The sequence below is a fragment of the Clostridioides sp. ZZV15-6388 genome, from assembly GCF_020657755.1.
Lineage (GTDB): Bacteria > Bacillota > Clostridia > Peptostreptococcales > Peptostreptococcaceae > Clostridioides.
This window is the reverse complement of record NZ_JAGWCU010000009.1, coordinates 57,672-115,342: the sequence shown is the minus strand read 5'-3', so window position 1 is coordinate 115,342 and position 57,671 is coordinate 57,672. Positions and strand designations below refer to the sequence as shown.

Sequence of the window (57,671 nt, the reverse complement as noted above, 5' to 3'; positions counted from 1 at the left end):
TTCTTCCATTTGTAAAGCTAATTCAATCAACTTATCTGCTTCTAAATTTTCTAGTTCCTTAGAATAAGTCTTTACTTCATTATAGTATTTGTCGCCTTCATATATAAATTGTACATCTTCATTTTCGATAGCTCTTACCCCATCTTTTACATTTTTTATCAACATATCAACAGCTTTATCATCTAAAATTTCTGTATAAGAATATCCTATCTTCCCACTTATCTTTCCTCTAAATGATAAGCCAAAGGATTTATCAAGATTGTATTTCTCAACTTCTTCTTCATATATATTTATAATTAGATTTTCCACTGTGGAATAATACACTTCACACTCTTCAAAGCCTTCATTTAGAGCTTTCTTAAATAGTAAATCTTTAAAATTTTTAAGTTCCATACTTATTCCTCCTATCTTCCACCTACAGTAATTTCTTTTACTCTTATCATAGGTTGACCTACATTGGTTGGTATACTTCCTGACACTGAACCACACATACCTTGAGCTTGTTCTAAGTTATCCCCAACCATGTCTATATTCATAAGTACATCACTACCTTTTCCAATTAAACTAGCTCCTCTAACTGCTTCTTTTATTTCTCCATTTTTTATTAAATAACCTTCTGAAACTGCAAAATTAAACTCTCCTGTTACAGGATTTACAGAGCCTCCACCCATTTTTTTGGCATATAGACCATCTGATATTGACTTTATAATATCCTTTGGCTTATCTTCTCCAGCAGCAATATAAGTATTAGTCATTCTCGAAGTAGGAGCAAATTTATAACTCTGTCTACGAGAACTTCCTGTAGGCTTCATTCCCATTCGTCTACCATTAAGTTTATCTATCATATAAGACTTTAAAATTCCATTTTCGATTAAGATATTTTTTTGAGTTTTGTTTCCTTCATCATCTATGTTCATAGAACCCCAATAGTTTGGTATTGTCCCATCATCTATTGCTGTAATTTTTGTAGATGCAATTTGTTGACCTAATTTATCTGCAAATACAGAATTTCCTTTTGCAACTGCTGTAGCCTCCAAAGAGTGTCCACAAGCTTCATGAAATATTACTCCTCCAAATCCATTATCTATTGCCACCATCATATTACCTGCTGGGCAGTTTTTTGCATGTAGCATAGTATGTGCTACTCTAGCAGATTCTCTTCCATAGTATTCTGGGTCTATATCTTCAAATATTTCAAATCCCTTACATCCTCCAGGTCCTTCAAATCCCGTTTGATTTTCATTACCTTTAGATGCAATTGAACTTATTCCCAATCTAGTTCTTATTCTTCTATCTTCCACATAAATTCCTTCAGTATTTGCAATTAGTACTTTTTGGTCTTTATCTGAATAAGTTACATTTACTTGTGATATATCACTACTAAATTCTTTTGCACTTTTATATGCAATTTTCATGACATTTACTTTATCTATATTACCTATTGAATTTGGATAGATTTTTATATTATGTAGATTGTTTATTTTAATACTGCCATTTAATATAACACTCTTCCCCTCTTCTAACTTGCCTAAAGCAATAGCAGCTTTATACGCTATGTCTAATAAACTATTCAATGAATTATCACTTGTATATGCATATATACTCTTTAATCCTTTAAATATTCTTATTCCTATACCATAGTTTCTTCCACCTATTGCATTTTCTACTTTATTATCTATTAAGCCAATAGAATTATTTATAGTGTCTTCTTCAAAAATCTCAGCAAAATCTCCGCCAGTAATTAAACACTTTTCCAATACCTTTGAAACTATATCTTTTGAAAGCATAAATCTACCTCCTATTTTAAATTTTTATTTAACTTTTATTCAATCTTTTTTACTTGTTAATCATCATTATATACCAAATTACTTATGAATATATTATACATATGTTTTACACTAAAATGTTATCATATTTTTATTTATACATACCCATTTATATGAACAATTAAAATGTATAATATTATTTGTTATAGAAAATAATACACTCATACATAATAAACGTTAGGAGTGAAATATATGAATCAAGTATATGTAAAAGGCAAACCTATTTTTACTAGTATAAATAAAATTCCAAGACAATTTCCATACCTTACTAATGATATTGATACTGATGTTATAATTGTTGGTGGTGGTATAACAGGATGTATTTGTGCATACTATTTAGCTAAAAACAATATAAAATCAGTTATCCTTGAAAAAGGAAGGATTGCACATGGAAGTACTAGTGTAACCACATCACTTTTACAGTATGAATTGGATGATAATTTGATAGATTTAACAGAAGTCATGACTCTAACTGATGCCTTAAAAGCATACAATCTTTGTGTATCAGCACTTGAAGAATTAGATAAATTTATAGAATTACATGGAAATAAGTGTGATTATGCAAAAAGAGACACTTTGCTTTACACTGCCAGTAAACTTGAAATTAAAGCTATAAAAGAAGAATATAATCTAAGAAAAGAAAATGGATTTGATGTTGAATATATCAATGAATCTACAAACCCTTTTGGTTTTGATTTAAAGTCAGGATTGATATCAAAAAATGGTGGACGAGAACTAGACCCATATAAATATAGTCATCATCTCATTGATGTAAGTCTGAAAAAAGGTCTTGAAGTATATGAAAATACAGAAGTAAAAAAAGTAGACTTTTCAGATGATAAAGTAACAGCTGAAGTATCTTATGGCTATAAAGTTTATGACAAAAAACTAATTGTGGCTACAGGATATAATACAAGTTTATTTACAAATAGAAACTTCGCAACTAAATCTAATACTTTTAATATAGCTACAAAACCACTTAAAGACATTGATTCTTGGAAAGACAATATTCTGATTAGAGACAATTGTGACCCATATAATTATCTAAGAACCACTAAAGATAATAGATTGATTATAGGTGGCGAAGATGTAGACTTCAGTGATATAGAAAATGAAACTTTAGCAAATAAAAAATATGACATTCTTGAACAAAGACTAAAAGGCATGTTTAAAGACATAAAAGATATACAAGTTGATTACAAGTATTGTGGTTGCTTTGCTTCTACTTTAGATAACTTAGGTTTTATTGGACCTGATAACAAAAATCACAACTTATGGTACTGTTTAGGTTATGGAGCTAATGGAATACTTTTTGCAATCCTAGGAGGTATAATGCTTAGTAAGCTATATCTTGGAGAAGAAGATAAAAATATGAGATTATTTAAGGTAAATAGATTTGACAAATAGATGTTATTATATATTAAAAGACTGTATTTAAAAAAGCTTTAGAATTCTAAAATCTTATTTTTATACAGTCTTTTATAATAATTTATTTAAAAATACTTTATTTATAATTAAATATAAAGTAAAATATTAAAATATCACTGATAAAATTTAGTTATAATAATAATCTTTAAGTTTATTTGATGAAATATGGAGGAATTATTATGAAAGAAATACTTGTTATTGCTCCTACTAAAGGAACCTATGAAAAATCGATTCACATAGTAAAAAAATATAAGTATACAAACATTGACGTTGTATTTGGTAACTTAAAAGAAGGAATACCACTCGCCGAAAAAAGTATTAACCATGGTACTAGAATTATCATAAGTAGAGGTGGAACTTACAATATGTTAAAAGAAACGTATAACATACCTATAGTTGAGATTAAAGTAGATGCTTATGATATTATAGAAAGCTATAAGGAAGTTAAAAATTCAAATGAACCATTTGGTATAATTGGATTTAATAATGTTATATATGGCTTTGATATTATAGAAGAAATATTGAATAAGAAAATAACGATGATTGAAATTGAAAAGGAAGAAGAAATTTATAATGCTATAGAAAAATATAGAAAAAAAGGCATCAATACATATATAGGTGATACTACTGTTGCACATATTGTTGAAAGACTTAATTGTAAGGGAATATTAATTGAATCTAGAGAAGAAAACATACTTAGAGCCATTCAACAAGCTGAACAAATACTAGACGCAACTAAAGATGAACAAAAAAGAAGATTACAGATAGAAGCTATGACAGATTTTGTACATGATGGAATAATAACAGTTGATAAAAATTTTAAAATCACATTATTTAATAAGAGTGCTGAAAAAATATTTGGTATAAAGAAAGAAAATGCACTTTATCATAATGTTATAGATATTATTCCAAATACAGTTTTACCTCAAGTAGTTGAAACCATGGAACCACAAATTGGTGAAATACAGAATATAGGAAGTACAAAAATCATCACAAATAGAGTTCCAATTATCGTTGATGGTCAAATTCAAGGGGCAGTTTCTACATTTCAAGACAGTAAGGAAATAAGTTCATTTGAACACACAATAAGAAGAAGTCTATTAAACAAAGGTCTCTCTGCCAAATATACATTTGATGATATAATCTATGCAAGTGAAAAAACAAAAGATTGTATAGAAGTTGCAAAAAAATATGCTTGTTATGATACTCCAATGATTATTACAGGGGAATCTGGTGTTGGTAAAGAGCTATTTTGTCAAAGTATTCATAATTATAGCAAACGTAAAAATGCTCCTTTTGTTGCTGTAAACTGTGCTGCAATACCTCCATCTTTAATAGAAAGTGAGTTTTTTGGTTATGAAGAGGGCTCATTCACAGGAGCAAGAAAAAAAGGAAAAACAGGTGTATTTGAATTGGCACATGAAGGAACAATTTTTCTCGATGAAATAAGTGAAATTCCAATTGAACTTCAAGGAAGATTATTAAGAGTCTTACAAGAAAAGCAAGTTATGAGAATTGGTGGTGATAAAGTTATTCCCATAGATGTAAAAATAATTTGTGCTTCAAATAAAGACCTAAAAGATATGATGCGTGATGGTTTATTTAGACGAGACCTTTACTTTAGAATAAATATATTAACATTGTACCTTCCTTCACTCAAAGAGAGAAAAGAAGATATAATAAAATTATCAGAATTTTTCATAAAAAAATATTCAGCTAAATACAATAAGATACCTTTAATTATCACTCCAAATATCAGACAAGCTCTTCTTGAAAAAGAATATGAAGGAAACATAAGAGAATTAGAAGGAATAATCGAGAGAGCTGTTATTATAGAATCATTTGATTCAATTTTATCAGAAAAATACAATAGTGAATGTGCAAATACTATAACTGATACAGATAAGCCTGATTTTAAATATAATAACTTAGACTTAAAAACACTAGAAAAAATATATATATACAAAGTCTATAATGAAAATAATAGAAACACTACAAAAACTTGTGAAATACTAAAAATCACTCGCTCTACTCTATGGAGAAAGTTAAAAGAAATCGAAAGTGATGTTTAAAAATAATACATATATAATATATCGAAACGTTTTATGTTTAATTTTAATACATACAACGTTTATTTTTTTCTATTTAAAATTCTACTACATAATAAATAGATTATTTTTTTCGCTATATTTTTCCATATATTTTTTTTAATCTAAGTAATCTACAGTATTTTATACGAATATTAAAAATACTTATAAAAATAAAAACTATATGACACCTCTATTGGCATAGTAATTGCTTTTAAATACTTATATAAAAATTAAAAGGAGTGATACTAGATGCATATCTTAAAATCGGTGAAAAAGATACCAGGTGGACTTATGGTCTGTCCCCTGCTATTGGGAGCACTATTTAATACAGTATGTCCACAGGCTCTTGAAATTGGAGGATTTACAACTTCCTTATTTAAAACTGGTGCAATGAGTATACTTGCTCTATTTTGTCTATGTAATGGCGCTCAAATCAACATAAGACAAGCAGGCAAACCTTTGACTAAGGGCATAGTACTCACGGCAACAAAATTTATAATTGGTGCAGTACTAGGTATTATTGTTAGTAAATTCATTGGTCCTAAAGGCATAATTGGTATTACACCTCTTGCTATAGTTGCTACTATGACTAATTCAAATGGAGGTCTATTTGCTGCTCTTGCTGGTGAATATGGAGATTCTACAGATGTTGGTGCGATATCTATATTATCTCTAAATGATGGTCCATTTTTTACGATGCTTGCCTTTGGGGTAACTGGACTTGCAAATGTACCTATAGTAGCTTTATTTGCAGCACTCATACCAATACTACTTGGATTTATACTTGGTAATCTCGATGAAGATATACGAGAATTTCTTGCACCTGGTACAACATTATTAATACCTTTCTTTGCTTTTCCTCTAGGAGCTGCATTAAACTTTAACCAAATTATAACTGCTGGATTCCCTGGAGTTATACTAGGTCTTGCTGTAACTCTAATAACAGGTATGGGTGGATATTTTGTAATGAAACTTATACGTGCAGAACATCCAGCAGTAGGTGCAGCTACTGGTACAACAGCAGGTAATGCAGCTGGTACTCCTGAAGCTTTAGCCGCTATTGACCCTACACTTGCCACAATTGCGGCCGTTTCAACAGTACAAGTTGCTGCTGCTATCATTGTTACAGCAATATGTTGTCCAATGCTCGTCTCCTATTTGGATAAAAGAGAAAAAAGAAAAAAAGCTATTTTTAAAACAAATAAAAACATAGAAGTAAACTAATATTTTGAGGAGGTAAAAGTATGAACGCAATTATTCATGCAAATGAAAAAGACAATCTAGTTACATGTGTTAGACCTTTAGTTAAAGGTGAAAAAGTTTCAATTGATGGAAAATCTTATATAGTAAATGATAATATTCCTGTTTTTCATAAGATGGCTACAGAAGATGTAAAAAAAGGTGATGTTGTTTATAAATATGGCGAGATTATAGGAATTGCAACAGTTGACATAAAAACTGGTGACTATGTTCATGTACATAATATTGAAAGTACACGTGGTCGTGGAGATAAAAAATAGGAGGTAATAAAAATGAAATTAATGGGTTATTTAAGAGAAAATGGACAATATGGTATTCGTAATCATGTTTTAGTTATTCCAACATCTGTCTGTTCAAGTGAGACAGCCATAAGAATTGCAGCACTTGTTCCTGGAGCAATAGCTATCCCACATCAACATGGATGTTGTCAAATTGGCTCTGATATAGAGCTTACAGCAAAAACATTAATAGGATTTGGTAAAAACCCTAATGTAGCTGCTGTTTTAGTAATTGGCCTTGGATGTGATGGTATTCAAGCAAAAGATTTAGCATCTGAAATATCTACAACAGGAAAAAAAGTTGACTATGTTGTTATACAAGAATGTGGTGGAACACTAAAAGCAATAGCTAAAGGTGCTGAAATAGCAGGTCATATGGCTCGTGAAATATCAAAAGAAGTAAGAGTTGAATTTGATATGAGCGAAATTACATTGGCACTTGAATGTGGTGGCTCTGATCCAACAAGTGGAATCGCATCAAACCCTTCAATAGGAATTGCATCAAATCTTCTTATAGACGAAGGTGGAAGTAGTATATTAAGTGAGACTACAGAAGTAATTGGTGCAGAACATTTATTGGCTACTCGCTTTGAAGATGAAAACATAAAAGAAAAGTTTCTTAAATTTGTAAGTGATGTAGAAAAAAGAGCAATCACTATGGGAGAAGATTTACGCAGTGGTCAACCTACTCCAGGTAATAAAGCTGGTGGATTATCAACAATTGAAGAAAAATCACTTGGCTGTATGTATAAAGCAGGGGACAAACCATTCAAAGGTGCTCTTGAATATGCTGAGATTTTACCTTCAGATAAGAAAGGATTATATTTTATGGATACTCCAGGTCAAGATATAGATTCTATCACTGGTATGGTAGCAGGTGGTGCACAGATTGTAATCTTCTCAACTGGTAGAGGTACTCCAACAGGAAGCCCAATTTCACCAGTTATTAAAATTACTGGAAACAGTGATACATACAACAAAATGATAGATAATATTGATATAAATGCAGGTAGAATTATAACAGAAGGTGCTAAAATTAAAGATATAGGTAAAGAAATATTCGATGAAATAGTAGAAGTATGTAATGGCAAACACACTAAAGCTGAAAGCCTTGGTCATAGAGAATTTGGTATTTACAGAATTTCATCTACATTCTAGTTTGTAATAAATATAAGGTATTGTTTTATAAATTCAATATTTATGCAGAGACTATAAATTAAAAATCCTTTATAAATGTTTTTTCAACCCCAAAAAGAACTGTATCAAAATAGTTAAAATAATTTTGAAAACAGTTCTTTTTTTATTTATAAAATATTATAACTCATAACAATATTATTTAATTAAATTCCAGTATAAATTATAAGAATATCTTCCCTACTTTTTAAAAGAATCTACATAAGAATAAGCGTAAAAATAAAATTTAGCGCCTTCACAGATAGAAATATTTGGTATAATATGTCTGAGAGGAGTCTTCTTTGTAAGCCAATAAAAGATGGAGGATGGAATATAAAAAATGTATACTAAAAGCGCACAACATAAAAAAATAATAATTACTTTATTGCTAACACTTATTATAATTGTGTCCTTAGTTTGTATTACTTTTGTTATGACACTACATAAAGTAACTCATAGTGAAACAGAACGCTATCTTACAGAAATCTCAGAGAGTGTCTCCACTACAATTAATGTAAAATGTAAAAGTATATTTAAAATATTATACTCTATAGGAGATACTTATTTTCAGTTTAGTGATAACAATAAAAATGTCACTGAATATTTATCTAAAAAATCAAAATTATTGGAGTTTGATTGGTTAGGTATTGTCAATTCTAATGGGAGTTTTATAGGCACTGATGAAAGTACAGGTAATGTTAAAGGACAATATTTTTATAGAAAAGCTCTTCAAGGTGAAGAGACAATTACTCCAATCAAATCTCAATCTGGTATATATGGAATTTTATATTCTGTACCACTTTATAAAAATGATAAAATAGTCGGAGCTGTTACTGCTTGGAATACTCTTGATACTATGAGAACTTTACTAAGCGTGGAAAGTTTTGGTGGTGAAGGATTTTCTCAAATCATTGACAAAAATGGAAATTTTATTGTAAGTTCAGACAACAAAAACGCGCCAAAAAATGTTGTAAACTTTTTCGACACAATTAAAAAACATGGAAGCTATACTGGTAAAAATACTCTTGGAGAAATGAAAGCAAACTTAAAAGAGAACAAAAAAGGTTCTATGTACTTTACATTGGATGATGGTATTTATAAAGCAATGCACTATGTTCCTCTGGAAGAAGAAAATCTATACCTACTTTCAATTGTTCCAGTAAAAGTAGCAAATGCACAGTTTGATTTACTTCTAAAAAAAGTAGTTTTTATCAACATTTTAATTATTATATTATTTTTATTACTTATCATATCAATTATATTTATAAATTGCAAAAATAGAGAACAACTTATAAAAATCGCCTATGTAGACCCTGTAACTAAAGGTTATAGTAAGGCACGTTTTGATATGGAAGCTAAAGAAATCATACAATCATCTTCATCAGGAACCTATTCATTAGTATCTATAAATATTCAGAAGTTCAAACTTATTAATGATTCTTTTGGTAGTGACGCTGGAGATAAAACATTAAAATACATACATGATGTAATTGCTAATTATTTGGAACGAAAAGAATTACTTTGTAGAGTTTCTAATGACCAGTTTAATATTCTTATTAAAACTATTTCACAGAAAGAAATTCTTAAGTACATAGAAAATATTACAAACGATATTAATAGTTTTAATAAAGATAAAGAATGTAAATATTTCATAGCTCTTTCTATAGGCGTCTATAAAATTGATGACCCAAATATACCACTAGTATCAATTCAAGACCGTTCAAATGTAGCACGAAAAAATATTAAAGGAAATGCTGTAAATCATCCACTTTACACATGTGTATTTTATAGTGATTTAGAACGTTTGAGAATGCTTAAAGAAAAAGAAATGGAAAATAGAATGGAAGAAGCATTAGATAATAATGAATTTGTAGTCTACCTCCAACCTAAGGTAGACCTTAAAAACAATAATATTGTAGGTGCAGAAGCGTTAGTACGATGGCAAGACCCAGATAAAGGTCTTATTCCACCAAATGATTTTATTCCTTTCTTTGAAAAGAATGGCTTCATCATCAAACTTGACCATTATGTGTTTGAAAAATCATGTGCCATGATACGAAAATGGATAGACAATGGAGAAACTCCAATACCTATTTCAGTTAATTTTTCACGTGCCCATTTAAATAATAAAGATTTTTTGAAAAAATACAAAACAATTCGTGATAAATACGATGTTCCTGCTAAACTTTTGGAAATCGAATTAACTGAAACACTTGTATTTGATAACTTACAAATGTTACTCAATGTAATAGACCAAATCCATGAGGAAGGTTTTCAATGTTCACTAGATGATTTTGGAAGCGGATATTCTTCACTTAACATGCTAAAAGAAATAAAAGTCGATACTCTAAAACTTGACCGAGCATTTTTTAGTGCTCCCAATGCAGATAATATATCTGAAAATCATGTAATAGAATCTGTAGTTGAACTGGCAAAAAAATTAAATATGAATAGTATATCGGAGGGTGTTGAAACAATCTTACAGATGGAATATCTAAAGAAAATTAATTGTGATATGATACAAGGATATGTTTTTTCTAAACCTATACCTCAAGAAATATTTGAAAAAATGGCTTTTGGAAAAACACTAGATGAAGTCAATACAAGCGATGCCATAAAATAATAGCCTGTCTCTATAAAATGATTTTAATCATTTTGAGACAGGACTTTTTATTTTTCAACATTTTAGGCTTGATTCATCTTAAATTCTCTTCTTAAGAACAATAATACAATTATCATAGCAATAAAATCTGCAATTGGCTGTGCTAACCAAACCCCATCTAAATTAAATCGAATTGGAAGTACAATAATCAATGGTATAAATAAGATAAACTGTCTCAAAAGAGTCAAAAACATAGAATGTTTAACTTTACTTACACATTGAAAATACACAGGTCCAACAATAGAAATCCCCATTATAGGCAAGGTGATTAAATTTATATTTATACCTCTTACAGCTATTTCCATTAGATTTGAATCTTTGTTGAATATGCCAACAAATGCTTCAGGAAATACCTGCACTACTAAAAATCCAAAAGATAATATAACTATAGATACTAAGATAGACAGTATTAGGGTTTTCTTTGCACGGTCAAATTGCTTTGCTCCATAATTATATGATATTATAGTTTGCATACCTTGATTTAGACCAAATACAGGCATCATAAACATCAACAAAATAGATGTAAGAGCTGTCATAGCTCCAATAGCCAAATCTCCACCATAAACCTTTAGAGAATTATTAGTAAGTACATGAGTTATACTTATAGCTACTTCCATTGCAAATGGTGTCATACCTATTGCAAATATTTTTTTTGTTATATTTATATCTAATTTTAAATTGTATTTTTTTAATTTTAAATTAGATTTTCCTCTTATAAAATAATGTGCTACCCAAATAAACACCACTACTTGACAGAGTACAGTTGCTATAGCTGCACCTTTTATACCTAAGTTAAACACAAATATGAATATTGGGTCTAATATCAAATTTAGTATACAACCTACTATCATTGTTCTAGCTGCTAACTTAGGATTTCCCTCTGCTCTAATTGCATTATTTAAAGAAAATGCAATTAGATTAAATGGAGTTCCAACCAATATAACACTCATATAGTCCTTTGCATAAGATATTGAATCTTTGCTTGCTCCCAAAAGAAAAAGTATGTCTTCTAAAAAAACTAATCCTAATACAGTTATAATTATAGAAATAATTATAGATAGTGTAAGGGCATTACCCAATATTTTTTCTGCTTCTTTCTTATTTCTTTCTCCTAACTTTATAGATAAGCTTGTACTAGCACCTACTGATACTAACATTCCAAAAGCTATTATTAGTGTAAATACTGGCATAGTTACACCAAGCCCTGCAATAGCTATAGACCCAACTCCTTCCATAGAACCAATAAAAGCTCTATCTACTATATTGTAAAGTGAAGTTACCATCATCGCTATTATTGCAGGTATTGAATACCTAAATAATAAAATCCATATTTTTTCACGTCTTAATGCTTCTTGATTTTCCATGTTGTCACCATTTATACCATGTCATAAGTTATACAAATTGGTTTATTTGTCCTTGGGTCTGTAGCTATCTCTGCATCGATATTAAACAACTCCTTTAGATTATCTTTTGTCATAACATCGTACGCATTACCTTGACAAACTATCTTACCTTTCTTAATACCTATCATGTGGTCAGCAAATCGTGCTGCGTTATTAAGTTCATGTATTACCATGACAATAGTTCTTCCTTGTTTTTTGTTTAATTCATCTAATAATTTTAGTATTTCTAATTGATGAGCTAAATCTAAATATGTTGTAGGCTCATCTAATAAAAGTATATCAGTCTCTTGTGCCAAAGCCATAGCTATCCATGCTCTTTGTCTTTGTCCTCCTGATAAATCTTCCATACTTCTATCCTTAAACTCTGAAATTCCAGTAACCTCTAAGCTCCAATTTACAATATCTCTGTCTTCTTTACTAGAATTTCCAAATCCACTTTTATGAGGGAATCTTCCATATGAAATTAGCTCTGAAACAGTAAGACCACTAGGAGCTTGAGGACTTTGTGGAAGTACAGCCATACTTTTCGCTATCTCCTTAGATTTTTTCTTATATATATCTTCTCCATTTATATATATACTTCCATTTTTAGGACTAATAATTCTTCCTATTGTTTTAAGTATTGTAGACTTTCCACAACCATTAGCCCCTATTATAGTAGTTATCTTTCCTTTTGGTATATTTAAATTTAAATCTTTTATAATATCTGTATTTCCATATGATACATTTAGATTTTTAGTATTTATACAATTCATAACAACACCCTTTCCTAATCATTTGCCAACATTAAATAAATAAAGTATGGTACTCCTATTATAGAGACAACTATACCTACTGGTATTTCTATAGGAGCAAGAATATTTCTAGATATAGTGTCTGCCACTAAAAGTAATAATGTACCTATCAACGCTGATACTGGTATTAGTCTTTTATGTCTTGGACCTATTATCTTTCTTCCTATGTGTGGTGCTATTAAACCTAAAAACGAAATACTCCCTGCTACGGACGTTGATACACCAGATAAAATCACTGCATATATTATGAGTCTTCTTCTTTGCTTCTCTACATCTACACCAAGACTTGTAGACACTTCATCACCTAAGTTCAAGACATCTATATACTTAGACTTATACATAGTTATTCCCATAAAAATCACTATAAATGGAAGTACAGCTATTACATATTTCCAACTAGTTCCCCAGATGCTACCTGATGTCCATACCATAACTCTATTAAATTCTTGTGTTGTAAATTTTAATTGAAATATCGTCAAAATTGAAGTAAAAGCGATATTTACGCCTATACCAATTAGTAGTAACCTTGATGAATTTATTCCACCTTTCCATGCAAGAGAATATATCAAAAATGCTCCAAACAAAGCTCCTACAAGTGCAACAACTGGCATTGTAAATACAGTGAGATTACTCATGCCTTCATAAACATTACCATTCATAAGATATATATAAACAACTACAAATAATGCTGCTCCTGAATTTATACCCAAAATTCCAGAGTCAGCCAAATCATTCTTTGTAACTCCTTGAAGTATTACACCTGCTGTTGATAATGCTGAACCAACCAATAACGCTATTATTATTCTTGGTAATCTCAGTTTAAATATTGCAATTTCATGATTACGCTGACCTTGACCTATAAAAGTCTTTATAACATCCATTGGTTCTATAGAAAATGAACCTAAATTTAAACTAACTAGAAAAGCAATAAAAATAAGTACCATCAAAATTGATATAACAAGTAAAGTTTTAGAATTTGTTTTTATAATATTTTTCATAGCACCTATTTATTCCCCTTTCTAACAAGATATATAAATATTGGAACTCCTATAAGAGCAGTTATAGAGCCAACTGGAGTCTCATATGGAGGATTTATCATTCTACTTAATATATCCGTATATACAAGTAGCACAGCTCCTAGAACCAAAGAACTTGGTATTATATACTTATAATCTGAGCCTACTACTCCTTTAGCTATCTGAGGAACTATGAGACCTATAAAAATAATATTACCTGATACTGAAACAGATGCTCCAGTCATTAATATTACTAAGACTATACATATAAACCTAACAATGTCAGTTTTTTGTCCTAGTCCTATTGCCACTTCTTCTCCAAGACTTAGGATAGTTATTCTTGGGGCCATAATCATAGATAGTATAAATCCAATACCTCCAACTATAAATAATAGCTTTATACCTTCCCACGTCACGCCTACAAGTCCTCCTGATATCCAAAAACTTAATTGCTGAGATAGATTAAAGTACATGGATATTGCAGATGCCAAAGAAATTAACAATGTTCCAAGAGCTACCCCTGCAAGAGCTAATTTTACGTTATTAACTCTTCCTCTTGATTTGGAACTTATAAAATATATAAATAAACCACTTATACTTGCTCCAATAAATGCAAATATCATTATGCTAAAGCTCCCATGTATAAGTTTAGGAAATTTTTGTTGAAGTACTAATGATATTGCAATTGCAAATGTAGCTCCCTGTGTAATTCCTATAACAGAAGGTTCAGCTATAGGATTTCTTGTTATTCCTTGCATTATAGCACCTGAAACTGCTAAAAATCCTCCAACAAGTGCTGCTGCTATTGCCCTTGGAAGTCTAACATCCTTCACTATTCTCATATTTATTCCATCTTCCATATTTATCAAACTACTTATAACAGTCGATAGATTCATATCTTTAGCCCCAATAGTTATGGATAATACAATTCCAAATACAAGCACAACTATACTTATTAATATCAACGAATAAGTCAGATTTTTTTTACTAAGTGTAGTCAATTATCCTACCTCCTTTTCCCTTTTAATTGTTAGTACAGTAATATTCATTAGGTATTTTATAATTTTAAACTTATTAAAAATAGGTGTGAAAAATGAACATCATTATCTCACACCTAATAAGTTAAGAATTACTTTGTTAATTCATTTTTAACTGATTCTAATAACAACTCTTTTCCAATTGGATTATATGATTGGCTGAAAAATGGAGCTGCATCAAGTATTGTTATGTTTCCATCTTTTACTGCTCTTATTTGAGCCCATATAGCACTATTTTCTAAATCTTTTTTATCTGATTCTGTAGCTATCACAATTATATGGTCTGCATCTATATCTGTAAGACCTTCCATACTTACCATTGGTAATGTTATTCCATCTTGCTTTGGCATATTTTTAGGTCTAGCTAATTTCATATCATCATTAATTAAAGTTCCAATTCCTCCATCACTAAACACCATAAATTGCCCTGAACTTGCTAACACTGGTAAATAAGTTTTTTCTCCATTTTTTTCTACAACTTCTTTACCTAGTTTTGTAGCTTTTTCATCATACTTTTGTAACCAATCCTTAGCTTCGTCTTCTTTATCAAATATTTTTGAAACATCAGTTAACTTACTTCTCCAGTCATTTGCATAATCTTTCATCATGACTACAGGAGCTATTTCTTTTAATTGGTCATAGATTTTTTCTTGTCTTTGACTCATTATTATTAAATCTGGATTTGCTTCTAATATAGCTTCCATATCCATAGTATCCATCATAGAGTGACCTACTATCTTTACATCTTTAAGTTCTTCTCTTATGTAACTTGGTAATTTATCAGTTTCATATGAGTCTATATTTGCTGTTGCAATAGGTTTATAGCCAGCTATTAATAATTCCTCACTACTTCCTGATATATCAACTATTTTTTTAGGATTTGATGGTATCTTCACCTCTCCCTTAACAGATTGTACAACTCTTGTATCTGATTTTTCTTTATTATCTGTGTTACTATCTGAACATGCTGTAACAAGTACTAACGTAGTTATAATAGATATAAATATTGCTAATGATTTTATTTTTTTCATGATTATTTCTCCTACTTGTTTATTATACTTATATGATATTGATTATCATAAGCACATATTTATTATAGCATTTTTCTAGTTTTAGTCAATATTATTTTGCAAAAGGATAAAAATTCCTAATTAATCTTAATTATATATACTACAGATAAGGTTTTCTTTTATTTGACAATAAATTTTATACCTGTTTTTTATGTAAATATAATAAATAGAATGACTTTTCAGTTAAACAGTGATAAAATGCAAGGTACAAAACAGTAATTTAGTAAGGAGGATTTAAATCGTGGTACATTTAGTATATTGTGATAATGCAGGGAAAAAAGGAGAAAAGGTCTTAGACAAAATTTTAGCGGGAACGAAGACGCTGGTAATTAGAGGTGCTGCTGGTAGAAAAATACCACATAGCAGAGTATTTCAAGGAGAGTTACTTTATTTTATGGAAAAAGGAACTTCAAAAATTTCTGCAAAGGCTACTGTTAAAAAAGTAGACAACTATGTTAAATTAACAGAAGACGAAATTTGCAAAGTTCTAGATGAAAATCAATCAAAATTAAATTTATCCGAAAAGCAAAAAATTCGTTGGCATAAAAAGTGTTTATGCTTGGTTGAGTTTGAAAACGTTCAAGAAATAACACCTCTTGATTTCGACCACCAAGGGAATATGGATGATTGGCTTATTATTGAAAAAATTGAGGATGTAGTTGTTGGTACTAGTATACCTTACAATTACGAAAAATCTAAATTTTAAAACATTAATAAAATAATAATAGATTCCTAAGTTATAACTTTTAAATTTATTCTAATAAAAAAGAGTGTTTTTAATAATTATAGAAATTATTAAAAACACTCTTTCATAATAGTTAAATTAGACTACTTGCTTTCCAATCTTTCATACAAATCTACAAATTCTTCTGCTAGTTGTTGAAAGTTCATAGATGTCATTAAATGGTCTTGTGCATGAACCAATATAACACTCATTTCAGTTTTATTACCACTAGCTTCATTTTGTATTAATTCTGTTTGGAATTTATGTGCTTTATGAATTGATTCTTTTGACTTTTCAATGCACGCTCTAGCCTCATCTATATTTCCGTTCTTTGCTTCTTTTATAGCTTCAAAAGCTAGACCTTTTGCATCACCTGCAAATCCAATTATTCCAAAAGATATTTCTATCATCTTCTCATCCATCTGTATTACCTCCTAAATATCTCTATAGCTTGATATGACTAATCCATTTTCTCTAAAAAACTCTCTGACTTTTTTAGATGTAAGTATTTTGTGCTCTTTCGTTCTATCAATTGCATAAGATGTAGAATTTAAAATATAATCATCTAAAAAAGCTGGATGAGACATAATATCCACTACATCATACTTCATTATTTCTTCTATATTTTTTATAAAATATTCTTCACTCACATTTTCTTTATAAAAGCTATCTATTAATGGAACTATTTTTGAATACTCTAAATCGTATTCAAAACCTCCTCTTATTGGAAGATTATACTTATTTACAATTTTCTCTATTATTGGTTTTAAATTTACTAAAGTATGAATATGATGATGACTATCTAAATGAGATATGTCTATTCCAAGTTCTTTTACTCTATCTATTTGAGCACAAAGTTCTCTATAAATCTCGTCATAATCCATTTTTTTAATAATTTCGTCTGTAATTCTTCTAATAAAAAAACCTTCTTTATCAACAATAGTTTTTAAGTTAGACAGTAATGGTCTACCACAACTTAAAGTCATATGAACTCCACAATTTAAATCTCTATTTTCTTTAAGTAGCCTTACTCCATGTTCTACACCAGGCATATTTGCCATCATAGATGTAGACTTAACTATTCCATTATTATGAGCTGATATTATACCATAATTCACAGCTTCGCAATATCCAAAGTCATCTGCATTTATTATAATTTTAGTCATACCATAACCTACTTTCTATAAACTATCTATTAAATCTAGGAAGATAATCTTTATGAGCTTCTAACATTTCATCTAATATAGTTTTTGCCAAATCATCAGATGGAATCAATGGGTTTATACAAAGTGCCAATAGAGCAGAATCATAATCTCCATATACAGCTGCTTTGGCTGCTAAAACTTCAAATGACTTAATTTGACTTACTAACCCATGTACAGAATCTGGTAAATATCCTATACTTAATGGTCTTGGTCCATTTTTTGTTATTACACTACTTACTTCTACTGCCTGCTCATCTTTAAAGTCTCTTATAGCCCCATTATTTAATGTATTAACTACTTGGATGTCTTTTTTATCATTGTATATAGAACTTATTAGATTACAAGCAGCATCACTATAATAAGCTCCTCCTCTTTTTTCAAGTTGAGGTGGTTTTATATCTAGTTTTTCATCTTTATATAATTCAAATAATTGTTCTTCTAATTCTTTAACCACTTGACCTCTAGCTTTTCCCTCTTTAAACTCTAATAACTCATCTTCAAGCATTTCTTTAGTTTTATAATAATATCTATGATATGGGCAAGGTATAGCACCTAAAGATTTTATAAAATCAGCATTAAAATCAATTGCCTTTATATTTTGCATACTTATATCTGCTTTAACAAACTTATCTATTGCTTCATTTGTAACATCTTCTCCATCTAAAGCTACATTAAGACCATAAACCATATGATTAAGACCTGCAAAATCCATACTTATTCTATCACTTTCTACATTGAATAGTTTAGCTACATCATTTTTTAAATGAATTGGGACATTGCATAGACCTATATATTTTTTAAAGTTAGTGTATTTGAATACAGCTTCTGTTATTATTCCTGTTGGATTTGTAAAGTTCACCATCCATGCATTTGGACATAATTCTTCCACATCTTTTATTATATCAAATATAACTGGTATTGTACGAAGAGCTTTAAACAACCCACCTGCACCATTAGTTTCCTGTCCCATAACTCCATGAGATAAAGGAATAGTTTCATCTTTAATTCTTGCATCTAAAAGGCCTACTCTGAGTTGTGTTGTTACAAAATCTGCGTCTTTTAAAGCTTCTCTTCTATCTAAAGTAAGATTTATTTTCATATCTATTCCAGCTTTTTTTACCATTCTTTTAGCTAGATTCCCTACTATCTCTAGTTTTTCTTTTCCATCTTCTATATCTACAAGCCATAATTCCTTTACAGGTAGCTCCTTATATCTATTTATAAAACCTTCTACAAGTTCAGGAGTATAACTTGAACCTCCTCCAATTGTAACTATTTTTAGCCCATTTTTCATCTCATTATACCATCCTTACTTATAATTTAGTATATATTACAGAACTTTATCTGTTTATTGTCGAATAAAATTACCTAGTTGTCAATTTTTGTTAATTTTTTAGCTTCCATTTTTTCAGATGCTATAACAAATGGAATGTATATTAATATTGACAATATTAAATTAAATAGTGCTAAAGCTCCTCCAGTCCAGTCACCTGTAGCCATTGCTCCACCTAATATAGGAGGTGTTACCCAAGGTATTTTAGGTAAAATTACTGGTGCTACTAATCCAAAATCTATTGCTAAATATGATACAGCACTACACACTACTGGTGCAAGTACAAATGGAATCATAAAAATAGGATTTAAAACTATTGGAAGCCCAAATATTAATGGTTCTCCTATGTTAAATATTGCTGGAGGTCCCCCTAACAATATCATCTCTTTACGTCTTCTTCCTGCTATTAATAAAGCTACAACTAATCCTAATACCATTCCTGAACCACCTAAATACACAAATGCATCAAAGAATGAACCTGCAAGTACATGATATCCTTCAGTTGCACCTGCTTGAGCTAATGCAGCGTTTTCTCCACCTAATTTCATAAGTATTGTTTCTGTAAAAGGAAGTGCTATATTTGCACCATGAAGACCAACAGTCCAAAGTATATGAATTATAAATGCAATAAGCATTGTAGAACCTAAACTATCAGCTACATTTGATAGTGGTGCTCCTAAGTAAGTATTCAAAATATCTGTTAAGAAACTTCCATCTGAAAGCATTTTTATAAATATTCCTATTACAGTAAATATCATTATAGTTAACATTCCTGGTATTAACTTTGCAAATGATCTTGAAACTGCTGGTGGAACTCCATCTGGCATTTTTATAGTTAATTTCTTTACTTTAGATAATCTTACAAATATCTCAGCAGATAATAACCCTATTAATATAGAAGAGAAGAGTGCTGCTGTTCCTAAGTAAGTCTGTTGTATCATTCCCCATCCTTCAACTGCGCTAGTACCACCTTCTGGAACTATCTTACCAATTTGTGGAGCCATTATAAAAAATATAGATAGTGCTATAAGCCCAGCTTGTAATCCATCACTTTCATAAGACTTTGCTAGGAAATATGCAACACCTATTACTAAAAATACTGCCATCGTACCTATAGCTCCCCACCAAAGGTCTCCTCCAAACATAGTCCAATTTTCTCCAAATATACTTGCCATCAGATTTTTATATGCTTCTAATGGCAAGTTGTTTATCAATGTTCCCAATGCACCTACCATAGTTATAGGTATCATTGCTATAAATGCATCCCTTACTGCTACCAAGTGCCTTTGAGCCCCTACCTTTGCAGCTACAGGCACTATATATTTATCCATAAATGACATGAATTTTTCCATTTTACATCCTCCAGTACAATTTTATTTTGAATTATTTAATTCTACTGCTCTATCTAGGACAGCTTTCCCATTACATCTTCCATAATCCATCATATTTATAACTTCTACTGGAATATTATGTGGTTTTGCCATTTCAGTTGCTTTTCCTAATACATATCTAACTTGAGGTCCTAAAAGTAAGACATCACAATTTTCTATTTCATTTTTTAAGTTCACTTCTGATATAGCCCATATTTTTGCTTCTATACCGTTTTCCTTCGCGGCATCCTCCATTTTTGTAACCAATAAACTAGTTGACATCCCTGCTGAACAAGCTAACATTATTTTTATCATTTTCTTACCTCCAAATTAGAATTTATTAAGTATCTTTTTAAGTCACAATATCTTTAAACTATACATTTAAAGTGTCCTTATTTATTAATTTTTATTTTAATGTATATATTTTATTTTTAAATGTATATACATTTATTTCTTGATATTATTATATATCAAATGTATATACATTTCAAGAAAACTTTTTCATTTTTTCTTAATTTTTATTCGACAACAGCACTTAAAGTTAAAGTATATCCATGATGATATGTGTGTGAGTATTCAAAAACCTCACTATTTTGTAACTTACAAACTTGATTTATATATAAAAGTGCTTCTGGCTCTTCAATCTTTAAATTAGTCATACATTCCTCATTTGATATTACAGCTTGTACTTCTCTCTCTGACATAGCTATTTTATATCCACATACTTCTTCTACAAAATTATAAAGTGAATTTTCACAATGAATCTTATTTAAATTTGGAAATAACTTAACTGGCATATATGTAATCATATATGAAACCCTTGTTTCATCTGCCAATCTTACTCTTTTTATCTCCCATACATTTTCTCCTAAGCTAATGTTCAATTTACTTGATAATTCTTCATCTGCTTGAACTATTTCAAGAGATACCAATATATTAGATACTTTATAACCTTTATTTTCCATCTCCTTAGTAAATCCACTTACAGAAGATATATTATCGTATATTTTATTTGCGAGCACTATACTTCCTACACCTCTTTGTCTAGTTATATAACCTTCCTTAACTAGATTATTTAATGCTGACCTTACAGTCATTCTAGTCACATTAAATTCTTCGCTTAATTGCTTTTCAGATGGGATTAAATCCCCTTCTTTCAAACTATCTGAATTTATTAGTTCTCTTACATGATTTTCTATAACTTTATAAATTGGTTCTTTCATTTAATTCACTCCTCATCAATTCGAACTTTTATATGATAAGTTAATTTTATATACAAACAAACAAAATGTCTATACATTTAATACAAATTAAATTTTATTTAGATACCTTATATAATTTCCCAAGTTTAAGCAGATATATAAATAAACTTATCATTAATATTCCCTTTAATATACTTGATAGTGTTATACTCCACCAAACACCATTTAATCCTAATATTTCTGGTCTAGATATAAAATAAGCTAATGGTACTCTTGCACCAGTCAATACAGTAACTATTATAGAAGGTATATAGGTTCTTCCTAACCCTTTAAAAGCTCCTGTTGTTATTATTTCCAAACACATAAAAAATTGAGAGTATCCTAATATTTTAAGATACATCGCTCCTTTTTCTATTGCTTCACTTTCATCTATAAAAACAGAAAAAATACTTCCACCTGCAAATATCAATACTAAGGTTGTCATTATTCCAAGTATAGAAGATACAATTATAGCTATTTTACATCCTTTATTTATTCTAGAGTACTTTTTGGCTCCATAATTTTGTCCAACAAAGCTTCCTAATGCAACAGCCAATCCTTCAGCAGTCATCCATGATATTGCTTCTATTTGTGACCCTACTTTTTGCACTGCAACTGCAACAGGTCCCCATGAAGCTACTATTACACCAAGTAACATTGAAAATATTGTAAACATTCCACTTTGTATAGCTACAGGAAAACCTAATTTATATAGCACTTTATAGTATTTAAGTTCTATTTTTCTGAAGATTTTTATCTTAAAATACTCCTCTTTACTCTTAAATATTATATATAGAAAACACGTAGTAACTACTATTTGTGCAAATACAGTAGCAATAGCAGCTCCTGCAACTCCAAGTTTTGGAGTAGGTCCCCATCCAAAAATTAGCACAGGGTCAAGTATAATATTGGTTATTAGGCCTATTGTATTGATGCAAAAAGGTGTTCTACTATTCCCAAGTCCATTGAAAATTGCTGTAAATACTGGATTGATAAAATAAAATACCATACCTAAAGCTACTATTATTAAATATTGTCTGGACATAGATATAACTTCTAAATCTCCCAATCTGAAAAACCCTATTAGTTGTTTATTGAGTACTATCAAAACCATAGTATACATTATTGCCAACATAATATTTATTTCTACTGCTGATTTTATATATGATTTAGTTGTGCTTATATTATTTTCTCCTATACTTTGTGCTACCTTTACTTCCCCACCTACTTTTGAAATCATAATAAATGCCATTGCAAGCCATGGAAAAAATCCAGCTGTCCCAACTGCGGCTACTGCTTTACTTCCAGCTTTACCAACCCATATCATGTCTATCATATTATATCCCATTTGTATAAATGAAGTCCCCATTATTGGAAGTGATAGTCTAAGTAACTTTTCAGTAATCCTTCCTTCTGTTAAATCAAGTCTATTTTTCATTTTCCACCTCTGTCTTTATAATCTATCATGTGTTATTTCTCTATAACAGTATACTTAACACTTTGGATATTTACATTATTATTTCCAATCATGAATACAAATTTTACTCTATACAATATACCCTATTTATAAAAATTTAATTATAATAATCATTTTTAATAGTTTAATATAAATCATAGGTCTATATAGCTTCAAAATTTATCAACTCTAGAAAAATACTACAGTGTTTGTCTTTGACTTATGGCAATATATATAATTATATCCCTATATCACTATTATAGTTCTTATTTTAATATCAGTTAAGCAAGTATATCAAAATCACTAGCAAACTTGTTATATAAGCTAAGATGCTCCACTATATTTTCCAAATATTGACAAGATTTTTTTGGGTTGATATACTAATACTTAAAATATTTTAAATTCGTGTGAGGTGAAGCAATGAACATAAATGAATATATTAAAGACTCTGTTTTAGTTTTTGATGGTGCAATGGGTACATACTATTCTAAACTAAAAAATAGTCCTTTCAATTGTGAAATGGCCAATATAAACGATTCATCTACAATATTATCTATCCACAAGGAATATATAAAAGCTGGATGTATGGCTATTAAGACAAATACTTTTGCAGCAAATGAAACACTTCTAGAGTGTGATTTTAAAACGGTCAAAGATATTATAAAAAGTGGCTATGAAATTGCATTAGAGGCAACAAGAAATACAGATGTATTTATATTTGCTGATATTGGCCCAATACCTGCTCTAAATGATAGAGATTTGTTACCTGATTATAAGAAAATAGTAGATGTATTTTTAGAAATTGGAGCAACTAATTTTCTATTTGAAACATTTAGTAGTGATGAATATTTACCAGAAATCTCAAGTTATATAAAGGAAAAACAACCAAACGCATTTATCTTAACAGAATTTGCAGTTAATCCAGAGGGCTTTACTAGGCTTGGAAAAAGTGGAACTAATATCTTTAAATCTATTTCCAAGGACAAAAATATTGATGCACTAGGATTTAATTGTATCTCTGGTCCCCACCATTTATTACATTTTATAAAGACACTTGATATTAATGACAATATAGTTTCTATTATGCCTAATGCAGGCTATCCAACTATTATCAATAATCGTACATTTTTTGAAGATAACTCAGACTATTTTTCAGAACAGATGCTAGAAATATTAAATCAAGGAGTTCATATACTAGGTGGATGCTGTGGTACAACACCTGAATTTATTAAAAAGACTGTTGAAATAATAAATTCTTCATACAAAGGCAATGTTGACATAAAAAATGATATTTCTCCAAAAGAAAAAATTAAATCTGTAACAAAAAACGAGCTCTTAGAAAAGCTTGACGTAGGTAAAAAAATTATAGCAGTTGAATTAGACCCTCCTATTGATACAGATATTGATTTTTTTATGAATAGTGCTGAAAAACTAAAAAACTATGGAGTTGATGCAATAACAATTGCTGACTGCCCTATAGCAAGAGCAAGAGTTGATAGTAGTTTATTAGCTTGCAAAATAAAAAGAGAGTTAGACATCACTCCTATACCACATATGACATGTAGGGATAGAAACATTAATGCTACAAAAGCTCTTCTTTTAGGATTAAATATTGAAAACATAAACAATGTGTTAGTAGTAACTGGGGACCCTATACCTTCTGCTGAAAGAGATGAAATAAAAGCTATGTTTAGTTTCAACTCCTCTATACTAGCAAATTACATAAAAACTTTAAATGAAAATACCTTTAATACGCCATTTAATATATTTGGAGCTTTAAATATAAATGCAACAAACTTTGATTCTCAACTTAAGCATGCTAAGATTAAAATAGAAAATGGGGTTACTATGTTTTTAACTCAACCAGTTTTAACAGAACAAGCTCTATTAAACTTAAAAAAAGCTAAAGAAATACTTCCTGCAAAGATATTAGGTGGAATTATACCTGTAGTAAGTTACAAAAATGCTTGTTTTATGAATAATGAAATTTCAGGAATTACTGTCTCACAAGAAATTATAGATATGTACAAAGAAGCTTCAAAGGAAGAAGCTACTAAACTTGCTATCAATATATCAACTCAAATAGCAAAAGAAATTGAACCTTATGTAGATGGTTATTATATCATTACACCATTTAAAAGAATTGACATAGTATGTGATATATTAGCAGGTATTGACAAATAAAATAATTATAATACAAATACTATTAAGATATTATAATGTTTATTTATTAAAGTATAGTGTAATTCTAGAAAGCCTTGTATTTGAATCATTTAAGCTAAATTATAGATTGTAATTTTTAGATGATTTTGATAATATATATGTATATTATGGTAATATTTATAGCTATACATTAATTATGAGGAGATTTTGTGAAACATTTTTTCACAAAAAATTTGGGATATGGAAATAAATAAAAAATTCAATAGAGTTGATATGCAAGTTTCAATACTTACTGCAATTATTGTAATAATTTCTTCTTCATGTGTTTATTTTTTTAATTATGCACTCACTTATAATGATATGATTTATACTTTAAGTGAGAGGTCAAGACATATATATAAATATGTAGAAAAAAATCTTGATAAAGATACCTTTATTGAAATTAATTCTGAAAAAGACCACTCAAAAGAGTCTTATAAAAGTGCTAAGGTGCTATTGGAATCTGTAAAAAATACTACTGGAGTTATGTACCTATACACTGCAAAAAAAACAAAAGACAACTCCTTGGTATATGTTGTTGATGGTTTAGATTCATCTAGAAGTGATTTTAGAAATGCTGGTGATTTGATAGAAAAAGAGATTTGGGGTGACCTTAACAAAGCACTAGATAATAATATATTGCTACCTAAAAAAATAAAGAAAACGTCCTGGGGACACATATTTATATCGTATTTTCCTATCCATAATGATGCCGGTAAAGTCGTTGGAGTAATGGGAATTGAATTTGAAGCAAAACATCAATACAATACTTTTAGATTTATAAGTATAGTTACTCCTTTTATAGCTTTATTAACTTGTTTAATATCCGCATTAGTAGCAGTAATCCTATTTAAACGTATATCTAATCCTACATATACTGATTTTGCCAATACTGATTATCTAACAGGCTTAAAAAATAGAAATGCTTTTGAAATAGATATGAATAACTTAAACAATTCAAATCTCAAAATACCAATTTCTATAATGTCAATAGATTTAGATGGTCTTAAAAAAATCAATGATAAATTTGGCCATCAAACAGGAGATTTATACATCAAAAATGCAAGTAAAATTATACAAGATGTAATAAATAAAAAGCATATAGTTTATCGTGTTGGTGGAGATGAGTATATAATTATTTTGAAAGATTCCTATCGTGAAGAAATAGATAGTATTGTCGATAAGATTAACTTAAAAATAATTGAAGAAAACTCTACTAATGAATTAAATTTATCCATGTCTATTGGATATGCTGTCTTTGATGAAAACTTAGATACCTCTTTATTTGATACATACCATCGTGCAGATTCTGAAATGTATTATAACAAAAGAAAAACTAATAAAAAAGATTAATATTTATTTTAAATTTATATAAAAAAGTCTATTCTATAAACAATAAATTATAAGAATAGACTTATTTATATGTGTATTTTTATACAATAACTTCTTTAATTAAAATTTGCTCTTTTTTCCAAACGATTTTTTATAAATTCATGAATTACTTTAACTAGTACATTTGTAATTAATATCAATACAGCCAGTGCTGCTGCTTGTGCTGTACTTCCCTTATCATCCAACTGTACAATTGATATAGCTGCAACCTTCGAACTTGCTGTATATATAAAGACTAGCGCTGATATTGTTACCATAGAATTTAAGAAAAAATACATAAAATTTTCTAAAACTGCTGGCAAACAAAGTGGTATTGTTACATTCTTAAGAATTGATGCACTATTTATTCCCATCGATTTTGCCACCATGTCTAATTCTTTGTCTACTTTCTTAATAGCTGTAGTTGCAGTTATAAATGCCACTGAGAAAAAGTGTACTACATTACATATAATCATGATAAATAATGTTCCATACAATCCATTAAATAAGTTTTTAATGTATATTGTATCCATCAAATTAAACTCTAATTTATTAAAAAATAGTACATAAGCTATACCTAACACTAACCCTGGTAATGCCATAGGCAATGTACTTAAAAAATATCCAAATGACTTTAAATATGGAGCTTTTTCTGTTTTTTCGTTTAGATATGCAAATAAGAAAACAAAACTTGTACCAAGAATCGCTGTCAGTAATGACATTTCTATTGAATTTATAAATGGCTTAATTCCATCAATACTACTTTTCATAGAAAAGTGTTCAAGTGTGAGTCTTAAATCATATGGCCAAACAGATATTAGTGAAGATAAGATTACAGTCAACATTACAGCTATTATTCCAAATGCAATAATTCCTACAATGACTCCAAACATACTGTCTCTTAACTTATTAGATTTAACCTTATATGGGATTGATTTTGAATTTATATATGAATTTTGATTTTTTTCGATTTTTTTAGTTACTATAAAAGATATTATTGCAGGTATTAAAAGTAATATTGATACAGTTGCTCCCATAGGCATATTTTGCTGCCCTATAATTTGCTTGTATACATCTATTGATAATACATTGAAATCTCCTCCAATAACTTTTGGAGCTCCAAAGTCTGTAAAGCACAATGTGAAGGATACAAATGCTGAGCTTATTAAAGAGTACTTAATACTAGGTATCGTTATACTTAAAAACTCTCTTATCTTGCTTATTCCCATAGCATTGCTAGCTTCATATAATCTATAGTCAGTTGAGTTTAGTGATATATAAAGTATTTGAAATGATTGAGGAAATACATATATAATTTGTGCTAATACTATTCCAATTGAACCATATATCGGAATATTTATTCCAAGTAAATTAGTCACTACTCCTTGGTTTCCAAATAAATATACCAGACCTATAGCGTGCATCATTGTAGGAGCAAACATAGGAAACATCGCTATAGATTTAAGAAGTCCTTTAAACTTAATCTTTGTTCTTGTTAGTGCATATGCATAGACTAGTGCAAGCGTTAAAGATATTATAGTTGATATAACAGATACAAATATTGTATTTTTCAGAGAATTTAACAGTGCTTCAGAAGCTAAATATTCTCTAAAATTTTGTAACCCAACAAAAACTCCATCTTTATCTAAAAATGCTTGTACAAACAGATAGATTATGGGTGCCAATAAAAATATTACCAAAGACATAACTAATACTGTAAGTATACATTTTTTTATATCTAAATTCATTTTAGATTTAATATTTATACTTTTAGAACTTATAGCATTATTATTCATATATTTATGCTCCTTTAACTTTTGGATACTTTAAATAGTATTTTTCATCTATACTTACACTTACAAAGTCGCCTTCTACTAAATTTAAATTAACCCATTCTTTTATAGAAACATCACTTATTATAAAGTTTTCATTTAATTTATCTTTTATTTCCACTCTCAATAGATTCCCTCTAAATTCTATATTAGATATTGTTCCATGATAATTTTCTTTTGTTGACTTTTCTATTTGAACATATTCTGGTCTTACAGTTAATATAGAATCTCCTCTATCAAAACAGTTTGTATCTCTTATAAATTGAGCTGTAAATAGGTTTTGAGGATTTTGATATATTTCTTCTGGAGTCCCTATCTGCATTATGTCACCACCATTTAAGATTGCAATTTTGTCTGCCATAGTTATAGCTTCTTCCTGGTCATGTGTTACCATTATTGTTGTTATATTTAATTCTTTCTGTAACTTTTTAATATCCATTCTAAGTTTGTGTCTAACCTTTGCATCAAGTGCAGACATTGGCTCATCTAAAAGTAAAAACTTTGGTTCAAGTGCTAATGCTCTTGCTATTGCAATTCTCTGTTGTTGACCTCCTGACAATGCTTTAGGATACTTATGAGCTTCATTACTCAATCCAACTGTTTCAAGCACTTCTCTAACCTTCTTATCTATCTTTTCTTTTGGTACCTTTCTTTCTTTAAGCGGAAAAGCTATATTGTTATATGCTGTCATATTTGGAAATAATGCATATGATTGAAATACTATCCCAAAACCTCTCTTTGATGGCTCTAAATCTGTGATATCTTTATCTTGAAGAATTATAGCTCCACTATTTACATCTTCAAGCCCTGCTATTATTCTAAGTAATGTAGTTTTTCCACATCCACTAGGCCCAAGTAAACATAGAAATTCACCTTCTTCAATATCTAAACTAATATTATTTAACACTCTTTTTTGGTCATAACTCTTGAACACATTATTTATTTTTAAGTAACTCATATCTAATCTCCCCTTATACAATTATATTTGTTTTTTTAATTTTGTTTTTTAATTTTTCTTATAAGTTTTTTTCTCTATTTTTATTAAAAAATCCATTTAACTTTTACTTACTTTCAGATTTTGAACCATATTTTGATTCCCAAGTTTTTAACACTGCACTTCTATTTTTTGATGCAGAGTTTAAATCAACTTCTTTAATCAACTGTTCTAATGGACGTTTAGAGTAACCTTTTGGTACAGTATTATCTGTCTTTATAGAAGTCACTGCTACTTCATGTGCATATCTGTCCATAGCTGAATCACCTATTGCCCAATCTAAAAACAATTTTGCTTCTTTTTTTATATTATCTTTCTTAATCAAAGCATTTGCTTCTAAATCCCAACCTGAACCTTCTTTTGGAAATACTACTTCTATAGGTTCTCCACTAGACAATTGCTGTGTAGCTCTATATCCAAGTGTAATGCCTATTGGGTATTCTCCTGAACCAGCTAGTTTTGCAGGTTTTGAACCTGAATGTGTATATGTAGCTATATTCTTATGTAGTTTATCCATATAATTATAAGCTTCTTTTTCACCCATCATTTGGATAAGTCCTGATACTGTAAGATAACCTGTACCAGATGATGCTGGATTTGGCATTGTTATAAGACCTTTGTACTCTGGTTTTATTAAATCATTATATCCTTTTGGAACATCCAGCCCTAATTTTTCAAGTTCTTTATAATTAACTACTATTGCTGTCTCTGGTACACTCATACCTACCCATGATACATTTTTTCCAGTATCCTTAAATCTCTTATCTACCTTGTCATAGTTTTTAGGCTTATATGCTTCAAGTGCCCCATCTTCTTTTAGTTCTATCATGTTCATTGCTGATAATCCCCATATAACATCTGCTTGTGGATTATCCTTTTCTACTAATAATTTTGAAGCTATTACACCATGAGAATCCATCACTATTTCTACATCAATATTAGGATACTCTTCTCTAAATCCTTCCATATAGTAAGATATTTGCTCTTCTTCTAATGCTGCATATATTGTAAGTTTATTATTTCCTTTTCCTTGAGTAGTTTGTGGTGTTGTTGATATGCAACTTGTCATAAATGCAATTACTACAATACACAGACAAGTAAATATAAATTCTTTCATATCTTCCCCCTTTTTTGTGTTTTTATCTTTTTTTAATTGTTTTTTATTGTTTTTGTTTATGTTTATATAATACACCTAATATGTTAATATGAAGTTAAGTATAAATTAACAATTCGTTAATTTTTAGAAATTTTTGTTAAATTTATTATTTTTTTACAAAATTCTATGCATATAGACCCTTATATCTTCATAAAACTTCTTATAAAAAACACCCTTTTACCCATACGAGTATGATTTTATTTGAAGTTTTTTTATATACAAGGTAGAATATACATAACTTTTACATCAGGAGTGTTGAAATATTGTACAAAATAAGCCTAACTCCTATAAACTAGGACGTTAGGCTTATTTTTTATAAGTATTTAATTATCCAACTAAATCATTTTTCTTTTTTTCTTCAAGTGCTTTTTTAAGCACCATATCCTTAACCTTCATAAGTCTAGTAGTACTTGCTCTCTCATTTTCTTCAAGCTTCATAGCAATATACTTAATAGTTTCAATGTAATTTGGTATCATTACATTTTCAAGAGCATTAACACGTCTACGTGTCTTTTCTATCTCTTGTGCAAGAAGCTGTGCACTTTTTTCACTTTCTGCAAGTCTTAAAAGTGGTTCCATTGCATCTGAAAATGCTTCCATAGCAGAATCTAATTCCCCTGATGTAAAAGCAAGACCATAAGGATAAATATCACTTTGATTGTTTTCAGTTTTAAAGTCAAACACAGGAACATCAACACTCATTATATTTCTTGTAGAAACACCTACAGAAACAGATTGTTTTGGCATCATAAGTGCTGAACCTAGATACTCCTGACTCATAACTGCCCTTGCAATTATAAAATTTTTATAAGCAGCATCAAGAGCATTTTCTGCTTCTTCACGTAATCGCTTATTTTCTCTTACAATTTCAAGAAATTGTTTCATAAGTTCATCAAGCTTATCTTTAAGAAGCTTATGACCTCTTGTTGCAGTTTTAAGGAGTTTCTTAAGTCTAGTCATTTCCATACGTGTTGGATTTATATTTAATCTAGCCACAGATATCACTCCTTAGGCATATATTTTTCAAAATATTCATCACGAATACGTTTAAGTTCACTTTTTGGTAGCATACTAAGAAGCTTCCATCCAATTTCTAATGTCTGCTCAATAGTTCTGTCAGTTCTAAACCCTTGTGAAACGTATTCTTTCTCAAATTCATCTGCAAATTTTGCATACATTAAATCAATTTCAGAAAGTGCAGATTCACCCAGTATTGCCATAAGTTCTTTTGCATCTTTACCTCTTGAGTATGCTGCAAAAAGCTGGTTCATTGTATCTGCATGGTCCTCACGAGTCTTACCTTTACCAATCCCCTTATCTTTAAGACGAGAAAGTGATGGTAAAACATCTATAGGAGGCTGTATATCTTTTTTGTAAAGTTCACGGTTAAGTATAATTTGTCCTTCTGTAATGTATCCTGTAAGGTCAGGAATTGGATGTGTTTTATCATCCTCAGGCATTGTAAGTATTGGAATCATTGTTATAGACCCTTCATGCCCTTTCATTTTTCCTGCTCTTTCATACATTGTAGCAAGGTCAGTATAAAGATAACCTGGATATCCACGACGTCCTGGAACTTCTTTTTTAGCTGCAGAAACTTCACGTAATGCTTCTGCATAGTTTGTAATATCTGTTATTATAACAAGTACATGCATATCTTGCTCAAAAGCAAGGTATTCTGCTGCTGTAAGTGCCATTCTAGGTGTAGATACACGCTCTACTGCTGGGTCATTTGCAAGGTTTACAAATACCACAGAACGGTCAATTGCACCAGTTGCTTTAAAATCACTTATGAAGAAATCTGCATCTTCAAAAGTTATACCAACAGCTGCAAATACAACGGCAAACTTAGAGTCAGTTCCACGAACTTTTGCTTGTCTTGCAATTTGAACTGCAAGATTAGCATGTGGCAAACCAGAACCTGAGAATATAGGAAGTTTTTGCCCTCTAACCAAGGTATTAAGTCCGTCTATTGCAGAAACACCAGTCTGTATAAACTCAGCTGGATAATCACGCGCTGCTGGATTTATAGGTGCACCATTTATATCAAGTCTCTTATCTGGTATAATTTCTGGTCCACCATCAATAGGTTTACCCATCCCACTAAAAACACGACCTAATATGTCTGGTGAAACTCCAAAATCAAGACTCTTTCCTAAAAAACGTACTTTACTTTCAGCAAGGTTTATACCTGTTGAACTTTCAAAAAGTTGGACAAGTGCAGTATCTTCATTTACTTCTAGAACTTTACAACGACGAATTTCTCCACTTGAAAGCTCAATTTCTCCAAGTTCATCAAATTTTACACCTTCTACGCCGTTTATTAGCATAAGAGGACCGGCTACCTCTTGTATTGACTTATATTCCTTTATCATAGTTCTTCAGCCCCCCTCTTTTTAATAAGGTCAGCAAGCTCGTTGTCTATTTCATCTTCAATTGCATCGTAAGCAGCATCTAGTTTATCTTCTTCTACATACTTAGCACGACCAATCTTTTCAAGAACTGAAAGCTTGATAATATCATTTATAGTAACATTTTGCTTAATAGCATCTTGTGCTGACTTATAGAATTTTAGAATAAGCCCCATCATTCTATATTGTTTATGAAGTGATGTGTAAGTATCAACTTCATGGAAAGAGTTTTGATGAAGGAAGTCCTCTCTTATAGAACGAGTAACTTCTAATATCAATCTATCTCCATCTGAAAGTGAGTCAACACCAACCAATTGAACTATCTCTTGAAGCTCAGATTCAACTTGCAAAAGTTTCATAGCTTGAGCTCTTTGAGCTGAGAAATTATCATTTACATTTTTATCTGCCCATACATCAACTTTCTCCTGATAAAGTGAATAACTTGTTAACCAGTTAATTGCTGGGAAGTGACGTTTGTATGCTAATGAAGCATCAAGTCCCCAGAATACTTTTACTATACGAAGTGTTGCTTGGCTGACAGGTTCTGATGTATCACCACCAGGAGGAGAAACAGCACCAATTGCTGTAAGAGTTCCTTCTCTGTCATCCATACCTAGACAGTTTACTTTTCCTGCTCTCTCATAGAATTGAGCAAGACGCGAACCTAAATACGCTGGGTAACCTTCTTCACCTGGCATCTCTTCCAAACGACCACTCATCTCTCTAAGAGCCTCTGCCCATCTTGATGTAGAGTCTGCCATAAGTGCAACACTGTATCCCATATCTCTAAAATATTCAGCTATTGTAATACCAGTGTATATAGAGGCCTCACGTGCAGCAACTGGCATATCTGATGTATTGGCTATAAGTACTGTTCTTTGCATAAGTGACTCGCCTGTTCTTGGGTCTTTTAGTTCAGGGAATTCAAGAAGAACATCTGTCATTTCATTTCCACGTTCTCCACATCCTATATATACAACTATATCTGCATCTGCCCATTTAGCAAGCTGATGCTGTGTAACAGTTTTTCCACTTCCAAAAGGCCCTGGAATAGCTGCTACACCACCTTTTGTAATTGGGAAAAATGTATCTATAACTCTTTGACCTGTAACAAGAAGTGAATCTGGTGTTTTCTTTTCCCTATATGGTCTTTCTTTTCTAACTGGCCACTTTTGCATCATAGTTACAGCTATATCATTACCTTTTTCATCTGTGATAACACAAACTGTATCCTCAACAGTAAATTCTCCAGAATATATTTCTTTTATAGTACCTTTTACTCCATAAGGAACCATAATCTTACATTCCACTACAGCAGTTTCTTGAACTACCCCAATTATATCTCCTGCTACTACTTTATCACCAGCAGACTTTTTAGGTTTGAATTCCCATTTAATTGTTCTATCAAGTGAAGATACTTCAACACCTTTAGTTATATTAGTACCTGAAATCTCATACATTTTTTCAAGTGGACGTTGAATACCATCATAAATAGTTGAAATAAGACCTGGCCCAAGCTCAACACTCATAGGCATTCCAAGAGAAACCACTTCTTCTCCTGGTCCTAGACCAGAAGTTTCCTCATAAACCTGTATAGAAGCCTTATCTCCATGCATTTCAATAATCTCGCCTATAAGATGTTTATCAGAAACTCTTACGACGTCAAACATATTCGCATCTCTCATGCCCTCCGCTACGACAAGCGGTCCTGACACCTTTACAATTGTGCCTGTTTTCATATTCTCTCACCTGCAATCATATACTTTATCAAAATTTAAATATTCCCTCCTATATTTTATCAATACATTTTTTTAGCATTAACAAAATTTGAGATTGTCTCTTATTCAATTTGCATCTATTCTTTAAATAATATATCTGCACCTATAGCACGTTTACTAGATTCTCTTACTTCATTCATACCTAATCCCATACTTCCTCCAATACCTGGAATAACTATAATAGCAGGAAGTTGATAGTCTTTGTATTTTGCTATTGATTCTTTTGCAAGCAATGACGCCTGTTCTGTAATATAAATTATCGCATATTCATCTTCAACCAACTTATGTATACTTTTTTTAATTTCGTCACTATCATAGGCTGGGAAGATATCTATTCCAAGAGCTAAAAATCCCATGATGCTATCTTTATCTCCAACTACTCCTACTTTATACATAAGCATCCCTTAGCCTTTCTTTTATAGTATCTGCGTCTATATTATTAAGCTTACTAGTCATAATAATCCTAATTGTTTTTATTTCTGATTCTTTAGCATATAAATATGCAATTAGCGGTTCTAGTGTAAGAGGTTTAAATTTTGCGTCTCTAACATATTCCATAAGATAATCATCACAAAGTTTTTCAAAGACAGTAAATCCACTATCCATACCATTTTTACAGACATCAGAGTAAGAAGTAGATTTAAAACATGATGCTGGAGTGTCTGAAGAAAAAGCTTCTAAGAATTTTTCTTTATCAAGTGAACCACCTGAAACAAACACATTCATAAACATATCAAAATCTTTCTTCATATTTTTAACTCTTATAAAACTCTTTAGATTTGTTAAATCACAAACTTTCATAACATAATCTATTACAAATTTATTTTGGCTTTCTGTAGCTGTCTCTTTCATACTTGAAAAAGTTGCTTTATCTAAAACAATATCAACCATTTGACCATTTTGTGTTTTACTATAAATCTCAAATGCATCTGTTATTGCTCCTGCCATTATCTTAGGTAAATCACTAAAACTACGATTTGCTAAAGATTCTTTAAGCTTAGCAAGTGGAATTGTACCTCCATCAATTAAGTACTTTTCGCCATCTACACCAGAGATTTCTTCTTTAATCAAAACTTTTAAGTTATGATAATCATTTTTATAAAGGAATACATCAACAAATTTTTCTTCAGGGGCTAGACCTTTAAGAATTTCATATGTTTTAGATAATTCTTGAGTCAAAACATTCTCAAAATTGTGAACATTATTGTTTGACGAATCCGTATAACCTGCTTCTGCTATAATTCTTAAAGAGTCTTCAGGGCTTTTAGCTTCTGCCATTTGAATAAACATTTGTCTGTTAAGAAGCTGTTTTTCAAGCACTCTTATTCGTGCCACGGCATAGGGATAAGTTTTTTCTTCTGCCATTTTTTAACCCCCCTCCTTAATTAAACAAAATTTCTGCTGCAATTTGCTCAATATCTTCATGCTCTACTGCAATTATAGCTTCAAACGAATAATTATACTCAATATCACCTTTTTTAACTATGAAACCTCCAGTAATATCTCTAGTTTCATCAGACACTTTGATGTCTTTTTTAGATAATACATCTTTTAATGTTTTTCTATCTTTTTTAGATAATACTATCTCAGAACCATCTGTACAATTCGCTTTTTCAATCATATTTAATATAATTTTTTCATATTCACTATCTTTAAGATTTAGAAGTTTATTTTTAGCTTCTAAAATTACTTCTTCTAAAATCTGTTGTTTCTTTGATAATATTTGTTTCTTCGCCTCCATATAAGCTCCTGATATTTCTTTAGAAGCTGCTTTTTCTGCTTCTGCCTCTGCAAGCTTTGTATAGGAAGCCATTTCCTTTTCAGCTTTTTCATTAGCTGAGCTTATCTTTGCATCTGTTTCAATTTTAGCTTTATCCAATATTTCTTGCGCCTCTTGCTTGGCATCAGCTATAATTCTGTCAATCATTTTTTGTTCATTACCCATAGGAGTGCTTCCTCCTTTTCATTTTTTTTACTTATGAATTATATTCTATAATTATCCAATTGCAATTCCATTGTAAGCTAAGAAAGAAACAAGTAGTCCTAAAAGAGCATATGTTTCAACTATCGCTGCAAATGTTATAGCTTTACCAAGTTCTTCAGGTCTTTTAGCAACTATTCCAACCCCTGCTGCTGCTGCCTTACCTTGTGCAATACCTGATACTAAACCAACTAGACCAATTGGAAGCCCCGCCATAAGAAGTTGTAAACCTTGAGCTGATGTTGGTATCGCATCTCCACCAATAATTCCTGCTTTTGATAAAATAAGGAAAGCTATGATAAATCCATATAGACCTTGTGTACCAGGAAGAAGTTGTAAAACTAGAAGTTGACCGAATTTACTAGGGTCTTCTGTTACAACACCTGCTGCGGCTTGCCCTGCTATTGAAGTACCTTTAGCAGAACCCATACCTGCAAATAACGCTGCTATAGCAGCTCCTGATATTGCCAAAAATTGACCATTTCCTAACGCGTTTAAAAATTCCATATTTACATCTCCTTTTTATTAATGCTTGTATATTTTGTTTTATACTTAAACGGAACAAAAGGAACTCCTCCGCCTTCATAAAACTTATTGAAAAATTCTACATACTGTAACCTACTTGTATGAACATATGCACCTAGTGCATTTATAAGAAGGTTTATTGTGTGTCCTACAACACCAATTACAACTGCAAATATTGGACCAGCTATAGCCCCTAAAAGATTGATAACCTGCCCTATAACTCCTGTTGTTAGACAAAGAGCCATAATTCTTGTATAAGATAATATATCAGCAAAATAACTTGTTATACCATAAAGACTTGAAAATCCTTTAAAAAGCTTAACAGGTACTCCTTTAAAGCTTCTCCCTTGAGTAAGAACAAGACCTATAGCACCTATAATTGCTAAATATTTTCCTACTTCAGAAAATACGCCTATATCTCCTGCAACAAAAGGTATTATAAGTAGACATACCCCTGTTATACATAAATACCAAAATCCTACGTCACAAATTGCATCTATGACCTTTCCATCTCTTATTAGTGTATATGCTTTAATTCCTAAACCTACATATATATGGATAATACCGAACAGTAATGACATCCCCATAAGTACCATAACATCCTCTAAAGGATTAATTAAAGCTTTTATAGGAATTAAATCCCCCAAAATACCCCCGAATATAAGACCCCATATAGTAGTTGAAACTCCACAAATACCAATAAGTTTAATTAAATTTCCTTCACCCTTTTTCATCTTTGATTTGTATATAATAAATCCACAAACTAGGGCAATTATTATCCCATATGCAGCATCACTTAGCATCATTCCAAAGAATATAACATAAAAGAAAGTCATAATTGTATTTGGGTCAATATCTTTTGTGCTTGGACAACTGTACATGTTTGTTACACTTTCAAAAGGTGTTACAAGTTTATTGTTTTCAAGTAGAATTGGGAAACCTTCTTCTTTATTTCCTTCCTCTGTTTGAACACAACAATCAAACTTTTCTGTGATTTCATTAATTAGCTCACTGGCACTTTTACTTGGTAACCAACCATTAAGACAGAATGTTGTTTTTGTTTTTACAAGTCTCTCTATAATCTTTTTCTGGTCTCTTTCTATAGTGTAAAAATCATATAGATTTTCAAGCATGTGTATATTATTTCCATGATTTTTGATTTCTTCTGTCTTATTTTTAGAAACGTTTTCCTGTCTAATTATCATTTCATTGTATTTCTTGATAGCTTGTGATGGTGTTCCTTCCTCACTTGGTAATGTAACTATTGAAAAATTAAATTCTTTAAGAACTTCTGTAGCATTATCAAAAGTTTCTTTTAAAGTAATTAAATAAACATAGTTCATTAACTTGTCAGAGTCAATAATTCCAAGAACACTTTCTGGCACTTCATCCTCTAGTCTAACTCTTAAAGCATCAATATTTGCGTTTGTGGGTATCGTTCCTAGAATAGTTTTTGTATACTTAGTTTCCATCTTTTCAAAAGGAACATCAAAGTTTACCCATGGCTCTAACATACTTTTATTATTATTTAATAAATTTATGTTACTCCTTATTGTACCTATCTCTTTATTTAGATTATTTAACTCCAAAACTTCAGCATAAATTTCCTCTTCTTTTTCACTGTCAATTTTGTTAAATTCTCTTTTTGGTGCAAACATAGCTTTTTTTTGTTTCACTAGTGAAGAAACAATGTCAATCGCTTGATTCACATGTGCCATCTTCTGTTCTAGCATTATAACCTCTGACTCCTCACCATCTTTTGTAAGATGATTTTTTAACTCATCCATTTCAGTAAGAAAGGCACTATCATCAATTTGAACAAATCCACGGTTCATAAGTAGCTTTAAAATTTGGCTTTTTTGAGCTTCTAAGCCAACAATAGATATCTTGTTCATATTAACTATTGCCATATTATCTCACTACCTTTCCAATAACCGCTTCGATTGCCTTACTTCGTCTTTCTGTCGCAGTTTTTTCAATTTTCAGACATTCACTTTTAGCATCTGCCAAGATTTTATCAACCTCTGCTTTACTGTCGGTGACTGCCTTCTCAACAAGAGTTTCTTCCATAAGCTTTGCTTGCTTTTTTACATCAGCCAAGATGCTTTCACATTCGTTTACAGCATCAGCTCTGATAGACTCTGCATCAGTAACAGCTTTTACTTTAATACTGTCTGCTGTCTGCTCTGCCTCAACAATGCTTTTTATTATTTCAAAAGCCATCCAAATCACCTCTCTTACCTTTTTACTATGTATATAACTAATTAGAGTTTTTTATTCTAATTAGATTACTACCTCATTGTTAAAGTATAAACAGCATTTTTATATAATAATTAATTTTTTTCAACATTTATTTTTTAATAAAATACATTTTAGAGTAGTACTTGCTTAGACTTATATTCTTTTTTGACTTACTTTTAGACTATGACATGAGTATGATTTTTAAATATCATTATTTTCAATAATTATAATTTAAAGCAATATAGTTTGTCAATAGCGTTATTTTGTTTTGAAATTAACGTTTTATCGACATTTTTAATTTCTATTTCAATTTTTTTTTACGTATGATTTTATTTATTCCATATAAATTATTTTTATCTTTTTTTTCAACACCTAAGAGGATAAAGCTTATTGTTTTTTTTGAATTTTTAGAAATATCTTATATTTTTCCATCTAACTTTTATAAATCATTAGTTTATATCGATTTTTGTCAGCTTATTTTAGTTTAAATTTTTTTAAATTTATTAGAGATAAGTTAATCCTTTTTTAAGATTGATAAAATTTACACTTATTTTTAAATATTTTAATCTCTCAATTATTTTCTTAACTTTAAATAGATAATATAACTAATTAGTTTATATATTATATATTCGCCAACATGATGAAAAAGTCCTCGAACCAATCACTCCAATCTTCAATAGGATATGCAGCTCCTCCATTTACGCTTTTTAGAAGATTGGATGTATATTCTTCTCCTATAGAAAAAAGTTCACCTATGGTTATATCATATCCTCTAGATGTAACTACTTTACAAAATGAATCCATAACATCACGTTGTTTTCTTGTTTCCATAATCTCTTTCTTAAACTCTGAATCTTTCTTTGCTTCATCTAAAATTTTAATTAATTTTTCATTCATTATATACATTCCTTTCTATATAAAAAAGAAGCCATCTAAAAAAAACTAAGATGACTTCACTTAATCGTTATAAACAGTACATTTACTAGTATAAAATAATTGGTGTACCTGGTTCTATATTTTCATATATTTTCTTTGCCTTAGAAAAAGGTGTATTTACACATCCATGTGAACCTGAAGATCTATATATACCTCCACCAAAAGAACTTCTCCAAGTAGCATCATGAATTCCTATATTTCCATTAAATGGAAGCCAATAACTTACAGGTGAACTATAGCCTTGACCAGTTAAAGAAACATTTCTAGCTTTATAGTTAAGAGGATATATACCTGATGGTGTAGCAAATCCCCTAGCTAAACTTCCTGTTACAACATCTGTTGATACAAGCATTTCTCCATTTTTAAAGAACCACATGTGTTGGCCAGAAAGACTAATCTCAACATAGGTATTACCAATATCATCTTTATTACGAGATACAGCTTTTTGTATGTAGATAGGTTCTCTTGTAACATTTTTCCCAGCTTTTACAACATCAACTAAAGCTTCAGCTTCTTTCTTTTTATCTATCAACCATCCATAAATTCCACCTGAAATAGTAATCTCTTTCCCAGTTGCAGTTTTAAATGGTCTTGAATCTCCAAAAGTACTATATTTTTTGCTTAATCCTCTTGTGTACTCTACCATCACATCATTATCGAAAGTTATGTCATAATTTTTTTCTGAGTCTACTTTTAACCACTTATTAATCTCAGAACCGTCTAAAGTTTCCTTACGGTCACTAAAATCATATGTAACAACTACACTAACATATTTATCTAATGTCTTAATAGCTTCTTTTAACTTTTCTGAATCCTTTGTATTGTTTGGAGCTTCATATATTTTACTTTCCTCTAAAGAAACAGAAGTAACACCAGAATTAATTGATTTTTGTACTAGTTTATAAAAATCATCTTTTTTTACTTTGTTTCCAAGTACCTCTGGTACTATAGCATAAGCATTTTTACTGCTATCATACTTAGGGTATGCACTCTTAGGCTCTACAACATTTTTACTATCAAAACAAGATAAAGCATTAAACCTTTTTTCTAGTAAATCTTTATCATATGAAAGAGTTACCATATTATTATACTCTTTAGATTTAAATATTCCACCAATCCACCCAAATGCACTTTGGTTATTTTTTATTTTTTGAACCTTATCATCTGGTGTAAACTTTAAGTCTATATCTTTTGATTTTATTTGTTCTTTTTTATTGTTTCTTTCCTCTAGACTTAAAGTATAAGAATTAGTACTTGATGTTAATAAATCATTTACTTGTTCAACTGTCTTTCCTGATGCTTTCACACCATTAATAGTAGTACCAAAGTAAAAATGATTTCTAAAAAAGATTGCCATCCCTATATAAGCTACAATCAAAACACCTACTACTATAGCTATCTTAACTTTTAGATTTTTTTGCCCACTTTCTTGTTTTGCTTCTTTTCCTTCAATCATAACTAAATCCTTTCTTCATTATAATTACCTATGTACTTTACTAGTTTTTAAAAAACCTTATTTCTTCTATATACCCAAACTATTATATTATTAATTTATATTTTTGAAGATAGAGTTATTTACATGATACTACTTTATCTTTCAGATAAAATGCTTATTGTTAATACCTCCTTTCAAAATCCCTTAAACATAACCTCTGCTACATAATATATTACCATACTTTTAAGTTTCAGTGTGGCTATCTGTCTATTTTTGTTACATTAAACTACTATTTTCAAAAAAGGAAACTAATATATTGTTAGTTTCCTTTTTTGATTTATTCTTATATATTAGTATCCAACTTAACATAACGTTGTTATATACATTTTATATAATTATTATTTAATTATTTTAGTTTCTATGTCCTTCCCATCTGCGTATTCTTTAAGTAAATCCGTAGCGTATCCAAAATACTCTTCAATATCTGATTCTGGACTAAATGAAAATATACAAATTAGTATTTCATTTACATCTGTTGTTATCATAGCTCTCTCAGAATCACTAGTTGGACTTCCAAATTTACCTAATGAATCAGATAGTATAGGTAGATTTTCTATATTTATCAACTCTTTTCCAATACCTTTATACTGCTCGCCTTCATCACCTACAGTAAAACATATTGGTGAATGTAATTTACCTATATTATATGTACCAACTGGATATAGTGATTTTATAGATATTAGATTATTTATTTCAACTATATTATTTATTGTATATAGACCTTTCCCCTGAACAATTCTTCTAACTAATGCTTCTGAAGACGTTCTATATCTACTTGGATTTTTTCCAAGCTCTTTATATGCATCTCTTGCATCTTTAATCTTATCCAATTTAGTAATATCTTCAATTTCTAGCTTTTGATTTAAAATATCACAAAACTCATTTATCCCATTTATTAACTTTTCTGAGCTTTTATTTACTACTACTTTTGCTTGGATACATCCTAACTTTGCATCAGGCCATCTGTCCTTAAGTTTTTTATCAATGCTTATATCTATCATACTCAAACAACTCCTATACATTAAATTTTTAGTTAAATTTTTTATCATCTATACATTATAGTACTATTCTTTTGTTAATAACATATTTATATTTAAAATAATTCATTTTTAACAGATTTTTTGTAAAAGATAATTACTTTCTTCATATATAAATCTTACAAAATAAAAAACACTAATTATCTAGCAAGCATTTATTAAATACAAGCATATATAATAGTGTTTTATATAAAAAATTAAATTTTATTCTTAGAGTAATTCCATAAAATTTTGAACTGGCATTGGTCTTGCAAAATAAAATCCCTGAACTAAATCACAGCCAAATTGTTTCATTAATTCAGCCTGTTTCTTACTCTCAACCCCTTCTATAATTACAACTAAATCCAATGATTTTGCTAGAGATACTATAGACTTTGCTATATTACGACTTTTCTCATCATTTTCAATACCATTAAGAAAAGACTTATCTAATTTTAATACATCAATTGGCATGTCCCTTAAACAACTAATAGAAGAATAGCCTGTCCCAAAATCATCCATAGAAATTGAAAAGCCATACTTTCTTAATTCATTTAAAACACTCTTTAGTATATTTAATTCATTAATAGCTACAGTTTCTGTTATCTCCAATTCAATTAAATTTGAATGGATGTTATATGTTTGGATAGTCCTATTGATAAACTTTACAATATCTGGTTGATATAACTCAACTCTAGATAAATTTACTGAAACTGGTACTAATTTTTTACCTTGTTTTTCCCATTTAGATAAATCGATACAGACTCTTTCAAATACAAATCTACCTATTTTTAAAATCAATTGACTTTTTTCTGCTATTGGAATAAATATAGCTGGACTTATAAAACCATGTTCAGGATGATTCCATCTTATCAGTGCTTCACTTCCTATCATATCACCATTTACAAGTGAAAACTTAGGTTGATAATAAACTTCAAATTGATTCTTTACTAATGCTGTCTTTATATCATCTAAAATTATAGATTCCTCACTAAGCTTATTTCTAACATCTTCGTTATAAATAGCATAGTTTATATTTTTACCTTTGGCAACAGACCTCGCCATATTAGCTTTATTTACAGCCTTTTGAGCATCTACTTCTCCTTCTTCTACGAAGTAAATACCCACACAAAGAGAAATTTCAAATACTGTATTTAGATTATTTTCAATATTATTTCGTATACTATCAAGTTTTTTTATAATTTTATTTCTTCCATTTTTATATTCACAGAAAATAGCAAAATAATCACTTGAAAGGCGTGCATATATTTCACCTTCTGTTAATTCCTCTTTTAAAGCTCTTGCTATAGTAATTAATAGATTATCACCAAATTCATATCCAAAAGTATCATTAATCATTTTAAAATTATCAATATCAAAATATACTATAATATAATTTAAAGATGGTTTATTTAAAAGACACTTACTACATTCTCTATAAAATTTATTTTGATTTCCTATATGTGTAACTCTATCTTCATATGCTAACCTCAATATTTCTTTTTCATTAGATTTTTTTATGTACATTATATAAAAAATAATTGCAATAAACACAAATATAATCAATAACACTGCATATACAGCTCTCTTAATAATTTGCTCAGAATTACGAAATATAACACTTTCTGGAATTGAAAAAATCAAGTTCCAATCATTTATATAATTATCTTTGCTCTTCCCATTATCCATAGTAGCATATCCTAGGTATCGTCTTTCTCTTGACATATTTAAAATTGCTGCACCTATTTTATTTTCTTCTAATTGTTTTTTTAATTGATTTACATCTTTAATGTCATTATCCTGTTTTAACAATTCATAAATATTCTTTGACAATCTATCTTGTTGAGGATGAAGTATAACTGCCCCATTATTTTTTACAACATAAGATATACTATTATTTTCATAAAAAGATACATTTATAAGTTTCATTAGAGTATTGACATCATAAGTACAATATAAAACTCCAACTACTTTATCATTATTTAATATTGGTACTGAGATAGCAATCTTTTTTACAGACTTATTTACTTCATCAACATATGGACTTGAAACATACTCTTTACCATTAATTGAATTTTTAAAGAATTCTCTATCTTTAACAGAAAACTTATTACCCTTAGTATTTTCTGTATTCCCATTTATATCAACAATTGCCATAGTATAAAATTTTTGGTTTTCCATTTCATCTAAAAGCTTTTTTATTTTTTCTTCATTAGACATGTTTGGATTTGAAGTATAATAACTTGAAAAAATATTTAAAATATCTAAATCTTTTTCAATTTGTCTTTGTGCTAATTGAGAACCTTGTATTGCAACTTCTTTTATATGTACTTCTGCCTCTGATATAAGAAGATTTCTTGTATCTTCTATATATAGATATCCTAATATCAGAAATAATGATGCCAATAAGAGAATTATAATTAATGTAACACTTTTATTTCTTTTAGTCATCTTACCCCTCCCTTAATTAGTCAACACTTTATATCCCTATTTATATCTTTTTTAATACAAATTTATTACTTATCTTACATACAAATATATCTAAATATTACATATAGATTCATTCTAATTATTATAATAACATTCTTTAATTAAATTTTGAATTAAAGTTTTAAAACTATTTATATTTTTTCAAATAAAAAACCCTATATACATGAGATTATATATCTCATGTATATAGGGTTTTAGTTTATTTATTTTATAGTAAGTTTTGTAGTAAATTTATTTTCCATAATATGAATTTAGATACATTTCTTTTATTTCATTCATAAGAGGATATCTTGGATTCGCACCTGTACATTGGTCATCAAATGCTTGAATCACCATTTCATCTAGTGAATCTATAAATTTAGATTCCTCAACCCCAAATTCTTTTATAGTTTTAGGAATACCAACTTTACTCTTTAAATCTTCAATAGCTATCAATAAACTTTGGAATTTTTCTTCATCAGAATTTCCTTTTAATCCTAAGAATGAAGCTATTTCAGCGTATCTCTTTAATGCCTCTGGATACTTATATTGAGAGAAAGCTCCCATTTTCTTTGGTGCATTAGAAGAATTAAATTTCATAACACCTGTTATTAAAAGAGCATTTGCAACACCATGTGGTACATGATGGAAAGCACCTAACTTGTGAGCCATAGAGTGACAAACACCTAAAAATGCATTTGCAAAAGCCATTCCCGCCATTGTAGAAGCATTTGCCATTTTTTCTCTTGCTTCTGAGTCTTTTGCTCCATTATCGTATGCACGTGGAAGATATTCAAATATGCTCTTAATGGCTTGTAAAGCTAGACCATTTGTATAGTCAGTTGCAAGCATAGATACATATGCTTCTAGTGCATGAGTTAAAGCATCAATACCAGAAGCAGAAGTTAATCCTTTTGGCATATTCATCATCATATCAGCATCAACTATAGCCATATTTGGCATCAACTCATAATCTGCTAATGGATATTTCACCCCTGTATCTTGGTCAGTTATAACTGCAAATGGAGTTACTTCTGAACCAGTACCTGCTGATGTTGGTATAGCTACAAAACTAGCTTTTTCACCCATTTTAGGGAAAGTATACACTCTTTTTCTTATATCCATAAATCTCATTGCTAGGTCTTGGAAATCTACTTCTGGATGCTCATATAATGTCCACATTATCTTACCTGCATCCATTGCACTTCCTCCACCTATAGATATTATTACATCTGGATTGAACTCTCTCATAGCTTTAGCACCTATCTTAGCACATTCTAAAGTTGGGTCTGGTTCAACTTCAAAGAAAGTAGTATGCTTGATGTTCATTTCATCTAATAAGTCAGTAACTGTTTTAGTATATCCATTATTGTAAAGGAATGTATCTGTTACAATAAAAGCTCTCTTTTTATTCATTACATCTTTAAGTTCTTTTAACGCCACTCCTAAACAACCTTTTTTAAAATAAACTTTTTCTGGTGCTCTAAACCAAAGCATATTTTCTCTCCTCTCAGCTACTGTCTTAATATTAAGTAAGTGCTTAACTCCTACATTTTCAGATACTGAATTTCCACCCCAAGAACCACATCCTAGAGTAAGAGAAGGAGCTAGTTTAAAATTATATAAATCACCTATACCACCTTGAGAAGAAGGAGTATTAATTAAAATTCTACAAGTTTTCATAGCTTTAGTAAATTTATCAAGCTTTTCTCTCTGATTTACATCGTCAATATATAATGAAGATGTATGACCAAACCCTCCATCTTCTACTAATTTTTCTGCTTTACTAACTGCATCATCAAAGTTGTTTGCTTTATACATTGCAAGTACTGGTGAAAGTTTCTCATGAGCAAAAGCTTCTTCTATTTCAACTGATTCAACTTCACCTATTAAAACTTTAGCATCAACTGGAACTTCAAAACCTGCTAGTGTTGCTATTGTACAAGCTGTTTGGCCAACGATTTTAGAGTTTAATCCTCCATTTACTAAAATTACATTTCTTAATTTTTCTGTTTCTTCTTTATTTAATAAGTAAGCACCACGCTCTTTAAATTCTTTTTTAACTTCATTATATATATTTTCTAATACTATAACTGATTGTTCAGAAGCACATATCATACCATTATCGAATGTCTTAGATACAAGAATTGAATTTACAGCAGTTTTTATATCTGCACTGTCATCAATTATTGCTGGCGTATTACCTGCACCAACTCCAATAGCTGGTTTTCCAGATGAATATGCTGATTTAACCATTCCAGGGCCTCCTGTAGCAAGAGTTAAGTCAACTTCCTTCATAACAGTCGTAGTTAATTCCAAAGATGGCTCATCAATCCATCCAATTATACCTTCAGGAGCTCCGGCCAAAACAGCAGCTTCAAGGACTACCTTTGCTGCCTCTATAGTAGAATTTTTTGCTCTTGGATGTGGAGAAAATATTATTCCATTTCTAGTTTTTAGAGCTAAAAGTGATTTAAATATAGCAGTAGAAGTTGGATTAGTTGTAGGTATAACTGCTGCAATAACTCCTATTGGCTCAGCTATTTTAGTCAGGCCAAAGGCTTCATCTCTCTCTATAACACCACAAGTTTTAGTTTCTTTATATGCATTGTATATATACTCTGATGCATAGTGATTCTTTATAACTTTATCCTCGGCAATTCCCATACCAGTTTCTTTTTGTGCCATTATAGCTAGAGGAACTCTTTGCTTATTAGCTGCTAAAGATGCTGCTAAAAAAATCTTATCTACCTGTTCTTGAGTGTATGTAGCAAAGATTTTTTGAGCTTCTCTAATTTTTGCTAATTTTTTAACTAGATTTTCAACATTATTTACAACACATGAATTATCTACCATAGCTTCTTCTCCCCTTTTATTTTCTATTATAACCTGTTCTTTATTAGCCATTTCAATGCCCTCCTAGAATAGTATAATCTTCTTTTTCTGTTAATTTATTAACAGTATAACATGTTATTTTTACATTTTCAAGTTATTTTTTTAACATTTTATTTTTTATTTAGTCTTATATTATTCATATTAATGATACTATTCTTTACAAATATCTAAATTAACTATATATCACTTTATTTTTTATATAAATTATAAACAAATTCATCTCAACGCTTAAGGATAACGTTATTATTTTAACATTTGTATTTTTGTATTTTTTAATAAAAAAATTAAAAGATACTTTTTTCAAGTATAGTATTATATAAAACTTAAAAAGACTTGAAGAAGAAAGTAAAGGACCTAAAAAGCAAATTAAATTAAATACACTTAAATATACAAACAGCTATAATATATAGTATAATTAGAAATATATGCCTGATAATTTATATATATCATGAAATAAAATTAATATATTACGAACTAAAGTCCAGCAAATAAGATTGCTGGACTTTGTTAATATTACTAATCATACACATATATCATATTACATCATTAATCTATTGATGTGGACTTTTTATAACAGGTTGTAACTGTTTATTATCAAGAGCAAGCTCTATAGTTGGAATTATTAACTCTGTATGTGCAATCATAGAATTAGGCTTTGCATTACAATTATCTTGACCAAAAGGTACAAAATATATATTTTTAGAGTTAAGAAGAATACCAATATTTTTGAAATTAAAACTTAGAGCATCATTAGTTGATATTGAAATTACAAGTGGTTTATCATTGCGAAGATGACCCTTTGCTGCCATCAATACTGGAGAGTCCGTAATACCATTTGCTAACTTAGCGGCAGTATTTCCAGTACAAGGGGCTATTATTATAATATCCGCAATTCCTTTAGGTCCAAATGGTTCTGCTTCTTCAATTGTAACAATAGGTTTATTTCCTGTCAGTTCATATGCTTTTTTCATAAATTCTTCAGAATTTCCAAATCTACAATCTATATTTTGTGATACGTCTGAAAATATAGTGTGCACGTTTGCTCCTGCTTTTACCAAATTCTCTAACTCTATAAATATTTTATCATAAGTACAAAACGAACCAGTAAATCCTACTCCAATTGTAAGTCCTTCAAGTTTCATCTCTAATCCCTTCTTTCATTTATAATATTTTCTATAGCGTTAACAAGAATTTCACCAGATGTCTTTGGTGAGTATTTACCAGGAAGCCCAAGACAAAGATTTGCATTAATACCTAAATTTTGTGTAGCAGAATAATCTAATCCACCAGGAGAAGAAGCTATATCTATAATAGTTACTTCTTGTGATACTTTTTCTAATTTCTCTTTCGTTAAAATACATTCTGGTATGGTATTAAAAATATAATCAAACTTTGAAAGATTTTCATCTAGTTGATTTAAAGAAATACTAGAATACCCAAATGCATTAGCCGTACTCCTTGCATCATTATTTCTTGCTCCAACACATACATTTGCATCTAAAGCATATAATTTTTTAGCAAGTATTTGTGCACATCTTCCGAAGCCTAGTACTAGACAGTTACTTTGGTGCATATTGATTATACTTCTTTTAATCGCTTCTGATATGGCTCCTTCAGCTGTAGCAACTGCATTTAAAATAGCAACATCATTCATCTTCATAAAATCATAAACCTGAATAGAGTGTTGCTCACAAAATTTGTAAACTTTAGTTGGTATGTTGCCTCCAAATAGTATTTGATTAGGAGATAAGTTAATTAACAAGTTATCAATAGTAGCATCAAGACAACCATCAGTATTTTCAATACTAAATTGATTTTTTGTAAATGGAATTGGACATAAAATAATGGAACTTTTGGATAGTGCTTCAGCTAGTGAAGTTGCTTTTCCAGCGATTCCATTTATAATTTCATTTGCTATTCCATATACAACTACAGAATATCCTTTATTAATTAGTTTTTTTACCATGTACACTTGTCGCAGGTCTCCGCCTATAACAGTTATATCGTATTGATTTGACATATTGTAAGCCTCCTTTACTATATACAATATGTTTTTATCAATATATTGGTTCACTAAAATTATTAAATATTATACTTCTAACATTGCTAATAATGCTAATCTATCTATCTTTTCAGAAGATGTATATGGTAATGAATCTAAAAAAATAATTTTTCTTGGAATTTCATTTCTAATTAAATAATTTCTAATCTTAGTCAATAAATCCTTCTTTGTAATTTTATCTATGGTTGTTACAAATAATGCAATTTGACTTCCCCTTATAGTATCTAAATAAGGTAATGCAACTGCATCTTCAATTTGAGGAATTCTTTTGACTACATTTTCAACTTTAGTAGAACTAACTTTAAATCCACCAATATTTACAACATCATCACTTCTTCCTTCAAATATCAAATATCCATCATCATCAAAATATCCAATGTCATTGACAGAATAAGGCTCTGATGCATTATATACTGCATATTCGGTATTTACAAAAATTATTCCGTTCTTAATATATACATCTATTTTTGGAAATGGCTTACCTATACTTAATGGTTTCTCAATCAATTCATCATAACACAAATATGTAATGTAGTTTAATTCACTTGCTCCATAATATAAAATTATTTCAGAGTCTGGCATATATTTTTTTATTTTTCTTGCTGTATCCTCAAACAACAATTGAGAACCTGTAAAAACACTTCTAACTTTAACTATTGTCTCACTTAAATATTTAACCAATAACTGAAGTTTTGTAGGTATAAGATATATGTTAGTTATATTGTATTGTTTTATTGCATTTATCCATGTTTTACAATTTAAACCTGAACTTATTACAACACTACCACCTTCATAGAGTACTGACATTATAGAATTTAGATTTCCTGTAAAACTAAGTGTTCCATTGATAAATAAAATAGAGTCCTCAGAAATATGGAAAACTTCATTTTGTATAGGAAAAAATCCAGCCCAGCTTTCATATGTTCTATATAATACTTTTGGGACATTTGTAGAGCCTGAAGATAAAGCTCCCATACAAATTTCTTTATCTAAATAGTCTAAGATATTATTATATTGATATACATTTATACTGTGATGGTCTGTAGAAGAATTAGTTATCTTTAATATCCTATTGCAACTACCATTAGATAAATCATTTATATCTATATTCTCATCAGATATAACAACTGAAATATTATTCTTTATTAAAATATCACTTAATACTCTTTTAGAAAGATTATAATGACAAATGATAGGCACATTATTTGAATAGTTAACACCTAAAAAACTTACTAATTGGAACTTTATATTTTTAGAATAAATTAAAACAGGAATATTTTCACCTATAGAAATTTGTCTCCCAATCTCCTCACTATCTCTTAATATACTGTCATAAGTATACTTTTCTCCATCTATAATCAAAAAATCTTTATCTTTATGGCTGTTTCTTTTTACTTTCAAAAGTTCATAGTAATTCATAATCTACACCCTTTCAATCAATAAAGCAGAGCCTAATCCCCCAGCAGCTGCTATAGAGCAAATTCCATACCTTCCATTATTTTTTTCAAGTGCTTTTAAAAGATGTAACGCAATAATTGCACCAGAAGCACCATATGGATGACCATATGCTAAAGCCCCTCCAAATATATTATACCTATCTATTAATGCTGGATATTTTCTTTGAAATAAAACATCTATAACTGCAAATGCTTCATTAAATTCAATCGCAGATATATCCATATAGTTAAGCTTTTCTATCTCTAAAATTCTCTCCATAGCTTTCATAGCAGATGTTGGGCTTAAATGTGGCTCTGTTCCTATTGTACAAGAGTTAATAACTTTAGCTTTTGGATTCTTTTTTGTAGTCTCTAAATATCTTTTAGAACACATTATAAGAAATGAAGCTCCATCATTAATAAGACATGCATTTGCTGCATTTGTAATACTTCCCTTTCCTAAAATCGAAGGTATCCTATCTAATAATCTTTGGCTCATTTTATCACGTATACCTTCATCATATGTATTGCTATCTATAGGAGATATAATATCTTCAAGAAATTTTTCTTCTCTTGTGTTTTTTGCTCTTCTATGACTTTCTTTTACACAATAATCTAATTCTGCCTTCTCAATTTTATATAACTTTGCCACTCTTTCTGCACCTTCGAGCATACTATTCTCACTATTATCATCTGGAGAAAATTGAGCAACTGCATAGCTTGGATTATTGATATTATATCTTTTATCATTTTTATGATATGTACGCATTGGTTGTAGAGAGCTACTCTCAAAACCTCCTGCAATAATTAAATCACATTGCCCAGATTTAATCTTTGAAAATGCTATATCTAAACTCATCATAGCAGAAGCACATTGCATATCTACAGTAAAAGCAGGAACTTCACTTTCTATTCCCGCTGTTAAAGTCATTAATCTTGCGATATTACCTCCTGTACCAACTGCATTTCCACATATAATCTCATCAATCTTATCAATCTCATACTTTTCAATTAGATGTTTTAAAACCTTTGCTCCTAGTAATTCTGGTTGAACACATTGAAAAATTCCATTTTTTAAACCTATATGACTTCTTAATCCTCCTAATATAAAAACATCTTCCATACATTATATCCTCTCTTCATCATAGATTTCTTTTAAGTACGTTATTTAATTTAACACCTAAAAAAGATGCAATAATTGCTTTTATCGTATCTCCAATTAAAAATGGTACCACTGCTGCAAAAAGGGCTGCTTCTACTGTCATTTGATTAAAGTAACACATAAATACTGTTCCCATAAAATATATAATAGGCATACCAACAAAAATTGTTATTGGTATATATCTTTTAATATCATTATTTTTACCTTTTAATAAGCTAATAATTAGTGATGCAAATAAAAATCCAAAATAAAAACCACCTGTTGGGCTTAGTAATTTGCCAATTCCAGATGCACCTCCACCAAATACAGGTATTCCAATTAAACCTATCATTATGTATACACCAACTGTACTAAATGCTTGTCTTGGAGTTAATATTAAAGCTATTAGATTTATCATTATTGTTTGTGCTGTTACTCCTGCTGGTGTAAATGGTAATGGTATATATATATAGGATGATATACATAATAATGCTACACATATTGACATTTTAGTTAAATCTTGAATATTTACTCTATTATTTTTCATTTTTATAATTCCCTTCATATGTCTTATTCAATTTAGTTTATATGTACATATAATAAACCCTCTATTAAGGCTTTGTTTTAGTATAAAAGAAAGACAGTTTTTTGTCAACTTCAATATAATTTTAGGTTTACATTTAATTTATAAGTAAACTTGCTTCTAATCCTTTATGTTTTAATGGTTATTTATAAAATTTTACTTATAAACAAATCTATTTGCCCTATACTTGTAAATTATAATATGATATATTTTATATGAGATTTTATTTCATATAATAAATTAATAAGGAAGTGACAATATGAAAACTAATGAAAATCAATTAAACAACATAGATAAAGAACTAGATGAGCTTAGTAAGAAAGTTTATTTAGAATCCCCAGATTTTTGGATAAGTATTTCTGACAAAATAGTAGATAAAATTTTTGATGAAATGTTATTATTTTTTGCAGTAAAATATAATTATTACAATATACTATCTTTTGCAATTGAAAATAATTATATAGATTTAAATATGCCATCAAAAAATAAAGACTATCCAAATATAATGAGTCATTTTTTAGACACAGCAAAACAAAATGAAGATAAAAAGATTTATAATTATCTTTTAAACTTAAATAAAGAAGATACCATAGGTGAAAACGCCTCTTTAGATGATTTAAATCACAATACTGAGAAAGATACTTTTGGAAAGAAAGATGTATATATTCCAAAATACATGTGTCCAAACTGTAATACTAATATTTTTGATACAGGTTACAGAGTATCAAATGATATAACATATAAATTTTCTTTTCAAGATGCCGAACCTGTTGAAGTATCTAATGAGATTACTTCTATTAAATGTTGTAATTGTGATAAATCAATAGAAAATGTAACTACTGACAAATTGTATAGTATATGTAAAATTCAAAACTGTGATAATTGTGGTTCTAGTTTAATTAAAGTAGGAATTATTGCAAAGAAAAAAATGGAGTTTAATGAGAATACTGAAGAATTTGGATATGTTTCAACGTCTTATTGCTGTAACAATTGTGGCTCTAAAATAAATTCATCTCAAAAAGAATACTTTAAACTTTAATATCTTATATTTTTAAAATAATTTCAAATAATAATACTCTGTTATTAAATATTATTATAGAAATTTTTGGGGACATATTTGGAAATATAACATAAATAATTTTTATATACACACTTTAATTGTAATTAAAATTGCTATGAAATTAGATATTATTAAACTAGTTTCATAGCAATTTTTAGTAATATAATTTTTATTAAGTTTGGACAAATTTTATTTTCTATTTCTTTAGTGTACCAACCATAACTCTTAAATCAATTGTTATATTAGATATCCCTGACTTTATCAACTTTAAAATTTCTTTTTCATCTAATGTTGATGTTAAAGGAGTCATTTTAACCAAATTCATTAAATTTAATACACTGACATCAGTTTTATAATTGATTCTATTTTCATAAATTACATCAAGGTGTTTTTTAAATCCAACTATAATGTTTTTATTGTCATAATCATTATTCTTTATATTTCCCTGTATACTTGTCCTTATTTCTTTTAAATAATTTGATTCTGGGACAATCTTTACTATTATTCCATCATCATTTAAAACCCTTGTAAATTCCTTATAATTTGCAGGAGAAAGTATATTTAATATTACATCAAACTTATTATCTTTAAATGGTAGATTTGACAAATCTGAAATACACCATATAATTTCATTCTCTCCTCTTGTAGCTATAGAAATACCTTCTTTAGCTATGTCAATTCCAATTAATTTACATATATTATTAATATTTTTATCTTCATATAATTTATTTAAGAAATATCCTTCTCCACATCCAGCATCTAAAATATAGTTAATATTTTTATCTAAAGTGTAGTTATGAATTGCAGACTTTATTTCTTCTGTTAAATTATCATATGCTTTAGAATTATATATTTCATGTCTTGATTCAAATAGTTCTTTATCATAAATAGTTTTAGTATTACTATTTAATAAGTTAACATATCCCTTTTTGGATATATCAAAGCAATGATTATTTATACATCTAATGCTATTTTTATCAATTGTAATCATATCTTCTTTACAAAGTGGACATTTGAATACATCTATATTTTCATTAAGTAGTAATTTAGCAATTTCTATCCTTTTTAATTTTCCAACAATCTTTTTACCTTCATTACTTATATTTTGTTTCATCTCCATAATCTCCTCAAATTTACTATTTAATTTAAATAGCACGAAATTATGGCTACTTATATAAGGTATGTTTCTATATCTTATATAAAATCATGTTATAAGTTTTTGTAAAATAGCCACAATTTGTGCGCTATTCTCTTATTCTAATATAATGCATAAATGCTCTTTTATTCATTATTTTATCCTCCCATAATTATATATTTTGTAATATATACTAGGTTACAAGCATATATGATTCATGATTTTAAGTCTCACCATTATAAAAATATATCTATCTAGATAGTAAACATTTTAATCGCTATTCTAATGTGAATATACTAAAGCTGTTTACTATATTCCATTAGATATTCTTTAAATCCTGAATCTTCATTTACTTGTTCTTTTACTATATTAAAACCTTTTTTATTGTAAAATACAACTGCTTTTTTATTATCTTTATATACTGCTAAGCTTAGATTTTTATACTCTTTAATTACATAATCTAAAAGTTTGCTTCCTATTCCTAGACTTTGATAATTTGTACTTATAAACAAAGCTCCTATAAATTCATTATCTATAATACTTATAAATCCTTTTATTTCTTCTCCATCATCATATACAAAAGTTTCAGATATAGGCATATATTCATTTTTAACAGTATTGTAGCTATTTTTCCAATAATCTTTATTTATAAAATCATGTGCTTTGATTGTACTTTCTTCCCAGATTTCCATTATTTTTTCTATATCTTTGTTATTTGATTTTCTTATCATAAATTTTATTTCACCTCATTTTTTACTACTTTCTTATCAAGATTTATAGAATATTTATGTTTTATTTAGATATTATTTAGTTAATATAGAACTTATTATAATATGAATTATTCAGAAAAAAGAACTCTTCTTTACATCCCACTTAGTTAATATAAAACCCTTCTAAAAGTCCTAATTTTAATTTACCTCTTGCCTTTATATACCACTTAGTTAATATAAAACCTTTTCAGAATAAGAACTCAATTTAGCGTCCAATCCCTCTTTACATACCACTTAGTTAATATAAAACAAGAATTAAATTTGTTTTTCAAGATAAATTAAAACGCTTTACATACCACTTAGTTAATATAAAACACAATAAAAGAAGTTGTTTCATTAAATGCTACAGACCTTTACATACCACTTAGTTAATATAAAACTAGTCTCAACTTTCAAATACTCTTCTTTTTCTATCAGCTTTACATACCACTTAGTTAATATAAAACATCCCTTTTAAGGGAGATTTTAATACATTATCATTTCTTTACATACCACTTAGTTAATATAAAACCCCAAAATATGTCTAATTGAATACATTGAAAATACTACACTCAAGCAATTATAATTCAATAAAAATATTAAAAATTGCAGTGAGCGATCAGTAGTGCAATTGATAATAGTTATCACATGCCTTCAATCCCTTATATTCCAACTGTTAACACCTATTTTAGCATAAATATCGCTCACTGCAAACCTATATAAACATTTCATCAGAATACTTATCAATACTATAACATTTCTTTTTAATTGAATTAGGATTTTTTATCTCATAAACATAGATAGAATCTTCACTATTATCAATAACCTTTTCTATTT

The 57,671-nt window shown here is 29.3% G+C and carries 49 protein-coding genes and 1 CRISPR repeat array (2 of these 50 cut by a window edge); of the genes, 10 read left to right on the top strand and 39 right to left on the bottom strand.

Translation table 11 applies throughout. The features are described 5' to 3' along the window. Nucleotides 1–393: the beginning of a TldD/PmbA family protein gene (locus tag KGF48_RS08300; RefSeq protein ID WP_227827658.1), read on the bottom strand. It extends 957 nt beyond the left edge of the window; the window shows 393 of its 1,350 coding nt (coding positions 1–393); its start codon is at nucleotides 391–393; the stop codon falls past the left edge of the window. A gap of 11 nt (nucleotides 394–404) precedes the next feature. Beyond that, nucleotides 405–1,787 carry a TldD/PmbA family protein gene (locus tag KGF48_RS08295; protein WP_227841076.1) on the bottom strand — a complete coding sequence of 461 codons (1,383 nt, stop codon included), beginning with the start codon at nucleotides 1,785–1,787 and terminating at the stop codon, nucleotides 405–407. A 231-nt stretch (nucleotides 1,788–2,018) separates the two neighbouring features. Between KGF48_RS08295 and KGF48_RS08290 the strand changes: the two genes are divergently transcribed. The 6 genes from KGF48_RS08290 to KGF48_RS08265 all read left to right on the top strand — a co-directional run bounded on the left by KGF48_RS08290 (nucleotide 2,019) and on the right by KGF48_RS08265 (nucleotide 10,678). Further along, nucleotides 2,019–3,233 carry an FAD-dependent oxidoreductase gene (locus KGF48_RS08290; RefSeq protein ID WP_227867918.1) on the top strand — a complete coding sequence of 405 codons (1,215 nt, stop codon included), beginning with the start codon at nucleotides 2,019–2,021 and terminating at the stop codon, nucleotides 3,231–3,233. Nucleotides 3,234–3,433: 200 nt separating this feature from the next. Continuing rightward, the gene (locus KGF48_RS08285; RefSeq protein WP_227841499.1) at nucleotides 3,434–5,326 is read left to right on the top strand and encodes a sigma 54-interacting transcriptional regulator; all 1,893 of its coding nucleotides are present in this window, start codon (nucleotides 3,434–3,436) and stop codon (nucleotides 5,324–5,326) included. Between the two features lie 267 nt (nucleotides 5,327–5,593). Continuing rightward, a complete protein-coding gene (locus tag KGF48_RS08280) occupies nucleotides 5,594–6,568 on the top strand; it encodes a 2-keto-3-deoxygluconate permease (protein ID WP_227839653.1) in 975 nt (324 codons plus the stop codon). 20 nt (nucleotides 6,569–6,588) lie between these two features. After that, complete coding sequence (locus KGF48_RS08275) at nucleotides 6,589–6,864, top strand: UxaA family hydrolase (RefSeq protein WP_009891186.1); 276 nt, start codon at nucleotides 6,589–6,591, stop codon at nucleotides 6,862–6,864. A gap of 12 nt (nucleotides 6,865–6,876) precedes the next feature. Then, a complete protein-coding gene (locus tag KGF48_RS08270) occupies nucleotides 6,877–8,040 on the top strand; it encodes a UxaA family hydrolase (RefSeq protein ID WP_227839654.1) in 1,164 nt (387 codons plus the stop codon). 355 nt (nucleotides 8,041–8,395) lie between these two features. Then, nucleotides 8,396–10,678, top strand: a complete 2,283-nt coding sequence (locus KGF48_RS08265) for an EAL domain-containing protein (protein ID WP_227867917.1) — start codon at nucleotides 8,396–8,398, stop codon at nucleotides 10,676–10,678. A 62-nt stretch (nucleotides 10,679–10,740) separates the two neighbouring features. On the opposite strand, the gene KGF48_RS08260 is transcribed toward KGF48_RS08265, so the two are convergent. From KGF48_RS08260 to KGF48_RS08240, 5 genes are all read right to left on the bottom strand, one after another. Continuing rightward, nucleotides 10,741–12,081: an MATE family efflux transporter gene (locus tag KGF48_RS08260; RefSeq protein ID WP_227839655.1), complete on the bottom strand. Its 1,341-nt coding sequence runs from the start codon at nucleotides 12,079–12,081 to the stop codon at nucleotides 10,741–10,743. An 11-nt stretch (nucleotides 12,082–12,092) separates the two neighbouring features. Then, nucleotides 12,093–12,875, bottom strand: a complete 783-nt coding sequence (locus tag KGF48_RS08255; RefSeq protein WP_227839656.1) for an ABC transporter ATP-binding protein — start codon at nucleotides 12,873–12,875, stop codon at nucleotides 12,093–12,095. Between the two features lie 14 nt (nucleotides 12,876–12,889). Then, entirely contained in the window at nucleotides 12,890–13,912 is a 1,023-nt protein-coding gene (locus tag KGF48_RS08250) for an iron ABC transporter permease (RefSeq protein WP_227839657.1), read from the bottom strand. A gap of 5 nt (nucleotides 13,913–13,917) precedes the next feature. Next, nucleotides 13,918–14,931, bottom strand: coding sequence for an iron ABC transporter permease (locus KGF48_RS08245; RefSeq protein WP_227867916.1), 1,014 nt, complete (start codon nucleotides 14,929–14,931; stop codon nucleotides 13,918–13,920). Between the two features lie 128 nt (nucleotides 14,932–15,059). Then, nucleotides 15,060–15,998, bottom strand: coding sequence for an ABC transporter substrate-binding protein (locus KGF48_RS08240; RefSeq protein ID WP_227867915.1), 939 nt, complete (start codon nucleotides 15,996–15,998; stop codon nucleotides 15,060–15,062). 280 nt (nucleotides 15,999–16,278) lie between these two features. Between KGF48_RS08240 and KGF48_RS08235 the strand changes: the two genes are divergently transcribed. Further along, complete coding sequence (locus KGF48_RS08235; RefSeq protein WP_227839660.1) at nucleotides 16,279–16,743, top strand: hypothetical protein; 465 nt, start codon at nucleotides 16,279–16,281, stop codon at nucleotides 16,741–16,743. A 122-nt stretch (nucleotides 16,744–16,865) separates the two neighbouring features. On the opposite strand, the gene KGF48_RS08230 is transcribed toward KGF48_RS08235, so the two are convergent. From KGF48_RS08230 to KGF48_RS08200, 7 genes are all read right to left on the bottom strand, one after another. Further along, the gene (locus tag KGF48_RS08230) at nucleotides 16,866–17,183 is read right to left on the bottom strand and encodes a PTS lactose/cellobiose transporter subunit IIA (RefSeq protein ID WP_227839661.1); all 318 of its coding nucleotides are present in this window, start codon (nucleotides 17,181–17,183) and stop codon (nucleotides 16,866–16,868) included. A gap of 12 nt (nucleotides 17,184–17,195) precedes the next feature. Next, on the bottom strand, nucleotides 17,196–17,927 hold the full coding sequence (gene chbG / locus KGF48_RS08225; protein ID WP_227867914.1) for a chitin disaccharide deacetylase: 732 nt from the start codon (nucleotides 17,925–17,927) through the stop codon (nucleotides 17,196–17,198). A 22-nt stretch (nucleotides 17,928–17,949) separates the two neighbouring features. Further along, nucleotides 17,950–19,260 carry a 6-phospho-beta-glucosidase gene (locus KGF48_RS08220; protein ID WP_227827673.1) on the bottom strand — a complete coding sequence of 437 codons (1,311 nt, stop codon included), beginning with the start codon at nucleotides 19,258–19,260 and terminating at the stop codon, nucleotides 17,950–17,952. A 74-nt stretch (nucleotides 19,261–19,334) separates the two neighbouring features. After that, nucleotides 19,335–20,651 (bottom strand): PTS sugar transporter subunit IIC, encoded by a 1,317-nt coding sequence (locus tag KGF48_RS08215; protein WP_227839664.1) that lies wholly within the window; start codon nucleotides 20,649–20,651, stop codon nucleotides 19,335–19,337. Between the two features lie 21 nt (nucleotides 20,652–20,672). After that, nucleotides 20,673–20,984, bottom strand: coding sequence for a PTS sugar transporter subunit IIB (locus tag KGF48_RS08210; protein WP_227827675.1), 312 nt, complete (start codon nucleotides 20,982–20,984; stop codon nucleotides 20,673–20,675). 203 nt (nucleotides 20,985–21,187) lie between these two features. Further along, the gene (locus tag KGF48_RS08205) at nucleotides 21,188–21,892 is read right to left on the bottom strand and encodes a GntR family transcriptional regulator (protein ID WP_227827676.1); all 705 of its coding nucleotides are present in this window, start codon (nucleotides 21,890–21,892) and stop codon (nucleotides 21,188–21,190) included. 94 nt (nucleotides 21,893–21,986) lie between these two features. Beyond that, nucleotides 21,987–23,348, bottom strand: coding sequence for an MATE family efflux transporter (locus tag KGF48_RS08200; RefSeq protein WP_227839665.1), 1,362 nt, complete (start codon nucleotides 23,346–23,348; stop codon nucleotides 21,987–21,989). A gap of 438 nt (nucleotides 23,349–23,786) precedes the next feature. Between KGF48_RS08200 and KGF48_RS08195 the strand changes: the two genes are divergently transcribed. Both KGF48_RS08195 and KGF48_RS08190 read left to right on the top strand, forming a co-directional pair. Then, nucleotides 23,787–25,550: a bifunctional homocysteine S-methyltransferase/methylenetetrahydrofolate reductase gene (locus tag KGF48_RS08195; protein WP_227867913.1), complete on the top strand. Its 1,764-nt coding sequence runs from the start codon at nucleotides 23,787–23,789 to the stop codon at nucleotides 25,548–25,550. 219 nt (nucleotides 25,551–25,769) lie between these two features. Next, nucleotides 25,770–26,921, top strand: coding sequence for a GGDEF domain-containing protein (locus KGF48_RS08190; protein ID WP_227839667.1), 1,152 nt, complete (start codon nucleotides 25,770–25,772; stop codon nucleotides 26,919–26,921). 95 nt (nucleotides 26,922–27,016) lie between these two features. Here the strand turns inward: KGF48_RS08190 and KGF48_RS08185 are convergent, their stop codons facing one another. The 22 genes from KGF48_RS08185 to KGF48_RS08080 all read right to left on the bottom strand — a co-directional run bounded on the left by KGF48_RS08185 (nucleotide 27,017) and on the right by KGF48_RS08080 (nucleotide 53,854). After that, nucleotides 27,017–28,735: a putative 2-aminoethylphosphonate ABC transporter permease subunit gene (locus KGF48_RS08185; protein ID WP_227839668.1), complete on the bottom strand. Its 1,719-nt coding sequence runs from the start codon at nucleotides 28,733–28,735 to the stop codon at nucleotides 27,017–27,019. Nucleotides 28,736–28,739: 4 nt separating this feature from the next. Then, complete coding sequence (locus tag KGF48_RS08180; protein WP_227867912.1) at nucleotides 28,740–29,729, bottom strand: ATP-binding cassette domain-containing protein; 990 nt, start codon at nucleotides 29,727–29,729, stop codon at nucleotides 28,740–28,742. Nucleotides 29,730–29,832: 103 nt separating this feature from the next. Next, nucleotides 29,833–30,882: a putative 2-aminoethylphosphonate ABC transporter substrate-binding protein gene (locus tag KGF48_RS08175; RefSeq protein ID WP_227867911.1), complete on the bottom strand. Its 1,050-nt coding sequence runs from the start codon at nucleotides 30,880–30,882 to the stop codon at nucleotides 29,833–29,835. Nucleotides 30,883–31,248: 366 nt separating this feature from the next. Next, nucleotides 31,249–31,917, bottom strand: coding sequence for a V-type ATP synthase subunit D (locus KGF48_RS08170; RefSeq protein ID WP_227482033.1), 669 nt, complete (start codon nucleotides 31,915–31,917; stop codon nucleotides 31,249–31,251). A 5-nt stretch (nucleotides 31,918–31,922) separates the two neighbouring features. After that, the gene (locus KGF48_RS08165; protein WP_227433968.1) at nucleotides 31,923–33,296 is read right to left on the bottom strand and encodes a V-type ATP synthase subunit B; all 1,374 of its coding nucleotides are present in this window, start codon (nucleotides 33,294–33,296) and stop codon (nucleotides 31,923–31,925) included. Continuing rightward, nucleotides 33,293–35,071 (bottom strand): V-type ATP synthase subunit A, encoded by a 1,779-nt coding sequence (locus KGF48_RS08160; RefSeq protein WP_227433967.1) that lies wholly within the window; start codon nucleotides 35,069–35,071, stop codon nucleotides 33,293–33,295. Before KGF48_RS08160 ends, KGF48_RS08165 begins: the two co-directional genes overlap by 4 nt. A 116-nt stretch (nucleotides 35,072–35,187) precedes the next feature. Then, nucleotides 35,188–35,505, bottom strand: coding sequence for a V-type ATP synthase subunit F (locus KGF48_RS08155; protein WP_009893746.1), 318 nt, complete (start codon nucleotides 35,503–35,505; stop codon nucleotides 35,188–35,190). Next, nucleotides 35,498–36,475, bottom strand: coding sequence for a V-type ATP synthase subunit C (locus tag KGF48_RS08150; protein ID WP_227839670.1), 978 nt, complete (start codon nucleotides 36,473–36,475; stop codon nucleotides 35,498–35,500). The genes KGF48_RS08155 and KGF48_RS08150 overlap by 8 nt, the downstream gene beginning before the upstream one ends. A 16-nt stretch (nucleotides 36,476–36,491) precedes the next feature. Then, nucleotides 36,492–37,055 carry a V-type ATP synthase subunit E gene (locus KGF48_RS08145; RefSeq protein ID WP_227839671.1) on the bottom strand — a complete coding sequence of 188 codons (564 nt, stop codon included), beginning with the start codon at nucleotides 37,053–37,055 and terminating at the stop codon, nucleotides 36,492–36,494. Between the two features lie 51 nt (nucleotides 37,056–37,106). Beyond that, the gene (locus KGF48_RS08140) at nucleotides 37,107–37,598 is read right to left on the bottom strand and encodes a V-type ATP synthase subunit K (RefSeq protein ID WP_003422657.1); all 492 of its coding nucleotides are present in this window, start codon (nucleotides 37,596–37,598) and stop codon (nucleotides 37,107–37,109) included. A gap of 2 nt (nucleotides 37,599–37,600) precedes the next feature. Then, complete coding sequence (locus KGF48_RS08135) at nucleotides 37,601–39,526, bottom strand: V-type ATP synthase subunit I (RefSeq protein WP_227827685.1); 1,926 nt, start codon at nucleotides 39,524–39,526, stop codon at nucleotides 37,601–37,603. A 1-nt stretch (nucleotide 39,527) separates the two neighbouring features. Continuing rightward, entirely contained in the window at nucleotides 39,528–39,839 is a 312-nt protein-coding gene (locus tag KGF48_RS08130) for a hypothetical protein (protein WP_227827686.1), read from the bottom strand. Between the two features lie 639 nt (nucleotides 39,840–40,478). Then, nucleotides 40,479–40,754, bottom strand: a complete 276-nt coding sequence (locus KGF48_RS08125; RefSeq protein ID WP_227839672.1) for a Nif11-like leader peptide family natural product precursor — start codon at nucleotides 40,752–40,754, stop codon at nucleotides 40,479–40,481. An 85-nt stretch (nucleotides 40,755–40,839) separates the two neighbouring features. Then, nucleotides 40,840–42,249 carry a L,D-transpeptidase family protein gene (locus KGF48_RS08120; RefSeq protein WP_227839673.1) on the bottom strand — a complete coding sequence of 470 codons (1,410 nt, stop codon included), beginning with the start codon at nucleotides 42,247–42,249 and terminating at the stop codon, nucleotides 40,840–40,842. Nucleotides 42,250–42,626: 377 nt separating this feature from the next. Further along, the gene (locus KGF48_RS08115; RefSeq protein ID WP_227839674.1) at nucleotides 42,627–43,289 is read right to left on the bottom strand and encodes a phenylalanine--tRNA ligase beta subunit-related protein; all 663 of its coding nucleotides are present in this window, start codon (nucleotides 43,287–43,289) and stop codon (nucleotides 42,627–42,629) included. A gap of 246 nt (nucleotides 43,290–43,535) precedes the next feature. Continuing rightward, a complete protein-coding gene (locus KGF48_RS08110) occupies nucleotides 43,536–45,755 on the bottom strand; it encodes an EAL domain-containing protein (RefSeq protein ID WP_227839675.1) in 2,220 nt (739 codons plus the stop codon). Between the two features lie 270 nt (nucleotides 45,756–46,025). Then, nucleotides 46,026–48,629 carry a bifunctional acetaldehyde-CoA/alcohol dehydrogenase gene (adhE, locus tag KGF48_RS08105; RefSeq protein WP_227839680.1) on the bottom strand — a complete coding sequence of 868 codons (2,604 nt, stop codon included), beginning with the start codon at nucleotides 48,627–48,629 and terminating at the stop codon, nucleotides 46,026–46,028. Between the two features lie 590 nt (nucleotides 48,630–49,219). Continuing rightward, on the bottom strand, nucleotides 49,220–49,810 hold the full coding sequence (locus KGF48_RS08100) for a dipicolinate synthase subunit B (protein WP_227839676.1): 591 nt from the start codon (nucleotides 49,808–49,810) through the stop codon (nucleotides 49,220–49,222). A 2-nt stretch (nucleotides 49,811–49,812) separates the two neighbouring features. Further along, the gene (gene dpsA, locus KGF48_RS08095) at nucleotides 49,813–50,688 is read right to left on the bottom strand and encodes a dipicolinate synthase subunit DpsA (RefSeq protein WP_227839677.1); all 876 of its coding nucleotides are present in this window, start codon (nucleotides 50,686–50,688) and stop codon (nucleotides 49,813–49,815) included. A 69-nt stretch (nucleotides 50,689–50,757) separates the two neighbouring features. Further along, nucleotides 50,758–52,149 carry an AMP-binding protein gene (locus KGF48_RS08090; RefSeq protein ID WP_227867910.1) on the bottom strand — a complete coding sequence of 464 codons (1,392 nt, stop codon included), beginning with the start codon at nucleotides 52,147–52,149 and terminating at the stop codon, nucleotides 50,758–50,760. Between the two features lie 3 nt (nucleotides 52,150–52,152). Continuing rightward, nucleotides 52,153–53,289 (bottom strand): acetyl-CoA C-acyltransferase, encoded by a 1,137-nt coding sequence (locus KGF48_RS08085; protein WP_227867909.1) that lies wholly within the window; start codon nucleotides 53,287–53,289, stop codon nucleotides 52,153–52,155. Between the two features lie 19 nt (nucleotides 53,290–53,308). Then, on the bottom strand, nucleotides 53,309–53,854 hold the full coding sequence (locus KGF48_RS08080; protein ID WP_227829577.1) for a biotin transporter BioY: 546 nt from the start codon (nucleotides 53,852–53,854) through the stop codon (nucleotides 53,309–53,311). Between the two features lie 295 nt (nucleotides 53,855–54,149). Between KGF48_RS08080 and KGF48_RS08075 the strand changes: the two genes are divergently transcribed. Beyond that, complete coding sequence (locus KGF48_RS08075) at nucleotides 54,150–54,929, top strand: hypothetical protein (protein ID WP_227867908.1); 780 nt, start codon at nucleotides 54,150–54,152, stop codon at nucleotides 54,927–54,929. 217 nt (nucleotides 54,930–55,146) lie between these two features. Here the strand turns inward: KGF48_RS08075 and KGF48_RS08070 are convergent, their stop codons facing one another. The 3 genes from KGF48_RS08070 to cas2 all read right to left on the bottom strand — a co-directional run. Continuing rightward, nucleotides 55,147–56,064, bottom strand: coding sequence for a putative RNA methyltransferase (locus tag KGF48_RS08070; RefSeq protein WP_227867907.1), 918 nt, complete (start codon nucleotides 56,062–56,064; stop codon nucleotides 55,147–55,149). A 317-nt stretch (nucleotides 56,065–56,381) separates the two neighbouring features. After that, the gene (locus tag KGF48_RS08065; protein WP_227841377.1) at nucleotides 56,382–56,816 is read right to left on the bottom strand and encodes an N-acetyltransferase; all 435 of its coding nucleotides are present in this window, start codon (nucleotides 56,814–56,816) and stop codon (nucleotides 56,382–56,384) included. A gap of 129 nt (nucleotides 56,817–56,945) precedes the next feature. Continuing rightward, nucleotides 56,946–57,366: direct repeats of the CRISPR family, unit length 29 nt; unit sequence CTTTACATACCACTTAGTTAATATAAAAC. A 183-nt stretch (nucleotides 57,367–57,549) separates the two neighbouring features. Continuing rightward, nucleotides 57,550–57,671 carry the final stretch of a CRISPR-associated endonuclease Cas2 gene (cas2, locus tag KGF48_RS08060; RefSeq protein ID WP_227867906.1) on the bottom strand. The gene runs 145 nt beyond the window's last position, so 122 of the gene's 267 nt are visible here — the last part of the coding sequence; its start codon lies off the right edge, out of view; it ends in the stop codon at nucleotides 57,550–57,552.

Bases quoted from the DNA above. Each gene is read 5' to 3' on its own strand.
- KGF48_RS08295 (WP_227841076.1), bottom strand. From the start codon at position 1,787: ATGCTTTCAAAAGATATAGTTTCAAAGGTATTGGAAAAGTGTTTAATT.
- KGF48_RS08290 (WP_227867918.1), top strand. From the start codon at position 2,019: ATGAATCAAGTATATGTAAAAGGCAAACCTATTTTTACTAGTATAAAT.
- KGF48_RS08285 (WP_227841499.1), top strand. From the start codon at position 3,434: ATGAAAGAAATACTTGTTATTGCTCCTACTAAAGGAACCTATGAAAAA.
- KGF48_RS08280 (WP_227839653.1), top strand. From the start codon at position 5,594: ATGCATATCTTAAAATCGGTGAAAAAGATACCAGGTGGACTTATGGTC.
- KGF48_RS08275 (WP_009891186.1), top strand. From the start codon at position 6,589: ATGAACGCAATTATTCATGCAAATGAAAAAGACAATCTAGTTACATGT.
- KGF48_RS08270 (WP_227839654.1), top strand. From the start codon at position 6,877: ATGAAATTAATGGGTTATTTAAGAGAAAATGGACAATATGGTATTCGT.
- KGF48_RS08265 (WP_227867917.1), top strand. From the start codon at position 8,396: ATGTATACTAAAAGCGCACAACATAAAAAAATAATAATTACTTTATTG.
- KGF48_RS08260 (WP_227839655.1), bottom strand. From the start codon at position 12,081: ATGGAAAATCAAGAAGCATTAAGACGTGAAAAAATATGGATTTTATTA.
- KGF48_RS08255 (WP_227839656.1), bottom strand. From the start codon at position 12,875: ATGAATTGTATAAATACTAAAAATCTAAATGTATCATATGGAAATACA.
- KGF48_RS08250 (WP_227839657.1), bottom strand. From the start codon at position 13,912: ATGAAAAATATTATAAAAACAAATTCTAAAACTTTACTTGTTATATCA.
- KGF48_RS08240 (WP_227867915.1), bottom strand. From the start codon at position 15,998: ATGAAAAAAATAAAATCATTAGCAATATTTATATCTATTATAACTACG.
- KGF48_RS08230 (WP_227839661.1), bottom strand. From the start codon at position 17,183: ATGGATGAGAAGATGATAGAAATATCTTTTGGAATAATTGGATTTGCA.
- chbG (WP_227867914.1), bottom strand. From the start codon at position 17,927: ATGACTAAAATTATAATAAATGCAGATGACTTTGGATATTGCGAAGCT.
- KGF48_RS08220 (WP_227827673.1), bottom strand. From the start codon at position 19,260: ATGAAAAATGGGCTAAAAATAGTTACAATTGGAGGAGGTTCAAGTTAT.
- KGF48_RS08215 (WP_227839664.1), bottom strand. From the start codon at position 20,651: ATGGAAAAATTCATGTCATTTATGGATAAATATATAGTGCCTGTAGCT.
- KGF48_RS08210 (WP_227827675.1), bottom strand. From the start codon at position 20,984: ATGATAAAAATAATGTTAGCTTGTTCAGCAGGGATGTCAACTAGTTTA.
- KGF48_RS08205 (WP_227827676.1), bottom strand. From the start codon at position 21,892: ATGAAAGAACCAATTTATAAAGTTATAGAAAATCATGTAAGAGAACTA.
- KGF48_RS08200 (WP_227839665.1), bottom strand. From the start codon at position 23,348: ATGAAAAATAGACTTGATTTAACAGAAGGAAGGATTACTGAAAAGTTA.
- KGF48_RS08195 (WP_227867913.1), top strand. From the start codon at position 23,787: ATGAACATAAATGAATATATTAAAGACTCTGTTTTAGTTTTTGATGGT.
- KGF48_RS08190 (WP_227839667.1), top strand. From the start codon at position 25,770: ATGGAAATAAATAAAAAATTCAATAGAGTTGATATGCAAGTTTCAATA.
- KGF48_RS08185 (WP_227839668.1), bottom strand. From the start codon at position 28,735: ATGAATAATAATGCTATAAGTTCTAAAAGTATAAATATTAAATCTAAA.
- KGF48_RS08180 (WP_227867912.1), bottom strand. From the start codon at position 29,729: ATGAGTTACTTAAAAATAAATAATGTGTTCAAGAGTTATGACCAAAAA.
- KGF48_RS08175 (WP_227867911.1), bottom strand. From the start codon at position 30,882: ATGAAAGAATTTATATTTACTTGTCTGTGTATTGTAGTAATTGCATTT.
- KGF48_RS08165 (WP_227433968.1), bottom strand. From the start codon at position 33,296: ATGATAAAGGAATATAAGTCAATACAAGAGGTAGCCGGTCCTCTTATG.
- KGF48_RS08160 (WP_227433967.1), bottom strand. From the start codon at position 35,071: ATGAAAACAGGCACAATTGTAAAGGTGTCAGGACCGCTTGTCGTAGCG.
- KGF48_RS08155 (WP_009893746.1), bottom strand. From the start codon at position 35,505: ATGTATAAAGTAGGAGTAGTTGGAGATAAAGATAGCATCATGGGATTT.
- KGF48_RS08150 (WP_227839670.1), bottom strand. From the start codon at position 36,475: ATGGCAGAAGAAAAAACTTATCCCTATGCCGTGGCACGAATAAGAGTG.
- KGF48_RS08145 (WP_227839671.1), bottom strand. From the start codon at position 37,055: ATGGGTAATGAACAAAAAATGATTGACAGAATTATAGCTGATGCCAAG.
- KGF48_RS08140 (WP_003422657.1), bottom strand. From the start codon at position 37,598: ATGGAATTTTTAAACGCGTTAGGAAATGGTCAATTTTTGGCAATATCA.
- KGF48_RS08135 (WP_227827685.1), bottom strand. From the start codon at position 39,526: ATGGCAATAGTTAATATGAACAAGATATCTATTGTTGGCTTAGAAGCT.
- KGF48_RS08130 (WP_227827686.1), bottom strand. From the start codon at position 39,839: ATGGCTTTTGAAATAATAAAAAGCATTGTTGAGGCAGAGCAGACAGCA.
- KGF48_RS08125 (WP_227839672.1), bottom strand. From the start codon at position 40,754: ATGAATGAAAAATTAATTAAAATTTTAGATGAAGCAAAGAAAGATTCA.
- KGF48_RS08120 (WP_227839673.1), bottom strand. From the start codon at position 42,249: ATGATTGAAGGAAAAGAAGCAAAACAAGAAAGTGGGCAAAAAAATCTA.
- KGF48_RS08115 (WP_227839674.1), bottom strand. From the start codon at position 43,289: ATGATAGATATAAGCATTGATAAAAAACTTAAGGACAGATGGCCTGAT.
- KGF48_RS08110 (WP_227839675.1), bottom strand. From the start codon at position 45,755: ATGACTAAAAGAAATAAAAGTGTTACATTAATTATAATTCTCTTATTG.
- adhE (WP_227839680.1), bottom strand. From the start codon at position 48,629: ATGGTAGATAATTCATGTGTTGTAAATAATGTTGAAAATCTAGTTAAA.
- KGF48_RS08100 (WP_227839676.1), bottom strand. From the start codon at position 49,810: ATGAAACTTGAAGGACTTACAATTGGAGTAGGATTTACTGGTTCGTTT.
- dpsA (WP_227839677.1), bottom strand. From the start codon at position 50,688: ATGTCAAATCAATACGATATAACTGTTATAGGCGGAGACCTGCGACAA.
- KGF48_RS08090 (WP_227867910.1), bottom strand. From the start codon at position 52,149: ATGAATTACTATGAACTTTTGAAAGTAAAAAGAAACAGCCATAAAGAT.
- KGF48_RS08085 (WP_227867909.1), bottom strand. From the start codon at position 53,289: ATGGAAGATGTTTTTATATTAGGAGGATTAAGAAGTCATATAGGTTTA.
- KGF48_RS08080 (WP_227829577.1), bottom strand. From the start codon at position 53,854: ATGAAAAATAATAGAGTAAATATTCAAGATTTAACTAAAATGTCAATA.
- KGF48_RS08075 (WP_227867908.1), top strand. From the start codon at position 54,150: ATGAAAACTAATGAAAATCAATTAAACAACATAGATAAAGAACTAGAT.
- KGF48_RS08070 (WP_227867907.1), bottom strand. From the start codon at position 56,064: ATGAAACAAAATATAAGTAATGAAGGTAAAAAGATTGTTGGAAAATTA.
- KGF48_RS08065 (WP_227841377.1), bottom strand. From the start codon at position 56,816: ATGATAAGAAAATCAAATAACAAAGATATAGAAAAAATAATGGAAATC.